This window comes from Sediminibacillus albus (assembly GCF_900101125.1).
GTDB classification, from domain to species: domain Bacteria; phylum Bacillota; class Bacilli; order Bacillales; family Amphibacillaceae; genus Sediminibacillus; species Sediminibacillus albus.
In genome coordinates this window covers 519044-576119 of the sequence record NZ_FNFL01000002.1, presented here as the reverse complement: position 1 = coordinate 576119, position 57076 = coordinate 519044, and the positions used below count along the sequence as shown (strand labels likewise).

Annotated in this window: 64 protein-coding genes and 3 riboswitches (2 of these 67 cut by a window edge); of the genes, 17 read left to right on the top strand and 47 right to left on the bottom strand. The window is 41.3% G+C overall.

Annotated features, from left to right (window positions below; genetic code table 11):
- On the top strand, window positions 1-762 hold the 3' portion of the coding sequence (locus BLR93_RS08860) for an MBL fold metallo-hydrolase (protein WP_093213377.1). The gene continues 66 nt to the left of window position 1, outside the view; 762 of the gene's 828 nt are visible here — the last part of the coding sequence; its start codon lies off the left edge, out of view; its stop codon occupies window positions 760-762.
- Window positions 763-820: 58 nt separating this feature from the next.
- On the opposite strand, the gene BLR93_RS08855 is transcribed toward BLR93_RS08860, so the two are convergent.
- The 4 genes from BLR93_RS08855 to BLR93_RS08840 all read right to left on the bottom strand — a co-directional run bounded on the left by BLR93_RS08855 (window position 821) and on the right by BLR93_RS08840 (window position 2955).
- Complete coding sequence (locus tag BLR93_RS08855) at window positions 821-1180, bottom strand: HesB/IscA family protein (RefSeq protein WP_093213375.1); 360 nt, start codon at window positions 1178-1180, stop codon at window positions 821-823.
- Between the two features lie 108 nt (window positions 1181-1288).
- Window positions 1289-2152 (bottom strand): diaminopimelate epimerase, encoded by an 864-nt coding sequence (gene dapF / locus BLR93_RS08850; RefSeq protein WP_093213373.1) that lies wholly within the window; start codon window positions 2150-2152, stop codon window positions 1289-1291.
- A 118-nt stretch (window positions 2153-2270) separates the two neighbouring features.
- Window positions 2271-2507, bottom strand: coding sequence for a YuzB family protein (locus BLR93_RS08845; protein ID WP_093213371.1), 237 nt, complete (start codon window positions 2505-2507; stop codon window positions 2271-2273).
- 118 nt (window positions 2508-2625) lie between these two features.
- Window positions 2626-2955: a DUF1462 family protein gene (locus tag BLR93_RS08840; RefSeq protein ID WP_093213489.1), complete on the bottom strand. Its 330-nt coding sequence runs from the start codon at window positions 2953-2955 to the stop codon at window positions 2626-2628.
- Between the two features lie 234 nt (window positions 2956-3189).
- Between BLR93_RS08840 and BLR93_RS08835 the strand changes: the two genes are divergently transcribed.
- Window positions 3190-3414 (top strand): NifU family protein, encoded by a 225-nt coding sequence (locus tag BLR93_RS08835; protein ID WP_234400667.1) that lies wholly within the window; start codon window positions 3190-3192, stop codon window positions 3412-3414.
- An 81-nt stretch (window positions 3415-3495) separates the two neighbouring features.
- Here the strand turns inward: BLR93_RS08835 and thrB are convergent, their stop codons facing one another.
- From thrB to BLR93_RS08810, 5 genes are all read right to left on the bottom strand, one after another.
- Window positions 3496-4383 (bottom strand): homoserine kinase, encoded by an 888-nt coding sequence (gene thrB / locus BLR93_RS08830; protein ID WP_093213369.1) that lies wholly within the window; start codon window positions 4381-4383, stop codon window positions 3496-3498.
- Window positions 4380-5441, bottom strand: coding sequence for a threonine synthase (gene thrC / locus BLR93_RS08825; protein WP_093213367.1), 1062 nt, complete (start codon window positions 5439-5441; stop codon window positions 4380-4382). The genes thrB and thrC overlap by 4 nt, the downstream gene beginning before the upstream one ends.
- 2 nt (window positions 5442-5443) lie before the next feature.
- Window positions 5444-6739, bottom strand: a complete 1296-nt coding sequence (locus BLR93_RS08820; RefSeq protein ID WP_093213366.1) for a homoserine dehydrogenase — start codon at window positions 6737-6739, stop codon at window positions 5444-5446.
- Between the two features lie 153 nt (window positions 6740-6892).
- On the bottom strand, window positions 6893-7858 hold the full coding sequence (locus tag BLR93_RS08815) for a 2-hydroxyacid dehydrogenase (protein WP_093213364.1): 966 nt from the start codon (window positions 7856-7858) through the stop codon (window positions 6893-6895).
- Between the two features lie 22 nt (window positions 7859-7880).
- On the bottom strand, window positions 7881-8858 hold the full coding sequence (locus BLR93_RS08810) for a protein kinase family protein (protein ID WP_093213362.1): 978 nt from the start codon (window positions 8856-8858) through the stop codon (window positions 7881-7883).
- A gap of 137 nt (window positions 8859-8995) precedes the next feature.
- On the opposite strand from BLR93_RS08810, the gene BLR93_RS08805 reads away from it, so the two are divergent.
- Window positions 8996-9505 carry a phosphatidylglycerophosphatase A family protein gene (locus BLR93_RS08805; RefSeq protein WP_093213360.1) on the top strand — a complete coding sequence of 170 codons (510 nt, stop codon included), beginning with the start codon at window positions 8996-8998 and terminating at the stop codon, window positions 9503-9505.
- A 67-nt stretch (window positions 9506-9572) separates the two neighbouring features.
- Here BLR93_RS08805 and BLR93_RS08800 read toward each other — a convergent pair whose 3' ends face one another.
- Both BLR93_RS08800 and BLR93_RS08795 read right to left on the bottom strand, forming a co-directional pair.
- Complete coding sequence (locus BLR93_RS08800; RefSeq protein ID WP_093213358.1) at window positions 9573-10343, bottom strand: TIGR01457 family HAD-type hydrolase; 771 nt, start codon at window positions 10341-10343, stop codon at window positions 9573-9575.
- A gap of 113 nt (window positions 10344-10456) precedes the next feature.
- Entirely contained in the window at window positions 10457-10885 is a 429-nt protein-coding gene (locus tag BLR93_RS08795) for a DUF86 domain-containing protein (protein WP_342720424.1), read from the bottom strand.
- Between the two features lie 161 nt (window positions 10886-11046).
- Between BLR93_RS08795 and BLR93_RS08790 the strand changes: the two genes are divergently transcribed.
- Entirely contained in the window at window positions 11047-11319 is a 273-nt protein-coding gene (locus tag BLR93_RS08790) for an SAV0927 family protein (protein WP_093213354.1), read from the top strand.
- A 100-nt stretch (window positions 11320-11419) separates the two neighbouring features.
- Window positions 11420-11704 carry a hypothetical protein gene (locus tag BLR93_RS08785; protein WP_093213352.1) on the top strand — a complete coding sequence of 95 codons (285 nt, stop codon included), beginning with the start codon at window positions 11420-11422 and terminating at the stop codon, window positions 11702-11704.
- Window positions 11705-11728: 24 nt separating this feature from the next.
- Here BLR93_RS08785 and BLR93_RS08780 read toward each other — a convergent pair whose 3' ends face one another.
- Window positions 11729-12004, bottom strand: a complete 276-nt coding sequence (locus BLR93_RS08780; RefSeq protein ID WP_093213350.1) for a YutD family protein — start codon at window positions 12002-12004, stop codon at window positions 11729-11731.
- A 154-nt stretch (window positions 12005-12158) separates the two neighbouring features.
- Here BLR93_RS08780 and BLR93_RS08775 point away from each other — a divergent pair, with 154 nt between their 5' ends.
- Together BLR93_RS08775 and BLR93_RS08770 are read left to right on the top strand one after the other, a co-directional pair.
- The gene (locus BLR93_RS08775) at window positions 12159-12773 is read left to right on the top strand and encodes a YhcN/YlaJ family sporulation lipoprotein (RefSeq protein ID WP_245690096.1); all 615 of its coding nucleotides are present in this window, start codon (window positions 12159-12161) and stop codon (window positions 12771-12773) included.
- 144 nt (window positions 12774-12917) lie between these two features.
- Window positions 12918-13889, top strand: coding sequence for a M23 family metallopeptidase (locus BLR93_RS08770; protein ID WP_425440928.1), 972 nt, complete (start codon window positions 12918-12920; stop codon window positions 13887-13889).
- 90 nt (window positions 13890-13979) lie between these two features.
- Here the strand turns inward: BLR93_RS08770 and BLR93_RS17760 are convergent, their stop codons facing one another.
- The 17 genes from BLR93_RS17760 to BLR93_RS08695 all read right to left on the bottom strand — a co-directional run bounded on the left by BLR93_RS17760 (window position 13980) and on the right by BLR93_RS08695 (window position 31270).
- Entirely contained in the window at window positions 13980-14087 is a 108-nt protein-coding gene (locus tag BLR93_RS17760; RefSeq protein ID WP_139184408.1) for a methionine/alanine import family NSS transporter small subunit, read from the bottom strand.
- Window positions 14087-15604 carry a sodium-dependent transporter gene (locus BLR93_RS08765; RefSeq protein WP_093213346.1) on the bottom strand — a complete coding sequence of 506 codons (1518 nt, stop codon included), beginning with the start codon at window positions 15602-15604 and terminating at the stop codon, window positions 14087-14089. The genes BLR93_RS17760 and BLR93_RS08765 overlap by 1 nt, the downstream gene beginning before the upstream one ends.
- A 236-nt stretch (window positions 15605-15840) precedes the next feature.
- Window positions 15841-17400 carry a Na+/H+ antiporter NhaC family protein gene (locus tag BLR93_RS08760; RefSeq protein ID WP_093213344.1) on the bottom strand — a complete coding sequence of 520 codons (1560 nt, stop codon included), beginning with the start codon at window positions 17398-17400 and terminating at the stop codon, window positions 15841-15843.
- Window positions 17401-17635: 235 nt separating this feature from the next.
- A riboswitch (Lysine riboswitch) is annotated at window positions 17636-17814 on the bottom strand.
- A 54-nt stretch (window positions 17815-17868) separates the two neighbouring features.
- A complete protein-coding gene (gene yunB / locus BLR93_RS08755; protein ID WP_093213342.1) occupies window positions 17869-18657 on the bottom strand; it encodes a sporulation protein YunB in 789 nt (262 codons plus the stop codon).
- A 63-nt stretch (window positions 18658-18720) separates the two neighbouring features.
- Window positions 18721-19821 carry an HD-GYP domain-containing protein gene (locus BLR93_RS08750; RefSeq protein WP_093213340.1) on the bottom strand — a complete coding sequence of 367 codons (1101 nt, stop codon included), beginning with the start codon at window positions 19819-19821 and terminating at the stop codon, window positions 18721-18723.
- Between the two features lie 186 nt (window positions 19822-20007).
- A complete protein-coding gene (locus BLR93_RS08745) occupies window positions 20008-20319 on the bottom strand; it encodes a YunC family protein (RefSeq protein ID WP_093213338.1) in 312 nt (103 codons plus the stop codon).
- A gap of 57 nt (window positions 20320-20376) precedes the next feature.
- Window positions 20377-21771, bottom strand: a complete 1395-nt coding sequence (locus tag BLR93_RS08740) for a bifunctional metallophosphatase/5'-nucleotidase (RefSeq protein ID WP_093213336.1) — start codon at window positions 21769-21771, stop codon at window positions 20377-20379.
- Between the two features lie 12 nt (window positions 21772-21783).
- On the bottom strand, window positions 21784-22605 hold the full coding sequence (locus BLR93_RS08735; RefSeq protein WP_093213334.1) for a sulfite exporter TauE/SafE family protein: 822 nt from the start codon (window positions 22603-22605) through the stop codon (window positions 21784-21786).
- A gap of 219 nt (window positions 22606-22824) precedes the next feature.
- The gene (sufB, locus tag BLR93_RS08730; protein WP_093213332.1) at window positions 22825-24222 is read right to left on the bottom strand and encodes a Fe-S cluster assembly protein SufB; all 1398 of its coding nucleotides are present in this window, start codon (window positions 24220-24222) and stop codon (window positions 22825-22827) included.
- Between the two features lie 41 nt (window positions 24223-24263).
- Complete coding sequence (sufU, locus tag BLR93_RS08725) at window positions 24264-24701, bottom strand: Fe-S cluster assembly sulfur transfer protein SufU (protein ID WP_093213330.1); 438 nt, start codon at window positions 24699-24701, stop codon at window positions 24264-24266.
- Entirely contained in the window at window positions 24691-25911 is a 1221-nt protein-coding gene (locus tag BLR93_RS08720) for a cysteine desulfurase (RefSeq protein ID WP_093213328.1), read from the bottom strand. Before BLR93_RS08720 ends, sufU begins: the two co-directional genes overlap by 11 nt.
- Entirely contained in the window at window positions 25911-27218 is a 1308-nt protein-coding gene (gene sufD / locus BLR93_RS08715; RefSeq protein WP_093213326.1) for a Fe-S cluster assembly protein SufD, read from the bottom strand. The genes BLR93_RS08720 and sufD overlap by 1 nt, the downstream gene beginning before the upstream one ends.
- Window positions 27219-27235: 17 nt before the next feature.
- Window positions 27236-28021 (bottom strand): Fe-S cluster assembly ATPase SufC, encoded by a 786-nt coding sequence (sufC, locus tag BLR93_RS08710; RefSeq protein WP_093213324.1) that lies wholly within the window; start codon window positions 28019-28021, stop codon window positions 27236-27238.
- Window positions 28022-28319: 298 nt separating this feature from the next.
- A complete protein-coding gene (locus BLR93_RS18005; RefSeq protein ID WP_175559273.1) occupies window positions 28320-28460 on the bottom strand; it encodes a YuzK family famiily protein in 141 nt (46 codons plus the stop codon).
- Between the two features lie 261 nt (window positions 28461-28721).
- Window positions 28722-29561 carry a MetQ/NlpA family ABC transporter substrate-binding protein gene (locus tag BLR93_RS08705; protein ID WP_093213322.1) on the bottom strand — a complete coding sequence of 280 codons (840 nt, stop codon included), beginning with the start codon at window positions 29559-29561 and terminating at the stop codon, window positions 28722-28724.
- A gap of 22 nt (window positions 29562-29583) precedes the next feature.
- Window positions 29584-30252, bottom strand: coding sequence for a methionine ABC transporter permease (locus BLR93_RS08700; protein ID WP_093213320.1), 669 nt, complete (start codon window positions 30250-30252; stop codon window positions 29584-29586).
- Window positions 30242-31270, bottom strand: a complete 1029-nt coding sequence (locus BLR93_RS08695; RefSeq protein WP_093213318.1) for a methionine ABC transporter ATP-binding protein — start codon at window positions 31268-31270, stop codon at window positions 30242-30244. Before BLR93_RS08695 ends, BLR93_RS08700 begins: the two co-directional genes overlap by 11 nt.
- A 136-nt stretch (window positions 31271-31406) precedes the next feature.
- Window positions 31407-31521: riboswitch (SAM riboswitch) on the bottom strand.
- Between the two features lie 226 nt (window positions 31522-31747).
- On the opposite strand from BLR93_RS08695, the gene BLR93_RS08690 reads away from it, so the two are divergent.
- Entirely contained in the window at window positions 31748-32164 is a 417-nt protein-coding gene (locus BLR93_RS08690) for a TlpA family protein disulfide reductase (protein WP_093213316.1), read from the top strand.
- Here BLR93_RS08690 and BLR93_RS08685 read toward each other — a convergent pair whose 3' ends face one another.
- The 10 genes from BLR93_RS08685 to copZ form a co-directional block, all read right to left on the bottom strand.
- Window positions 32165-32491: a hypothetical protein gene (locus BLR93_RS08685; protein WP_093213314.1), complete on the bottom strand. Its 327-nt coding sequence runs from the start codon at window positions 32489-32491 to the stop codon at window positions 32165-32167. It abuts the gene before it with no gap.
- A 73-nt stretch (window positions 32492-32564) separates the two neighbouring features.
- The gene (locus BLR93_RS08680) at window positions 32565-32888 is read right to left on the bottom strand and encodes a thioredoxin family protein (RefSeq protein WP_093213312.1); all 324 of its coding nucleotides are present in this window, start codon (window positions 32886-32888) and stop codon (window positions 32565-32567) included.
- A gap of 81 nt (window positions 32889-32969) precedes the next feature.
- A complete protein-coding gene (locus BLR93_RS08675; RefSeq protein ID WP_093213310.1) occupies window positions 32970-33317 on the bottom strand; it encodes a toprim domain-containing protein in 348 nt (115 codons plus the stop codon).
- A gap of 197 nt (window positions 33318-33514) precedes the next feature.
- On the bottom strand, window positions 33515-33898 hold the full coding sequence (gcvH, locus tag BLR93_RS08670) for a glycine cleavage system protein GcvH (RefSeq protein WP_093213308.1): 384 nt from the start codon (window positions 33896-33898) through the stop codon (window positions 33515-33517).
- Between the two features lie 133 nt (window positions 33899-34031).
- A complete protein-coding gene (locus tag BLR93_RS08665) occupies window positions 34032-34388 on the bottom strand; it encodes an arsenate reductase family protein (RefSeq protein WP_093213306.1) in 357 nt (118 codons plus the stop codon).
- A 583-nt stretch (window positions 34389-34971) separates the two neighbouring features.
- Window positions 34972-36756: an acyl-CoA dehydrogenase family protein gene (locus BLR93_RS08660; protein ID WP_093213304.1), complete on the bottom strand. Its 1785-nt coding sequence runs from the start codon at window positions 36754-36756 to the stop codon at window positions 34972-34974.
- 34 nt (window positions 36757-36790) lie between these two features.
- On the bottom strand, window positions 36791-37966 hold the full coding sequence (locus tag BLR93_RS08655) for an acetyl-CoA C-acetyltransferase (RefSeq protein WP_093213302.1): 1176 nt from the start codon (window positions 37964-37966) through the stop codon (window positions 36791-36793).
- Between the two features lie 33 nt (window positions 37967-37999).
- Window positions 38000-40399 carry a 3-hydroxyacyl-CoA dehydrogenase/enoyl-CoA hydratase family protein gene (locus BLR93_RS08650; RefSeq protein WP_093213300.1) on the bottom strand — a complete coding sequence of 800 codons (2400 nt, stop codon included), beginning with the start codon at window positions 40397-40399 and terminating at the stop codon, window positions 38000-38002.
- Window positions 40400-40599: 200 nt separating this feature from the next.
- Window positions 40600-41517: a proline dehydrogenase family protein gene (locus BLR93_RS08645; RefSeq protein ID WP_093213298.1), complete on the bottom strand. Its 918-nt coding sequence runs from the start codon at window positions 41515-41517 to the stop codon at window positions 40600-40602.
- A 281-nt stretch (window positions 41518-41798) separates the two neighbouring features.
- Window positions 41799-42005, bottom strand: coding sequence for a copper chaperone CopZ (copZ, locus tag BLR93_RS08640; protein WP_093213296.1), 207 nt, complete (start codon window positions 42003-42005; stop codon window positions 41799-41801).
- Window positions 42006-42410: 405 nt separating this feature from the next.
- On the opposite strand from copZ, the gene BLR93_RS08635 reads away from it, so the two are divergent.
- Genes BLR93_RS08635 through BLR93_RS08620 form a run of 4 tightly spaced genes read left to right on the top strand, consistent with a single transcriptional unit; the run spans window position 42411 to window position 45410 of the window.
- Window positions 42411-43352: a metal ABC transporter solute-binding protein, Zn/Mn family gene (locus BLR93_RS08635; RefSeq protein WP_093213294.1), complete on the top strand. Its 942-nt coding sequence runs from the start codon at window positions 42411-42413 to the stop codon at window positions 43350-43352.
- A gap of 23 nt (window positions 43353-43375) precedes the next feature.
- Complete coding sequence (locus tag BLR93_RS08630) at window positions 43376-44131, top strand: metal ABC transporter ATP-binding protein (RefSeq protein WP_093213292.1); 756 nt, start codon at window positions 43376-43378, stop codon at window positions 44129-44131.
- 14 nt (window positions 44132-44145) lie between these two features.
- The gene (locus tag BLR93_RS08625) at window positions 44146-45000 is read left to right on the top strand and encodes a metal ABC transporter permease (RefSeq protein WP_093213290.1); all 855 of its coding nucleotides are present in this window, start codon (window positions 44146-44148) and stop codon (window positions 44998-45000) included.
- On the top strand, window positions 44997-45410 hold the full coding sequence (locus BLR93_RS08620) for a Fur family transcriptional regulator (RefSeq protein WP_093213288.1): 414 nt from the start codon (window positions 44997-44999) through the stop codon (window positions 45408-45410). Before BLR93_RS08625 ends, BLR93_RS08620 begins: the two co-directional genes overlap by 4 nt.
- 74 nt (window positions 45411-45484) lie before the next feature.
- Here BLR93_RS08620 and BLR93_RS08615 read toward each other — a convergent pair whose 3' ends face one another.
- Together BLR93_RS08615 and BLR93_RS08610 are read right to left on the bottom strand one after the other, a co-directional pair.
- On the bottom strand, window positions 45485-45754 hold the full coding sequence (locus BLR93_RS08615) for a glutaredoxin family protein (protein ID WP_175559296.1): 270 nt from the start codon (window positions 45752-45754) through the stop codon (window positions 45485-45487).
- Window positions 45755-46016: 262 nt separating this feature from the next.
- A complete protein-coding gene (locus tag BLR93_RS08610; protein ID WP_093213284.1) occupies window positions 46017-46820 on the bottom strand; it encodes a VLRF1 family aeRF1-type release factor in 804 nt (267 codons plus the stop codon).
- A 251-nt stretch (window positions 46821-47071) separates the two neighbouring features.
- On the opposite strand from BLR93_RS08610, the gene BLR93_RS08605 reads away from it, so the two are divergent.
- A complete protein-coding gene (locus BLR93_RS08605; protein ID WP_093213282.1) occupies window positions 47072-47518 on the top strand; it encodes a GtrA family protein in 447 nt (148 codons plus the stop codon).
- 75 nt (window positions 47519-47593) lie between these two features.
- Here BLR93_RS08605 and BLR93_RS08600 read toward each other — a convergent pair whose 3' ends face one another.
- Together BLR93_RS08600 and BLR93_RS08595 are read right to left on the bottom strand one after the other, a co-directional pair.
- Complete coding sequence (locus BLR93_RS08600) at window positions 47594-48013, bottom strand: universal stress protein (RefSeq protein WP_093213280.1); 420 nt, start codon at window positions 48011-48013, stop codon at window positions 47594-47596.
- A gap of 155 nt (window positions 48014-48168) precedes the next feature.
- Window positions 48169-49641, bottom strand: coding sequence for a SulP family inorganic anion transporter (locus tag BLR93_RS08595; RefSeq protein ID WP_093213278.1), 1473 nt, complete (start codon window positions 49639-49641; stop codon window positions 48169-48171).
- 275 nt (window positions 49642-49916) lie between these two features.
- On the opposite strand from BLR93_RS08595, the gene BLR93_RS08590 reads away from it, so the two are divergent.
- Entirely contained in the window at window positions 49917-50387 is a 471-nt protein-coding gene (locus BLR93_RS08590; protein WP_093213276.1) for a YndM family protein, read from the top strand.
- 85 nt (window positions 50388-50472) lie between these two features.
- Here the strand turns inward: BLR93_RS08590 and BLR93_RS08585 are convergent, their stop codons facing one another.
- Window positions 50473-51396 carry a M14 family metallopeptidase gene (locus tag BLR93_RS08585; RefSeq protein WP_093213274.1) on the bottom strand — a complete coding sequence of 308 codons (924 nt, stop codon included), beginning with the start codon at window positions 51394-51396 and terminating at the stop codon, window positions 50473-50475.
- A gap of 113 nt (window positions 51397-51509) precedes the next feature.
- Window positions 51510-51570, top strand: a riboswitch (Fluoride riboswitch).
- Between the two features lie 29 nt (window positions 51571-51599).
- Here BLR93_RS08585 and crcB (BLR93_RS08580) point away from each other — a divergent pair.
- Together crcB (BLR93_RS08580) and crcB (BLR93_RS08575) are read left to right on the top strand one after the other, a co-directional pair.
- Window positions 51600-52004, top strand: a complete 405-nt coding sequence (gene crcB / locus BLR93_RS08580) for a fluoride efflux transporter CrcB (RefSeq protein WP_245690095.1) — start codon at window positions 51600-51602, stop codon at window positions 52002-52004.
- The gene (gene crcB / locus BLR93_RS08575; RefSeq protein WP_093213272.1) at window positions 52001-52375 is read left to right on the top strand and encodes a fluoride efflux transporter CrcB; all 375 of its coding nucleotides are present in this window, start codon (window positions 52001-52003) and stop codon (window positions 52373-52375) included. Before crcB (BLR93_RS08580) ends, crcB (BLR93_RS08575) begins: the two co-directional genes overlap by 4 nt.
- Before the next feature lie 389 nt (window positions 52376-52764).
- Here the strand turns inward: crcB (BLR93_RS08575) and BLR93_RS08570 are convergent, their stop codons facing one another.
- Window positions 52765-53922: an acyl-CoA dehydrogenase family protein gene (locus tag BLR93_RS08570; RefSeq protein WP_093213270.1), complete on the bottom strand. Its 1158-nt coding sequence runs from the start codon at window positions 53920-53922 to the stop codon at window positions 52765-52767.
- Window positions 53923-54230: 308 nt separating this feature from the next.
- Here BLR93_RS08570 and BLR93_RS08565 point away from each other — a divergent pair, with 308 nt between their 5' ends.
- Window positions 54231-54863: a YczE/YyaS/YitT family protein gene (locus BLR93_RS08565; protein WP_093213268.1), complete on the top strand. Its 633-nt coding sequence runs from the start codon at window positions 54231-54233 to the stop codon at window positions 54861-54863.
- Between the two features lie 98 nt (window positions 54864-54961).
- On the opposite strand, the gene BLR93_RS08560 is transcribed toward BLR93_RS08565, so the two are convergent.
- Both BLR93_RS08560 and BLR93_RS08555 read right to left on the bottom strand, forming a co-directional pair.
- Window positions 54962-56656, bottom strand: a complete 1695-nt coding sequence (locus BLR93_RS08560) for a methyl-accepting chemotaxis protein (protein ID WP_093213266.1) — start codon at window positions 56654-56656, stop codon at window positions 54962-54964.
- 104 nt (window positions 56657-56760) lie between these two features.
- On the bottom strand, window positions 56761-57076 hold the 3' portion of the coding sequence (locus BLR93_RS08555) for a chemotaxis protein CheW (RefSeq protein ID WP_093213264.1). 143 nt of this gene lie beyond the right edge of the window; only the last 316 of its 459 coding nucleotides appear in the window; its start codon lies beyond the right edge, outside the window; its stop codon occupies window positions 56761-56763.

Below are 57076 nucleotides of genomic sequence, written 5' to 3'. Positions count from 1 at the left end.
ATTCTCACGGACATTTACTGCTTTCCCATCCAAGTGGTCAACGTATTTTTCATTGGCCGCCCCGGTGAAAAATGGGTACTTGTCGATGCAGGAATGCCCAGGTCTGCAGATAAAATTATCAAGGCTGCAGAAGAACGTTTTGGCAAGGAAGCCAAACCTGAAGCAATTATTCTCACACACGGCCACTTTGATCATGTCGGAGCTATAGTGGAGCTGCTTGATAAATGGAATGTACCAGTTTACGCCCATGAAGAGGAGCTCCCGTTTTTAACCGGAGATCAATCTTATCCTGAACCTGATTCCTCAGTTGACGGCGGATTGGTTGCGAAAATGTCACCCATGTTTCCGAATCATGGAATCAATATTAAGGAGTATATTCATCCACTGCCCAATGACCATACGGTCCCAGGAATGAAAGGTTGGGAGTGGGTTCACACACCAGGGCATACGAAGGGGCATGTCTCCTTATTCCGGGAGGAGGATCGTTCCCTGATTGTCGGTGATGCGTTTGTTACAGTTAAACAGGAATCTCTTTACAATGTAATGACACAGAAACAAGAAATCAGCGGACCGCCCAAGTATTTAACGACCGACTGGAAAGCAGCACAAGCATCAGTCAATAAATTGAATGAACTGGGTCCTTTGTTAGCTGCTACCGGACATGGAATCCCAATGTCTGGAGACTTCCTGGCCAGGGAACTGCAAAAACTGACAGACAACTTTGAAACCATCGCTGTTCCGGAGAAAAGCCGTTATGTGTAGTTAATTTAACCTAAAAAACCCTCGGCTTGATAGCCGAGGGTTTTATATGAAAAGATGATTAACAATTCTCCGGTGTTCCTTCTCTTTCCTTCGCTTTAAAGGAAGATCCACAGCCGCAGGAAACGATGGCGTTCGGGTTATCGATGGTAAATCCGCCGCCCATCATGTTTTGTTTAAAATCAATCGTTGTACCTTCAATGATTGGAACGTCCTGCTGGTTAATTACTAAAGGAATTCCGTTGCTTTCTTCCACTTTATCCAGCTCTTGATTGACCTCTTGATCGAAGCCCATAGAATAGGATAATCCGCTGCATCCGCCGCCTTTGATTCCAAAGCGCAGACGTATGTTTTCAGAATCCTCTTCCTTCATCATTTCCTTAATCTGAAGACTTGCATTATCAGTGATATTCACTATCATATGATGCCCTCCTAAAATTCCATCTTCCCTAAATTGTATGAGTGACGAGAATATTTCTTTCCATACTATCGAAGCTTGCCTACAGTATACTAAGGAATACCTTTCCCATCAAGATTTTCGCTTCCAATAAAAGGTGCCTTGCGTCGTCAATTCAGCTTTTCCGCGCATCCACACATGATCATCAGCTGCCCATTTTATGAATAGGTCTCCACCGCTTAAATGAACACAGGTTTCGGTATTTTTTTGAGAGTAACCGTTCAGTATACTCGCAACCACAGCAGCACATGCACCGGTACCACAAGCCTGAGTTACTCCTGATCCCCTTTCCCAAACGCGAAAATGCATTTCTTTTTCCGAAACGATTTCTACAAACTCAACATTCACCCCTTCTGGAAAACGGGAATCGTTCGTAATCATCGGGCCTAATTCATAAAGGGGAGCTTCTTCAATTTTATCAACAAAAAATACAGCATGCGGATTCCCCATTGATACTGCTGTTACTTCTAATGGGTGATGACTGATTTCAAACGATTCGCCAACCACTCTTCCATTATCTTTTCCCCTCATCGGGATTTCCTGTCGAAGCAAATCTGGCACGCCCATATCAATTGTTACTTCTTCCACTTTATCTCCTTCGTGAAAAACTTCAGCTGTCACATTGCCCGCTTTCGTCTCAATGATAAATTGCGGTTTATTAACAAGATTATTCTCATAAGCAAATTTCGCTACACAACGAAGGCCGTTTCCGCAATTTTTGCCCTCAGAACCATCCTTGTTGAATATCCTCATACCGACATCGGCATTGTCTGTTGGATGAATGAGTATCAATCCATCCGATCCAATCCCTGTATGAACATTTGCTGCCTGGACAGCTAAATCTGCCAACATTTCTTCTTCAATTGAAAAGTGGAATAAGTCCAAAAAAATATAACTATTACCCAATCCATGCATTTTTGTATAAGGAATTTCCATGCTTCTTCACCTTACCTCAACGAATTTGTCTATTTGCCGATTTTAAAGCCAAATAAATCAAGCCGAAAAATAACGCCATCGCTGGACCTTTCCAGTCAGCCATGGCGTTACTTTCATATTAAAACAGGGGATTCTCCTCAAGGTATTGATATACATTGTCTACCAATTCCTTAGGACTATCAGCTGTGACAGGTTCCCCATTTACGATGGCAAAAAAACTCTGAGCACAGATACCGCAAAAACTTGTACAACCATACTCTATAACATCAAGATCTGGATCTTTCTCCAGTTCTTCCATTGCTTTTTGTGAACCGCTGGCTAAGTTATTAACACAAAATTCTATAATTGGATTCATCGATTTCACCTCAGACATGCAAAATTAAGGAAAGATGAATCCCCCGCTAAAAGTTTATCTTACCATACCTTTACACTGATAGACAATGAGTTGGCTTAGTATTAACTAACCCGGACAATCAATGAACGCCGTTTTTTTCCAAAATATTAAATATGGATTTTAACCGCGGATTTCCTTCCCCGGCCACTTCGCCATTTATTAATACTACTGGGTAAAAGAATTCTTCCTGCTGTACCCTTTTGACAAATTGTTTATGTGCTTCCATATCCGGAGGATTAAATATATCGACATATTCAAATTCAATAGCTGAAGCCTGCTCAAATTTACGGGCGATTGCCGCTTGCAGCCATTCAAAGGTTTCTACTGAGCCAGGTGCGTTAACACAGCTCGCACAAATTTGATCTGCCCCATAAACGGTTAGTTTTACTGCTCTATTATCCAACCTCATCACTCCTGACAGTAAAAGATACCCTGCCCCCTTTTCGGTTTCTGCAAGGTTTATGATCTTTTTATAATAGACATTATACACGATTGACAACTTTTATTTTACAAAAACATGTATAAATAATAAAATAATAGTAGCAACTTCGTTAAATTGTTTATATAAAGCGTGCCATGATAATAGATTTTTTCTGGAAAAGGATTTATAATAAGATAAGTGAGTAAGGAAAGGAGAAGATGGATGATGCAAGAACAAGTACAAGAAGTATTGAACAAACTGCGTCCATTTTTATTACGCGACGGTGGTGACGTTGAATTAGTAGATGTAGATGAAGGCATTGTACGTCTTCGCCTAATGGGAGCATGCGGTAATTGCCCTAGTTCAACGATTACACTTAAAGCAGGGATTGAACGGGCTTTAATGGCTGAGGTTCCAGGCGTTACAGAAATTGAGCAAGTTTTTTAAAAAAATTCACAACGAATACTTTCTATAAATACATTATATAGTAATTCCAGACATAAGGCAGGCTGCGTTTAGCAGCCTGCCTTATGTCTTTATAACTTTTGCCCCCGTATGGTCAACCGATAGCAGACGCCATTCAAAGCCGGGAAAATCCCGCTTCCATTCAGGTAGCTTCTTCTTCACTTTGCTAACATTAACTAAACTAATAATGGCAGGGCCGGCCCCGCTGAGAAACATGCCGTACACATCCGTTTCCAAATAAGCTTCAAGCTCGTCGTAATGAGGGACTAAAGCTTTTCTATATGGCTGGTGAAACAGATCTTTTTTCATCATTTTTCCTAGCAGCTCCCAGTCTTGCTGGCAAATAGCAGCTACACTGACATTTGCTATGCTGCTGGCAAGCACACTAGTTTGGTAATCAAGCTCTCTAGGCAAAGCTTCTCTTGCTGTTTTTGTTTTCAGTTCGAAATCAGGGATGATAGCCACCACCGCAACATTTTCGAAAGGAAGCTTTACCCAGTTAACTTCAGAATCATAATGACCGATGACACAACCGCCCATAAGGGATGGGGCCACATTATCAGGGTGCCCTTCGATGGCTGTAGCAATTTCCAGTTTTTTATTCTCTCCCAGCTTCAGGGCCAAGAGCTGGTCAGCCAACTCTATTCCAGCGATTGTGGCGGTAGCACTGCTGCCAAGTCCTCTAGCCAAGGGAATATCGCTTTTCATTTCGATTAAACATGGCGGCAGCTCTTCTGTGCCAAATTCCCGGGCTACTTGTGAGGCAATTTTATAAATAAAGTTATCCGTTCCTGCAGGTAGGTCCTTCAGGAAAACCGAACTCGAATAAAAGTTCCATTCCGCTGCTTGTGTAACTTTCAGTTCTAAATACAACTCCAATGCTAACCCTATCGAGTCGAAGCCGGCGCCCAAATTAGAGGTACTTGCCGGCACTTTTATTTCCAGGCTCATACGAGTACTCTATCCTGGATTTCTGCAGTTATTTTTTCTTCATTGTTAGGCAGTACTTTTGGTTTAATTTGACTATATTCAATCGCAGTATTAGGATCTTTCAACCCATTTCCAGTCAAAACAGCCACGGCAGTTGCTCCTTTTTTCACTAGCTGCTGCTTGGATGCTTTCAATAATCCAGCTACTGCTGCACAGGACGCAGGTTCTGCAAAAATACCTTCATTGGCAGCCAGCCATTGATAGGCTTCAATCATTTCCTGATCAGTTACTTCTCCAATTACCCCGTTAGACTCATCCCGTGCCTCCACAGCACCCTGCCAACTGGCCGGATTGCCAATACGGATTGCCGTCCCAATCGTTTCCGGTTTCTCGAAAATACGATTTTGAACAATGGCTGCTGCACCGCTTGCTTCAAACCCCATCATTTGCGGCAGGCCAGAACCCGACCTTTCGTTAAACTCTTTAAACCCTTTCCAGTAAGCAGTGATATTTCCTGCATTTCCTACAGGGATAAACAGGTAATCAGGCGCTTTCTCTAAAGTTTCGCACACTTCGAAAGCTGCTGTTTTCTGGCCTTCAATGCGATAAGGGTTAACGGAATTCACCAAAGTAATATTTTCTTTTTCACTTATTTTACGGACGATACGCAATGCGTCATCAAAATTCCCTTCAATCGCATATACCTCTGCACCATACATGACTGCTTGAGCAAGTTTCCCTTGGGCAATTTTCCCTTCAGGAATAACAACAATGCATTTTAGACCCGCTCTTGCAGCAAAAGCGGCAGCAGACGCACTCGTATTGCCCGTCGAAGCGCAAATCACAGCTTTCGCTCCATCTTCAAGTGCCTTGGCAATAGCTAAAACCATCCCTCTATCCTTAAAGGAACCAGTGGGATTGGCGCCTTCCACCTTGGCGTACACTTCCATGGATACACGTTCCGACAATCTTTCCAGTTTTACCAGCGGTGTATTTCCCTCATACAAGCTAATTTTCGGGGTGTTGTCGTTTATCGGTAAAAAATCCTTGTATTGATTCAATAAACCTTGCCAAGCCATGTTCATTCCTCCCCATCCACTCTGTAATAACTGATCAGTCTTTTAACAACAGCTAAATCGTCCAATCGCTCCAAACTGTTAAGTAATTGCTGTTTGCTGATTTTATGAGTGACCATCACAATTTCAGCCGTATTTTTTCCACTTCCCGGTAACTGAAGGATTTTGGCAAAGCTGACATTTTCACTTGTAAAGACATTCGTTAAAGCCTGGAAAGTTCCAGCCTCATCGTCTGCTTCCAGACGCACAAAATACCTGGTGTATTTCTCTGCATTTTCTTTCAACCGGGTCTCGAACTGTGGGGTGACGTATGAATTACCATTGATCCCCAGCCTGATATTTTTGACAGCTTCCATTAAATCGGACACGACAGATGTTGCCGTTGGCATGCTGCCGGCACCTGGTCCATAAAACATCGTTTCACCTACAGCTTCTCCATAGATATAGACGGCATTATATTCGTTTTTCACCAATGCGAGTGGATGATCCTCCGGCAGCAATGTCGGTTCGACACTTACTTCCACTTTGCCATCAAAGACAGATGCTACACCAATAAGCTTGATCGTGTAGCCAAGTCTGGCGGCAAAGACGATATCTTCCTGGGAAATCGACGTAATGCCCGTAACTTCCACGTCGTTCAGATTGATATTCATCTTAAAGGCTAGATTTGCTAAAAGTGCCATCTTACGAGCAGCATCCAAGCCTCCCACATCTGCAGTCGGGTCAGCTTCTGCATAACCTAAATCCTGTGCTTCTTTTAGAACCGTTTCATATGCTAATTGGTCATCGGTCATTTTTGTTAAAATATAATTCGTCGTTCCATTGACAATACCCATCATTTTTTGAATGCGGTCAGAGGCAAGGCCGTCTGTTAAAGATCGGAGAATCGGGATTCCTCCTGCTACACTAGCTTCGTAAAAGATATCACAATGGTTTGCCTTCGCTAACTGAAGCAGCTTTTGCCCATGAACTGCCATTAAATCTTTATTTGCGGTAATAATATGTTTTTTATTTTTCAAAGCCTTTTCCAGGAGGGGATAGGTTCCTTCGATTCCCCCCATCACTTCAATGATAATATCAATGTCTTTATCTCCAACAAGCTCTTCGGCTTCTGTGGTTAACAACTCAGGGGCGAAATCAATTTCTCTCGATTTGTTCAATGTATGTACCAATATTTTTTTTACTTCAATTTCACAGCCAAGCTTATGTTTTATTTCTTCCTGATGGTTTTGCAAAATCCTGATAACGCCAGTTCCGACTGTTCCGAGGCCGCATAAACCGATAGTTACTTTGTCCTTCATATTCTCCGCCTCCTTGTGTTCCTTTTGTAAACACATCTGTTTTCCTATAGAGGACATTATACATTCCACTCTACAGTTAATCAAGGTGATTTTTGAATTTTAAGAATAATCAGGGGTAACAACTACCGCTTGATAAACCATTTGGCTCTTTATTTAGGAAACAGGTGTTAAAGGACGTCTATGATTCAGCACCAATTTAATGTTTTCCAAACATAGCTCGATCATTTGCTCCCTTGTTTCCATGGTTGCGGAACCTATATGTGGCAAACAAGTAACTTGAGAGAGAGTCAGCAGCGGGTGATTGTTATCAATCGGTTCAATTTCAAAAACATCCAATCCGGCAGCTGCGATTTGTTCATTGGCAAGAGCCTCAAAAAGAGCGTTCTCATCTACGTTCTTTCCACGAGAAGCATTAATGAAAATGGCAGTGGACTTCATCTGGGCAAAGGATTCTTTATTGAACATATACTTTGTATTTGTTGTCAGGGGGGCAAGACAAACAACAAAGTCTGCTGTCTTTAGAAGTTCATCAAACTCCAAATAGCGGGCTCCTAAATCTTTTTCCACTTCCATTCGCCGTGAGCGGTTATGATAGACAATATCCATAGAAAAACCTTTAGCTCTCCGTGCAACAGCAGCTCCGATTCGCCCCATTCCGACAATGCCGATGGTTTTATGATGAACATCGCTTCCAGCCAATAAAAATGGCGCCCAATTTTTCCACCCTCCTTGTTTAATAAATTGATTTGCCTCGACAATTCTTCTAGCAGTTGCCATCAATAAAGAAAATGTTAAATCGGCTGTTGTTTCTGTAAGTACATCCGGCGTATTTGTCACTGTAATACCCTTCGCTTTGGCAGCCTCTATGTCAATATTGTCATATCCTACAGCAAGGTTGGCGATCACTTGCAGATTTTCTGCGTTTTTTAACAAATCAGCGTCTATTCGATCAGTCAGCATTGTTAACAGTGCATCTGCACGGCTGATTTCATATTTAAGGGTTGAAGCATCAACAGGCTCCTCTTCTGAGGGCCACATTCCTATTTCATAATCGCGCTTCAGTTCCTTCCATACTTTCTCTGGAAGCCGCCTGGTAATATAAATATAAGGTTTAGCCATTATTCATTGCTCCCTTCATGATTTACTGCCAATCCAACTCAGGGATTTGCAAAGCGTTTGTATCCACACCTGTTTCTTCAAATAACTTTTTGATATTCCCTTGGTATATATGTTGCTTTTTTAGCATGGACTTAAACTCTTTATAAGTAGTTTCGTGGTCATCCCTTGATATTCCTGTTTCTAAATAATCAAATAAATGGACAGGCAGCAGCAGGCGTGCGTAAATGATTCTCCAGCTGAATATCGACAAAGGTTTTATCGCTGTGTATGCTTCCATAAACGCCCGAACCTCATCGAAAACAGATGGATGGTCCTCCAGCAATACCTGGCGGATGTGTTCGGCGATGTCTCTTCCAGCATGGTCATAAACGAGGTCGTGCGGCCAGATTATTTCTTTTTGCACATCATAATGGTACCTTTGAAAGGTAAAAGTGCCACTATCTCCTTGATCAAAACGTTGTTCAGATTCTGTCTCTTGTAAATATTGAATGGCGTTTTCAGTACATCCACTAACATAGGGATACGTATCGATAAATAATCCCATAAAATTGGAGACAGGCCGTTCTGTGTACTGCTGACGGTAAATCGTATCAAACATAGCAAGTTTGCTTATCCAAAGTTCTTTCCATTGACCATAGGCTGAAGCCTCTGTTGGTTGAAACGGGAAGGTGGAACCAAGCTTGTGGAAGGTTGCCAGCGCAGCAGCGTGTGGCAAATAATTTTGTTCCTGTCTCACCTCACTGTGTAAGACGACATACCGATCCCCTCCATATTCCGTGATTAGTTCCCCATTCTTATTATAAATGGGAACCGCTAAATTTTTTATTTCATTATGAATATAGAAATCGCAAATCGACTTTTGCTCATAATATAATCCATCACTGGCTGTTTTTGGTATAATAAAAAAAATATCATTTCCCTGCTGATAGCCTTCTCTGCCATTAATTGTTGTCTGTCTGCCTTGAAAGCCATCAATGTACTCGGATAACAGCTCGTGCATAAGTACTTCTCCCCTTTATCACCTTTTAGTCCAGTTTATGTGCAAAGTTTATGAAATCGAACTTGGTTTTTGATTTATCTTCTCCGTGTTAGGGTATATTAGGGAGTAGAAATAAAAATAAGGTTAGGTGTCTATTTATGGAAAACAATACAGCAAAATCGGAATTGGAGAATAAGGCTAGGTCTTGGCTGATTGAGCGAGGGGTTACCCTTGATGATATCGCAGATTTAGTGTACTACTTACAAAATAAATACCATGAGGATCTTACTTTGGAAGAATGCAAGTATCATGTAGACCGGGTGCTTAGCAAGCGTGAAATTCAAAACGCAATACTGACTGGTATTCAATTAGATGTTCTTGCAGAACAAAAGAAACTGGAGGAGCCTCTCCAGCATACAATTGAAATCGATGAAAGCTTATACGGCGTAGATGAAATCATCGCTTTCTCCATCGTCAATGTTTATGGTTCTATTGGTTTTACCAATTACGGGTATATCGATAAGCAAAAACCAGGGATCCTAAAAAAATTAAACGACAAGTCCACCGGTCAATGCCACACTTTTCTAGATGATATTGTCGGAGCAATTGCGGCAGCTGCTTCCAGCAGACTTGCCCACAGTTCTATAAATGACAAGGACATTGATTAATAGAAAAGCCAAAATAATAACAAAAGCTCCCTGCCTCCATGGGCCGGGAGCTTTTTGCGTTTTTCGGTTATATATTATCCAGCCATTGCTTTAATGTGTGGACTGTATAGGTAGGTTTTGCATTATATTGGGCCAATTGTTCTTCTGTAGTCAAGCCGGTAAATACCATCAACGTATCAATGCCCGCATTGATACCTGCCATTATATCTGTATCATAATTGTCACCTACCATCAGCGTTTCCTGTTTGGATGTGCCAATCACTTTCATTGCTTGTTCCATTATAATGCTCTCAGGCTTGCCAATCACTATTGGCAGCTGACCAGTACTAGTGGTAACCACTGCCGCCAGCGACCCGTTTCCAGGTAATAAGCCTCGTTCTGTCGGAATAGCAATATCGCCATTCGTAGAAATCAGTTTTGCACCGGCACGGACATTTAGACAGGCTTTTGCTAATTTTTCATAGGTGATTTGCCGGTCGATTCCGATAATAACATAATCACTATCTTCCTCGACAAGTGACAATCCTTCCTGTTCTAGTGCAGCAAATAACCCTTGCTCTCCAATTGCATATACTTTCGCACCTGGCTTTTGCTGGCTGATATAGCCGGCAGTTGCCATACTGGAAGTAAAAATATTCTCTTTTTCTGCCGGAATTCCCATTGTAGTTAATTTATCTGCAATTTGGCTTTGCTTCAACGAAGAATTATTTGTTAAAAATAAATGAGGAATTTTTTTATTGTTCAATTCTTTTATGAAAGACGGAGCATCTTCTATACATTCCATTCCCTTATACATCGTACCATCTAAATCGATTAAGTAACCATTGTAATGTTTCATCACAAACGACCTCATTTCATCTATTTGTATATTGATAGCTCCCGCGTCAACGTATAAAATCCTTACCATTGGCAAGGATTTACTTATCAGTTGTATAGAGGAAGCGGCAGCGATTAGTTATTTGAAAAAGTGTTTGCTACATCCATCTCATTGTCCAGGTATTCGTTTATTCTGGAACTGAATGCTTCTAATGACGAATGATTACGATGGATCACTTCTAGAATTTTCTCATGATCCATATTCAAATAATCCTTCACAAGCATTTTTCTCAACAAAATTATTTGTTTATATGCGTCAGCTTCTTCAGCAGGTAAAACCGCTTCATCAACTAAAATATCGATGATGTCTGTAAAACTGCCTGGATCACGCATAATAAAGCCATCAATAATCATATTACCGACATCAAGCATTGATTCTATCATCATTTGGGCAATCCGCTCAAGACTTAGCTTCTCCAAAAAAGAATCGAAAACATGGGAATCAATTTCTTGCAGTAATCCGTCCATATATAGCAAGTGACGTTCAATTAAACTCCTGTCCACAAAATACAAAACGCTTTACCTCCTATGTACTTTCCTAGAATATACTCATGATACCATATTCTTTCTTCTTAATCAGGGTATGTTTACTATGACAAGGAGATTTTGCTATGATAAACGAAGGGAATATTGTCCATGCACTTAATTGAACAGGAGGGCTGAGAATGGTAAATGAAAGGTTAATCATCCATGATGATAAAGAGGAGATCGATACCCGGTTTATCAGCTTTAAAGGAAACAATTATAGGTTCGACCTCGCTTTGGCTGCTTCCAAACGCTACCAGGGGAAAACGATGGTAATGGATTTAAACGGTAATCAATTTGCTATCATCAATAAAGCAGAAGCAGCAGAGCCTGGCATTTTAGAGCATTATTTTCATTACACTGAAATGAAAGCAGAAGAGCTTAGAATGTTTTTACTCGAAGTACTGGATTAATTAATTTTATAAACGACTGCACGGCACCTTTCCGAAGGAAGAAAAGTGCATAATCTTACCTCCTTAAGCTAAAGCTAAGCTGCATAAAGGAGGTATTTTTATGAAAAAAAAGGATAAACAAAAATACTCTGACTTCTCCACTGTTGAAAACAGAAGAAACTTTTTGGCAGCCGAGGAAGTTCCAGAAGGAGCGTATGGTTCACCGATTAATAAAAATGAACCTGTCGAAAACAAAAGCAATCCCTGGAAAGAAAAGCAACGATTCCATAGTGCCTTTAACTATCCAGACAAAGATTTTCACGATGACCTGCCCCGTCAGATGGAAGGTGCCCATCCACTCCACGACCATGAGGGGGATATGGAACCTCAGGAGGAAGAAAAATAATTGTCACTGCCAGTGGTTCCTCTTCTATTGATCAATCCGCTTCAACACAAAATACGCACATCCGAAGTTGCAATATTCGTATAGATAATCGTCAAGAGTACTTATTTTAGTGTCAAAACCAGCTTTAGGATTTTGATTATCATAAAAGCCCTTTAGTCTTAGCTGATCATATCCCCAGTCACCGACAATAAAGTCATATTTGCTTAATATATCGCTATATCGCTGTCTAATTAATTCTTCTTGAAAGGCATCTTTATTATTTTCGATAATTTCATATTTTTTCCCTTCAATTTCAATCATCTTACATCAACTCCTTAGAACTGGTTATAGTGTACCACATTTTTCAATAATGAAATACGTCTGGGACATCCTTGCTTCATTTTCTTGCATGAAACAGGCAGGAAAGCAACAAACTAAAATCGGGGAACAATTAAAACTGGTCAGGAGGATGAAAATGAAAGCGAAATTTACACCTTGGCTTTTGGCCTGTATTTTAACCGTCTCTGGCTGTGCTACCGGGGAGAATCTGGGAACAAACCCAGACAGATCTTTGAATGGCAATTCTCAGATAGATGAGCAAGCCCCTGCCAGCTTGGAAGCTGACGATGATGCAACCTCCCGGCTGGGATATGTAAGGTATAAAAAGGATGAGCTCGATCCAGACTTGGAAAACAGACAGATGGCGAGCATCAACCGGAATAAAATGGCAGATACCATCACACGAATGATCCTTCGGTATGATGGTTTTGAAGAAGCAGCGACACTTGTGACAGACGACGAAGTTCTGATTGCCTATCAAAGACCGGGAGATATGGATCGCGAAAAAGCTGCCTCTATAGCTAAAAAAACGGCCATGTCGGTGATGCCTAGATATTTCAACATCATTGTATCTGATCAGCCTACTGCTTTTAGCGAAATCCAAAGCCTGCAAAACTCTTCCACCCGGGATCAGGAATATAATGGCACGTTAAGAAGCATTATCGCAAACATGAAGGGAGCACCGCAAGGGGATAACTGGCCTGATGCCGATGTAGAAGATAAACAAGAGGAAGCATTGATGAATGAATGACTAAATGGGATGTTCCAGCTGCCTGTAAGTTACATGTTTGGAGCATCCTTTCCTTTCCGCTTAATAAGTATATCTTTCCATTTATTTTTCCAGCCTTCTCGCACAAACTAAACCCACAAGCTAATAAAGCAGGGGGGTGATTTCGTGAAAAATAGGTTAAAGGTAGGAACAGTCGTCCTGTTGTTCATTCTTACCTTGTGTCATTCTCTGCCAGTACAAGCGGAAGAAGAGACAGGCGATAAGGATAAAATGGGGCTGTACAAAAAAACAGAGGCTGTCACACAAATTCCTTGGTACTATTTAGCAGCTATTGATAAATATGAGTCTAATACGCAAAAAGAAACAGCTTCAGATAAACTGATTTCCATAACGATTTCTAATGAACTTTGGTACGGAGCAGGAAATACTGGTCTGCATCCTGCCGAGGAGCAGATTGCTGTTTTTAACGGATTCGGAAGAGACGGCAATGGCGATGGTCTTGCCGAACATACGAATGATGAAGACATCCTCTTCACTATGGCTAGTTGGATTAACCGTTCAGGCAACAACAGGGAAGACATCAAGATTGCCATATGGAAATATTACCAGCGGGAATTATCTGTGCAAACAATTATGAACATAGCTAAAATTTATAAAAAATTCGGTACAATAACTTTGAAGGATAGAGATTTTCCTTTACCGATGAACGCAAATTTCAGCTACAGAAATACTTGGGGAGATGCCCGTGGTTTCGGCGGCAGAAGAATCCATGAAGGTACGGATATATTCGCTAACTACGGAGTTCCTGTCAAAGCCACCACCTATGGAGTAGTGGAAATGAAGGGGTGGAACAGGTATGGCGGATGGCGGATAGGTATTAGGGACCCGAACAGTAACTATCACTACTATGCCCATTTAAACGGCTATCAAGATGGAATTAAGGTCGGTGACGTGGTAGAACCCGGAACAGTGATTGGTTCAGTAGGCGCTACTGGCTATGGTCCGCCGGGAACATCTGGAAAATTTCCTCCCCACCTTCATTATGGCATGTACAAGGACAATGGATATAGCGAGTGGTCATTTGATCCATATCCTTATTTGAAAAATTGGGAACGAACAGCCAGAAATAAAAAATAACCACGTAAAACAACCTGTTCCAATATACCTTCGAACATATAAACACCCCCCTTACCAGGCATCCAGTAAGAGGGGTGTTTGTTACTGTTATTAAGATTTGGCTTTTGCGGCTTTTCTCGCATAAACAATGCTTGAGATTAATCCGCCCCAAATGACTACTATTCCGATTATTGCCATAGTAATGGCTCCACCTGTCATTATTGAGCCACCTCCTTATCCTCTGACTCATTTGCTTGAGCTTCCGAGGCATTATCCGGCCATTTCTTAATAGTAAATAGTGCACCGGCAAACATAGCTCCAATTGCGATTACCCAGCCATAGTTGAATAGAAATTCAATTGGGTACCCTCCGTAGGCCTCTGTAACCTCTGTTTTCAGGTTTTGCAGCATCATGTATCCTAATACTACGGGAGTTATAATGCCTAGGCAAAACCTCCACCAAATTCCCAATCTGATATCTGAAATACTGTTTGCATGGTTCTGGAAGTCTTTTAAACCTTTAGCAAACCAGGCAATCGCTACAACTTCGAACAAGCCTGCTAGCGCTACTCCATAGTTATTAATAAAATGATCGACTGTATCCAAAAGATTTAACCCGTCCTTCGTAGCGAAAGCAAGGGAAAGAATTGCGGCAATTCCCCCGCCAAACGTCACTGCTTTCCCCCGAGAAATATTGAATTTTTCCTGCAAGCCGGCTATATAAGTTTCTGAAATGGAAATTAACGATGACAGTCCAGCTAATACAAGTGATGCAAAGAATAAGAATCCGAAAAAGCCTGGTGCTGGCATTTGGCTAATGATTTCAGGGAAAACCATGAACGCCAGCCCAACTCCACCAGCAACCACATCTGATATATCCTGGCCTGATTGAACAGCCATAAACCCTAATGCAGCAAAAACACCGATACCAGCCAGCAATTCGAATGATGAATTGGCAAAGCCAGTAATAAACGCATTGTTGGTAATATCTGATTTTTTCGGCAGATAGGAAGCATAAGTGATCATGATGGCAAATGCTATCGATAAACTAAAGAATATTTGCCCATAGGCAGCTACCCAAACCTTTCCGCTAGTAATAGCACCCCAGTCAGGTTTGAAGAATGCATCAAGTCCTGTTAAAGCACCATCAAGCGTTACAGCTCTGATAACGATAATTAAGAATATAATTGCCAAGGTCGGAATGAAAATTTTGTTTGCAACTTCAATGCCTTTCTTGACACCTCGGCCAAGGAAAAATAATGCAATGGCCCAAACTGCAATTAATGGCAGGAATACACTTGGAACTAACCCTCCGAATGTACCTGGATCTCCCAACTGTAAATAATCACCTACAAAAAATCCTGTCGGATCTGCACCCCATTGTTGTCCAAAAGAAAAATAAGCATACATAATTGCCCAAGCAATAATAACAGGGTAATAAGTAGAAATAATAAATGATATGGCTACTTGCCACCATCCAATCCATTCCATGCCTTTACTAATCTTTCCATAGGACCGTGGCGCCGAACCGCGAAACTTGTGGCCAATGGTGTACTCCAAAATTAACAACGGAATACCAGCTGTCAGAAGAGCGAATAAATAGGGTAAAAAGAATGCCCCCCCTCCATTTTCAAAAGCTGTGGCCGGAAACCGCCAAATGTTCCCTAATCCAATTGCCGACCCCATTGCTGCTAGCAGGAAACCTAACCTAGTCCCCCATTGCGAGCGATTTTCCATGTTTGTACCTCCCATTTCACTTGAAACACCCTCCATAATTTTTATCTTTTTACATATGTTGGAATGTTTCAAATTTTTATTTTATTCTGATATTTATGTTTGTATTATATATAGTACTCCCATGAATGTCAAAGGGAAATTTGGGAGGATAGTTATAGGTCCATTTGCCCGGACCTGCGTAGGACAGAAAAAAGCCTTCGCAAGCCAGCGAAGACTTTTTTATCTGATTAGTTGATTTAGGTTGTTTTTAGCTTTTTACCTGTAACAATATGAATAATTACAGCTGTCAACAGGATCAATGCCAACGTAACAAACAACGCCGTCAGTGTTTGTCCAGTAATGCCCAATATCAAGTACCCGATCCCGGAAGCCGCAGCACCGATAAGCGCATAAGGCAGTTGAGTGAGCACGTGGTCGATATGGTTGGATCCTGCCCCTGTCGAGGAGAGAATCGATGTGTCAGATATAGGCGAACAATGGTCACCAAACACAGAACCAGCCAGTACAGCGGCCAGGGCCGGCAACACTAAATTAACATCCGTCATTGCAGTAATTTCACCAGCTATGGGCAGCATGATTCCGAATGTTCCCCATGATGTTCCTGTAGCCAATGCCATAAAGCTGGCTACTATAAAAATTAAAAACGGAAGAAATGCTGGATTTAATGATGCTTCCTGGACGAGATTAGCCAGATACTCACCAGTACCTAAACTATCGATAATCGAACCGATCATCCAGGCCAATACTAATATATATATGGCTGGCAGCATCGCTTTGGTACCCTCCCAGAGGACTCTGCCTGTTTTTGTTTTTGGCTGCTGCTGGATTAAATACAGCAGTAAAGCTACTGCCACTGCCAATATTCCACCCAAAAACAAGGAAATGTTTACGTCAGTGTTTGCAAAGATATCGAGAATGCCTGCTTCACCTTCCGTATTGTTAATACCAGTTACAATCATAGCGGCGACAGTACCGACTATTAGCGAAATAATCGGCACTGCTAGATGATATATTTTCCCATCGCTATTGGCTCTTATCGACTCATCTAAATCACCTGGAACATCTCCGCGTTCCGGATCAGTTAACTGGCCGGTTTCCAAAGCCCGCTTTTCGTGCTTCTGCATTGGCCCAATGTCCAATCGGAAAAGAGCTACCAGAAACACGAGCAAAATAGCAGCGAAAGCATACAGATTTAAGGGAATCATGCTGACGAATGCTTGTAGCGGAGCATACTCTGTTATTTCATTTGCTGCCAGGATACTGCCCAATGTTCCAATTATATAAGCTCCCCAGCTGGAAATAGGAGAAATAACTGTAATTGGCGCAGAAGTAGAATCAATAAAATAAGCCAGCTTCGCTCGTGAAATATTATGGCGATCCGTTAGGGGACGAGCGATTTGTCCTACCGCAAGGCTGTTGAAATAATCATCAATAAATATAATTAGTCCCAAAACCGATGGCATTAGCTGGGCGCCTTTGCGTGTTTTAATTTTATGGATTGCCCACTCGCCAAACGCCTGGCTACCTCCTGATGCGGTCAAAAAAGCAGTTGTAATGCCTAGCAGTATTAAAAAGCCCAGTAAATAAAGATTACCTGAGTTCAGGGCTCCTTCTGCCACAAAAATAGTCCTAAAAACAAACCAGATTTCCTGTAATGCACTCAGGAGATTATAATCATGGAGCATGAATGCCCCGACTATAACACCTGCCCCTAGTGACAACAAGACTTTTCTCGTAGCTATGACGAGAATCAGCATCAATAGTGCCGGGATGAGTGAGTAAATAGTTCCTTCCATGGTGTACCTCCGTATGATTATTTAGTTTATGGAAATGAACATATATGAATATCTGAAGGAAAATAGAAGGGGACTATTGCAATAGTGCTTTAACATTCTAGCAATGGCTGCTAAAAGGTCCGAACACTTAAATAACTCATTCAATCAAGCGAAGAATCACCATTAGCGTACAAAAAAGCAGTGATAGAAAATAACCTATCACTGCTTTTATTCGCAACTTATGTTATCCTCCATTTCGATCAGTAGCCCTTCATGCTATTCTATCCAGACATGACAGTATAATTCCTGTTAGGAAAAATACCAGCAATAAGGGGGTGACCTTCCCTTACGCTTCGGCAGCCAGGCCTTTCACCAACCATCGCTGTTGTCATCCTCCAGCTGGATACTGATCCTGTCTGCACCTCTACCTCACCGATCTGATAAGGTCTCGCTATTCAATTCCTCGTACATTGTACCAGTCCCTTGCTGCTATTGCAAGGGGTCCTCCATTGGAATCGAGAGCTGCGGAGGCTCACCGCCTCCATTTCCGTTATAATAATAAGGGACTTCAAAATAGATAATCCGGTCATCAATTTTGATTTTCGATTTTATCTCAATATTCTTGGTTTGGAACGGTACGACCACGCGCAAATTTACATCCATTTCAACGTATAAAGCGAAATAGACATTATTAATCCCCATTTCTTCTCTTTCCATGATGGGCTCAGACTGGACATCCCCGATCACTTCAATGTTCACAGGTATTTTAGGTCCCAGGTTAGCCAATAAAGGGATTCCAAGCGCTTGGCCAACGGGAATTTGTATCAAAGTCGGGTCTTCACTGACCGATTCAATCGAAGGATTTTCCTCAGGCTCCAATTCAACATCTAACGTGCTTCCTGGATCTGGCACCTGGCCTTTTTCCAGCAGCTTGAGGAAGTTCTGCACACGGTTGGTAGTATTCCTGACAACCCGGTTGGTGACAACGGAGTTCCATCCTACCGAGACTGGATTTCCTTCATCGTCGAATTTCTCCTGGATTAATTCTTCATATTCCAAATCATCAGCAATTTTTTTACTGACCGCTTCATTAATCGCCATTCGTGCATACTGCCTTGCTCTTGTATCAGCAATATCCATTAAGGTCGGTTCAATTCCTTCATTTATTATCCAAATACTTCCGAAAGTAGATAAAACAAAAAATATAAATGTTACTAGAAACACATGGCGAAACGGAGGCGGAGACATGTTTTTTTTAAAATGATTCTTTTTTTTCAATATAGAAGACCTCCTCAAAAAACCATATGCATTTTAAGAGGAGGTTAGAATTTAAGTCACTATTTAATTTTTGGCCAGCTTAGCTGTATAGCAGGAAGTAACCATCACATTTAGAGATTCAGCCAAATCAATCTCATAAGGACAGCTTACTGTTTGGCCATTCTCTTCCAGTACACGGACAACCGGCCGTTCAGATAAATAATTGTTTTGCTTGGCAACTATCCCTGAACGGCCATCACTTAGATCAACCATTAATCCTGTTGGGTAAACGGCAATTGTCCGTCTAAAAGCTGCAACCAGTTCTTTATCAAATAAGTCTCCGGCACCTGCATATAACACTTCCAAACCTTCGTGTGGGAGCAATGCGTCGCGATATATACGGTTGCTCGTCACCGCATCAAAAACATCAGCAATGCCTATCAATTTTGCATGCGGATGCATTTCATCTTTTGTCAGCCCCCGGGGGTACCCTGACCCATTCAACCGCTCATGATGTTGAAATGCACAATGAGCTGCTAGCAATGGGACATTATCTATCTTTCGTAAAAACTCAAAGCCCATTTCTGCATGGCCTTTAACTATTTCAAACTCTTTATCTGTAAGTTTTTCACTCTTTTGCAGTATCTCATGAGGAATAAACATCTTGCCGACATCATGCAGCATGGCCCCTAGGCCTATCTCCTCCAACTGGGAGGAAGGGAGTCCTAGCTCTGTCCCTAATGCTAATGAATAAATGGTCACATTCAAAGAATGGGAAAATACATAGTTATCACTAATAAATATATCGGATAATATCGATATTACCTCATCCGCTTGTTGGATTTCCTCTATCAGGGAGTGGACAGTCCCGGTCATTTTCTGGCTCGTCTTTTCAAAAACAAACGAATTCTTTCCAATGCCCTCTTCTTTGAAATCAGAGAAGGAGTTTTTTATTGTCTGATAGGCTTCCATACGGAGCTGCTCCGAAACAGGAGAAGAAACTTCGATATCTTCCGTAAGCGTATCTTTAATATGTACATAAGTAATATTATTTTTTAAAAGCCGATTTAACATGCGTTTCGTTAAGCGGACATCATTTTGGATAAGTACTTGCCCATTTTCATTGTAAACCGCTTTAGCGAGTTTTGTGCCCGGCTCTATCCTTTTAGTTGCTGCTATCCTCATATCTTTCTCCTAACTCCATCAAGCTTGTGAAAAACTGTTTAACCGCTAAATCTTTATTTTAACCAGCTGAAGTTACCCCCGGTTTCTGTTCCGGTTCTATACACTGGAAAATCCTCTATATTGAGTATAGAGGATTTGGTTTAGAAATCAAACTAAATTTGTTGTTTTTTGTCAATTTCACTCGTTTTATTTAGCGGCAGCTATTTTCAGCAGAGCTTCCTTTCCCGGCATACCTACGTGCCACCCTTTGTCTTTGGCAGCATCGGTTACCTTTTCCAATGGAGCATCAAGCAGCTGCTCGATCGTTTTCACACCTACAGCACGTGCAGCAATAATATGCCGGTCTGCCAGCTTTTCGCTCAGCAGATCAACGTCCAGAGCTCCGCACATGATATAACCTTCATCATTAGAAACGATCAACAGGTTGGTTTTGGGCAATTCGACACGAATGGCTGTAAATGGAATCTCTTCAATAAAAATCGGTTTAACAGAAAGCATCAGCAGATACACTCCTTTCACCATACTATATGGCGAAAATGCTGAGGTGTGTATTACCTACTGGAAATTTTTCTTTAATGTCTCTGCAAGTAAATCCCTTAAAAATTCCGGCATGAAAAATTGCTTGGTTTCCGACTTAGCTATTTCAGGAAGCAAGCGGCCAAAAGTAAATGTATCAGCAGTAGCTACTGTATATTCTTTTTCCATATCTAAAGGAACACCATTTATTTGAACACTTACGACGCGTTCCTGCCCCTCAGACTGCTTTTCAATTTCCACTTTAGCTCCGGAAAATACCATCCGGCCGAGAACTTCGCCACGAAAACCAAACCCTTTCAGCTTCAGTTCGGTAAATTGCTTCGTGATGGACATTCTAATCACTTCCATTAATTCATCGCCATTTAAAGATACTAGACACGGATTAATCGGATGCGGGCAAATTCTGTGGATATCTCCCAAGGTAACGTTCCCTTTATCAAACCTATCCAATAGTACTCCTGCATTTAGCATAGCGCAGTCAGCAGCAGTCCAATCCTTTAGTGTTTCTACGAGTTTCTTCATGATCGGCGTTTCTTTGAACCAGCCGAATTCCAATGATTGGTCCAGTGTCACTACCGTTTGGTCAAGCTTTTGCTTTGCTTGTAAAGCATAGCCAGCCAGTTTAGCTTCTGTTTCTACATCTTTCGGAAAATTTTCCGTTGCGATTGCATATGCCTCTTTGTTTAGCAGCTTATTCTGCTGGTGATCCCACGTTAAAATGACTTCGCCCACATATTTTCCGTGTTTCCCTGCAGCCGTCAGCAAAGTATTATTAATATATTCTCCATCCCGGAATAAATGATGAGTATGGCCGCCAATAATTACGTCAATATCCTGGTAACGCCTGGCAATTTCTTCATCGTCGCTAATCCCTAAATGAGATAACAAAACGACTATATCAGATTCTTCCGCCAGCGCAGGTAGATACCTGTCTAACACAGCAAACGGGGCATCTACATTCCAGCCAAGCAAGTTATAAAAATCATTAAATGGCGCGGTTAAGCCAATAAAGCCTACTTTAACGCCTTGTATAGATGTAACATGCGCAGTAGGCTTCAGCCAAGATGGCTGGCTGCCTTCCATACTCGTTAAATTGGCGCAAACCAGTTGAAAATCTGCATGATCATACAAATGATATAAATCCTCATAATCGAGAGTGATGCCTTCGTTATTACCAACTGTAGCTAAATCAAAGTCAGAATCATTTAGTAACTCCACGTTCGCTTTGCCTTTCATTGCCTCGGCGATTGGGTGCGATCGATCAACATGGTCGCCAATATCGATAAACCAATAAGATTGGTTATTTCTTTTTCTAATAAGCCCTTCTTCTTTAAAATGCCCAATGATCTGCGGAAAATTTTCAAAATGACTGTGCAAATCATTCGTGTAATAAAGAAAGAGTTTTTCATTCATATCAAAGTCCCCTTATCCAATTCCTTGCAGAATTAAACGAATACCGATGATAACTAGAAGGATCCTTAATATCCATTCCACCGTCTGCCCTTTTAAAAGCTGGTTTACCTTAGCTCCTAGCGTTCCACCTATCCAAGCTCCTGGTATAAACAACCACACGTACTGCCATGGAATATGGCCTAAAAAAATATGGGTGCTGGAACTGATTAAGCTTAAGAAAAGTATCATAAACATAGACGTTGCGGTAGCAATATGAGCCGGAAAGCCAAATAATAAAATCATTGCCGGCACTATCAGAGAGCCTCCTCCAATACCGAACATTCCGGAAAGAATCCCGACAGCTACCGAAATAGCAATCGCGCCAAACAAGGAGTACGAGTAATAGTACCTTTTCCCCTCTAACAGCACTTCCCTTTGCACCCCTTTAGGCTGCTCCTGCCGTTTCAAAACAGGCGTCTTTTTCTTGATAAAAAACATCCCGGACATTAGCAGCATTAAGATACCAAAGTACAAAGAAAAAACATCCTCTGATACAAATTGGTTCAGCCATGAACCGAGAATACCTCCGGGTATACTTCCCGATAAAAAAATAACACCGCTGCGATAATCGACCCTTCCTTTTTTCATGTAAGCGATGCTGGAAGACAGGCCGGTAAATACCATCACAAGCAAAGAAATTCCCACGATATTTTGTGGAGAAGCCCAGCTGAAACTGTCCAGCAGCTGGCTTAACAATAAAAGGCTGGGAACAAGGATTATTCCCCCTCCTAGCCCGGCTATACTTCCAATAAAAGCTGTTAAAAATCCTATCAAGACACTTAAAATATAAACCAAGTTAATTCCCTTCCATCTAATATATCATTTGCCCATTCATTAATAGAACCATTTATACTCTTTATTAGTTTATGTAAAATAAACGTTGAAGTAAAAAATACCGCTCGGCCTCCATCAATATACCATATAACCACTACTTGTCCCTTCTCAAAAAAAAGCAGGTTAGAAATGAAAAAGGACCCTTAAAGGGTCCTTTTATTATTACATTAATTAGATTGTTTATCCAATCGAACCTTCCATTTCGAACTTGATTAAGCGATTCATTTCCACAGCGTATTCCATTGGAAGCTCTTTTGTAAATGGCTCGATGAAGCCCATAACAATCATTTCAGTCGCTTCTTCTTCTGAAATACCCCGGCTCATCAAGTAGAATAGCTGTTCCTCGGAAACTTTGGATACCTTCGCTTCGTGTTCAAGCGAGATATTCTCGTTCAAAATCTCATTGTAAGGAATCGTATCTGAAGTAGATTTATTATCCATAATTAACGTATCACATTCGATATTCGCTCTGGCTCCTTCAGCTTTACGGCCGAATTGGACGATTCCCCGATAGGTTACCTTCCCGCCATGCTTCGAGATTGATTTAGAAACGATGGTGGAGGAAGTGTTAGGTGCCAAGTGGTGCATTTTTGCTCCTGCATCCTGGTGCTGGCCTTTTCCTGCCAAGGCAATGGACAATGTCATTCCCCTTGCTCCCTCACCTCTCAAAATAACTGCAGGATATTTCATGGTCAGCTTGGAACCTAAGTTGCCGTCAATCCATTCCATCGTTGCATTTTCATCACATATAGCCCGTTTTGTTACAAGGTTATACACATTGTTGGCCCAGTTTTGAATAGTTGTATAACGGCAGTAAGCATCCTTTTTGACGAAAATCTCGACTACTGCACTGTGCAGTGAGTTTGTCGTATAAACAGGTGCGGTACAGCCTTCTACATAGTGTACAGAAGCTCCCTCATCTACAATGATCAGCGTTCTTTCGAATTGGCCCATGTTCTCTGAGTTTATTCGGAAATATGCTTGCAGCGGAGTATCTGTCTTAACGCCTTTCGGTACATATATAAATGAACCACCGGACCATACTGCAGAGTTAAGGGCAGAGAACTTATTATCAGCGGGAGGAATTACTTTTCCGAAATATTCCCTAAACAAGTCTTCGTTCTCTTTTAATGCAGTATCGGTGTCTTTAAATACAATCCCCATGTTTTCAAGGTCTTCTTGTAAACTGTGGTAAACAACTTCAGATTCATACTGTGCGGAAACACCCGCAAGGTATTTTTGCTCTGCTTCTGGAATACCAAGTTTGTCAAAAGTGTTCTTAATTTCTTCTGGCACTTCATCCCATGAACGTTCTGATTTCTCAGAAGGTTTTACATAATAAGTGATCTCATCGAAATTTAATTCGGCCAAGTCGCCGCCCCATTGCGGCATTGGTTTTTTATAGAATTGTTCAAGAGCTTTCAATCTGAATTCCAGCATCCATTCCGGCTCATCTTTTTGCTTGGAAATTTCTTCAACAACTCGTTTTGTCAGCCCTTTTTCCGTACGGAAAATGGAAACATCCCGTTCATGGAAACCATATTTATAATCTTCAATTTCAGGCGCTTTTTTCGCCATATCGAAAACCTCCTATTAGGTAATGATCATCAAAAGCAGTCTTATTGTTCTTCTCCTACCCCTTTTTCCATCGCTTTCCATGCTAAGGTCGCACATTTGATTCGGGCGGGAAACTTAGATACACCTTGCAACGCTTCGATATCACCTAAATCTAAATCTTCATTCTCCATTTCTTCGCCTAACATCATACCGGAAAACATCTTAGACATTTTCAATGCGTCGTCTACTGCTTTCCCTTTTATAGCCTGTGTCATCATAGAAGCGGAGGAAAGGCTTATCGAACACCCTTCTCCTTCAAACTTGGCGTCTTGTACTATGCCATCATCCACCTGCAAGTGTACTTGGATTCTATCTCCGCATGTCGGGTTGTTCATGTCTATCGTTAAAGCATCGTCAGCCAATGTCCCCCGGTTTCGCGGATTCTTATAGTGATCCATTATAACCTGTCTGTATAACGTATCGAGATTATCAAAAGACATCCCCAAAATACTCCTTCGTTTTCTTTAGTCCTTCCATAAGACGATCAACGTCTTCTGGAGTATTATATAAATAAAAGCTAGCTCTGGCAGTAGCGGTTACCTCCAGCCACTTCATCAGCGGCTGTGCACAGTGATGGCCTGCTCTTACAGCAATACCTTCTGAATCAAGAACAGTAGCCGTATCGTGCGGGTGGACATCGTCCAAGTTAAAAGTTACTAATGCTGCGCGTTTTTCGGGTCCATATATAGAAATTCCGTCAAACGAACGCATTTGCTTCATCGCATAGTCTATCAGTTTTTCCTCATGGGCGTGAATGTTATCCATGCCAACTTCCTGAAGGAAATCGATAGCAGCGCCTAATCCAATTGCTCCTGCAATAATCGGGGTTCCCCCTTCAAACTTCCAAGGGAGTTCCTTCCAGGTAGAATCATACAGATTTACAAAGTCAATCATTTCTCCGCCAAATTCTACTGGTTCCATATCTTCCAGTAACTCTTTCTTTCCATATAAAACACCAATTCCTGTAGGGCCGCACATTTTATGGCCAGAAAAAGCATAAAAATCACAATCCAAATCCTGCACATCTACTTGCATATGCGGAACCCCTTGAGCGCCATCTACTAACATGACAGCATGATGCTCATGGGCAATCCGGGCAATTTCTTTCACAGGATTGATGGTACCTAATACATTGGATACGTGCATTGTTGCTACAATTTTGGTTTTATCTGTAATTGTATTTTTTGCATCTTCTATATCTATTGTACCATCCGGACGCAAGGGCAAATATTTCAGGGTTGCTCCCGTTGCTTTTGCCGCTTGCTGCCATGGGATAATATTGCTGTGATGTTCCATAGGAGTTATTACAATTTCATCGCCTTCAGCCAAATTCGCTCTTGCATAGCTGTAGGCCACTGTATTAATCGAAGTGGTGGTACCTCTGGTGAAAATGACCTGCTGGGTACTTTCAGCATTTATAAACTTTCTCACTTTATCCCTGGCGCCTTCATATTTATCCGTTGCCCTGGTGCCTAAAGTGTGCACCCCTCTATGAACATTTGAGTTATCCTGTTTGTAATAATCCTCTACAGCCTTTATAACCGAAAGCGGTTTTTGGGAAGTTGCCGATGAATCCAAGTAAACGAGAGGATGCCCGTTTATTTCTTGATTTAAAATCGGAAACTGTTCCCTGATAGCTTTCACGTTCATTAATAAACTTTCCTTTCAATAACTTCTGTCAATTGTTCCCTGACAGCTTGAATTGGAATTTGTTTTACGACTGGAGCAAGGAAACCATGAATAACTAGACGTTCAGCCTCTTGCTTAGAAATGCCTCGGCTCATCAAATAGAATAGCTGCATTGGATCTACACGTCCGACAGAAGCGGCATGCCCCGCAGTTACGTCATCCTCATCAATCAGAAGAATCGGATTTGCATCACCGCGAGCATCTTTACTAAGCATCAATACGCGGGATTCTTGCTCCGCATTCGATTTAGCAGCTCCGTGTTCAATTTTTCCAATACCATTGAAAACGGAAGTAGCGCTGTCCTTCATTACCCCGTGCTGCAAAATATGACCCTCTGATTGCTGGCCAAAATGGACAATTTTTGCCGTGAAATTCTGCGATTGTTTTCCTCGGCCGACTGTTACTGTTTTAGCATTGGATACAGAGTTATCTCCGATAAGATGAGTGATGTTCTCTGATACGGTGTTTCCATCATTCATTTGTCCAAGTGCCCACTCAATTACTGCGTCCCGGTAAGCAACCCCGCGTCTATTTACATAAACAGTAGTTCCTTGTGCAAAATTGTCTACCGCACCAAAAGAAATGTTGGCATTGTCATGGGCGATAACCTCTGTGACAATGTTGGCTACTGCTTCTTCTTCCTTGTTATGAGAAATATAATTTTCCACATAAGTTACTGAGCTATTCGATTCTGCTACTACAATCACATGATTGAAAGTAGCCGCCTCAGGATCCTCCTGCCAAAACACCGACTGTAACGGTTCTTCAACCACAACGTTTTTAGGAACATACACAAATACTCCGCCATTCATTAGAGCGGCATGCAATGCTGTCAGCCGATTTTCATCAACAGAAACGGCATCCTGCATGAAGTAACGTTGAACAAGGTCAGAGTGTTTGTTCATAGCAGTGAAAATATCTGTGAAGATCACTCCCTGCTCCTTCAGCTTTGGAGACAAGGAAGCATAAGCCGCCGTTTGATTACGCTGGATCACCAGGTTTTGGTTTTGATTCTCTGTATCAAAGAAAACCTTGATTTCCTGCGGGAGCTCGTCTAACGACTGAATCGTCCCACCTGTTGCATTATGCTTAAAATTGGTGAAATTCCAATTATGGATTTTCGTTTTATCCGGCGTGGGCATCGGAAGCGTATCAGCTTGTTCCAATGCTTGAAGGCGCAATGACTTCATCCATTCCGGCTCATTTTGTTCTTGCGAAAACTGGCTAATATATTCTAGATCATATGGCAATTTTGTTTCTACAGTCATGGTACCCCTCCTTACTGTTACGCTTTTTGCCCTACAGTTTCATCTTCAATGCCTAATTCTTCTTTAATCCACTCATAACCTTCAGCTTCCAAGCGTTGTGCAAGTTCCGGACCACCAGACTTAACAACTCTTCCCTGCATCATGACATGGACTTTATCCGGTGTAATATAATTGAGCAGGCGCTGATAGTGAGTAATAATTAAACATCCGAAATTTTCATTGCGGAGCTTGTTGATTCCTTTAGATACCACTTTTAGAGCATCGATATCAAGACCAGAATCAATTTCATCCAAAATAGCTATTTCAGGCTTGATCATCATTAGCTGAAGAATTTCATTGCGTTTCTTTTCACCGCCGGAGAAACCTTCATTTAAATAACGTTGAGCCATATTTTTATCCATATCCAAGTAATCCATCGCTTCGTCCATCTCTTTAATAAACTTCATTAAAGAAATTTCGTCTCCTTCTTCGCGACGAGAGTTAATAGAAGAACGTAGGAAATCAGAGTTAGTTACCCCGCTAATCTCGCTCGGATACTGCATGGCAAGGAAAAGGCCAGCCTGCGCGCGTTCATCTACTTCCATTTCCAATACGTCTTCTCCATCCAGCAGGACACTGCCTTGAGTGATTTCATATTTAGGATGCCCCATAATTGCCGAGGCAAGCGTAGATTTACCTGTTCCATTCGGGCCCATGACAGCGTGGAACTCACCGCCTGTAATTGTTAAATTAACCCCTTTAAGTATTTCTTGATCTTCAATGGAAACATGAAGATCCTTTATTTCTAATGTTGAACCTGCCATAACGATACCTCCAGTTACTCTTTTTAATGATATTATTGCAGAAACGGAATTACATCCATTCTCAATTTATTCTCATTACAATCTTATATCATTTCGAATCTATAATCAACTTATACAACGTTATTGATTACCCTTCCCCGAATAATAAATGACAACTTTTACCCTGGCCCTTCGGCCAAAGTTTACTGAAAAAAACGAATCATCGTTTCTGCATATTTCTAATGTAACATAAAACCCCCCGCAGCCAAAAACAGCAGCAGGGGGATCTCTATTTATTCTTGTTTTTTAAAAAACGAATTCATCGATGCAATTGTCGTTCTACTTCAGCGATTACTTGGCGGCTTTTTCTATAACTTTCTTCGCGTTCTCTCTCAACTTCCAGCCGTTTGTCAAGCTTTCTTCCATACTCAGCATAACCTAATCCATGGTTTTGCTGCATTGCTTTTTCCATTTCTGAAGTGTAGTTTAATCCTAAACCACTGTCCGAGATAATGAATCCTTCCTTTCAAGATGTCTGTTGTTGTACCTCTTTGAGATACATAAAAATTGTATCACGGTTATATTACCCTTACTAATACCGTTTAAAACGAAATAAGACCATACGCATTTTTGACATTCTTTGAAAGAAAGTAAACGGAAGTAATCTTACAATACATAAAAATAACATCGATTTGCTTCTATTTGATCCGAAAACGCCATCCTACTCCTGAGCAGCCGGAACAATTGCCCCATCATAATTTTCTTCGATAAAGGATTGGATTTCATCTGACTGTAGAATATCGACAAGCGTATTTAGTGCCTCATTATCCTCATCCTCAGACCGGGCAGCAACCAAATTCACATAAGGAGACTCCTCTCCCTCAACAAACACAGCATCCTCTGTCGGGACAAGACCGGCTTCAAGCGCATAATTTGTATTGATAGCAACTAAAGCATTCTCGTCACTTTCATATACTTCCGGTAATACAGCCGCATCTACATCCGGTGAAAAAGTTAAATTCTTAGGGTTTTCCACGATGTCATCGACAGTCGCACTCACTTTGTCTACCTCTTCATCCAGTTTAATCAAACCTTCCGCTTCGAACATACTCAAAATTCTTCCATGATCTGGAACGGAACGGCTGATGATAACTTCTGTTCCATCCGGAATGTCTTCAATGCTTTTAATGTTTTTAGAATAGACCCCCATTGGTTCGAGATGCACACCGCCAAGGCTGACAAAGTCATAGCCGAATTCCTTGATTTGATCTCTTAAATAAGGCTTATGCTGGAAGTAATTAGCATCAATCTCGCCATTGGCAAGGTCCTGATTCGGAAGTACGTAATCCTGATATTCTGCTATTGTAAGAGTGATACCTTCTTCTTCTAGCAAGGGCTTAGCTTCTTCCAAAATTTCCGCATGTGGTGAGCTTGAGGCCCCTACCTTGATTTCATTTGTATCCTCTCCTTTGTCAGATGAGCTTTCATCTGACGAGCTGCCGCATGCAGCTAAGACAACAAGAATAAGTGACATAAATAACAATGATAAAAACTTTTTCATATTAAAACTCTCCTTTTTTATATTATCTTTTATCTAATTTATTAGCGACGAAATCGCCGATAAATTGAAAAATAAACACTATAATTACAATTAAGACTGTGCAAACAAACACTACATCAAAATCACGACGCTGGAACCCATAAAAATAAGCGAAATCTCCAAGCCCGCCGGCGCCAATGACACCTGCCACCGCCGTATAGCCTATTAAAGCAATGGCTGTTACAGTAATCCCTGATACTAAGGCTGGCATTGATTCAGGAAGCAGCACCTTAAAAATAATCGTATGCGTTTTTGCTCCCATAGCTTTGGCAGCCTCAACCACGCCTTTGTCTACTTCCCTTAAAGCAATTTCTGCCAACCTGGCATAAAAAGGAGCAGAACCGATAATTAAGGCTGGTAATGCCGCTTTCGGCCCCCGGATCGTACCCATTAGAAAATCAGTAAATGGAAATAACAGTAATATTAAAATAATAAATGGAATAGCACGGAAAATATTCACCACTGCCGCGACTAGGAAATTCAGCATTTTACTCTGCCACAAACCGTCTTTTGCTGTTAAAAACAGCAGCAGTCCAAGCAATATTCCTAAAATGATTGTCCCGATTACAGAAATTAAGGTCATATAAAAGGTTTCTTCGATTGCCGTCCATAAATCATCCGGTTTAACATTTGGGAACAATTCATTTAACATCAATATCCACCTCCACTTCTACAGAGGTTGACTCCATATAATCAATCGCCTTTTCAATTTCTGCTTCTTCTCCGTCAATATGGATAAATAACGTGCCATAGGCTCCTTTTTGTGTTTGCGTCACTTTTCCTTGCAGAATGTTGACTGCGACGTCAAATTGTTTGGACACTTGGCTAATCACTGCCTGGTTCGTTGTTTCACCAAGAAAGTGAAGACGGAGAACTTTCCCTTTCTGATAATTTTCCATGAGAATTTTCAAGGAATCCTCTTGGTCTTTATCACCCATCACTTGCTCGACAAAGCGTTTGGTGACTGGTTGTTGCGGGTGAAGGAACACATCCAGGACCTCGCCTTGCTCGGCTATCTTTCCGGCTTCCATTACCGCAACCCTATGACAGATTTTTCTGATTACATGCATTTCATGGGTAATCAGAATAATGGTTAATCCTAGCTTTTCATTAATATCGACCAGTAAGCGCAGGATAGAATCTGTTGTATCCGGATCAAGCGCTGAAGTTGCTTCATCGCAAAGCAAAACTTTAGGATTATTGGCCAGAGCCCTTGCGATGCCCACCCGTTGCTTTTGACCGCCGCTTAACTGGGCTGGATAGGCATCCTCCCGCCCGGACAACCCTACGAGTTCAATTAACTCATCCACTCGTTCCAACCGCTTCCGTTTTGGTACCCCTGCTATCTCAAGAGGGAAAGCGATATTTTCACGGACAGTCCGTGACCAGAGCAGGTTGAAGTGTTGAAAAATCATGCCAATTTCCTGCCTTGATCGTCTTAACTGTTGTTTAGGCATGGATGTTATATCATGCTCATCGATGGTAATCTGCCCGCTCGTTGGGTCTTCCAATCGGTTCAACAGGCGGATAAATGTGCTTTTTCCTGCACCGCTGTAACCAATCACACCGAATATTTCTCCTTTATTAATTTCCAAGTCAAGATTATCGACTGCCATTATATTGTTTGGCTTTGCTGGAAATACTTTTGTCAAACCTCTAATCGAAATCAACTTACTTCCTCCTCGAGACACTCCTATTTAAATTACTTTTTCCTGAACCTGCTTAATCAATCAATTTTCTTTAAACAAAAAAAGCGTCTTCTCTGTTCTTGAGAACAGAAAGACGCAAATATACTACTTTCTCGTTCTCTCATCTGCCAAAGCATCATGCTTCGCAGGAATTGGCACCATTTTAACCAGAGATACTGATTAACGGTTGCCGGGCTTCATCGGGCCAGTCCCTCCACCTCTCTTGATAAGAGATTACCTATTCAATTGGTTCGTTTTTAAGCGCTAAATAGGATTTTAGCATGGCAATAATATGCTGTCAATCATTTAATGACAATCATTTTTTGGTAATCATCGCAGGCCTAATAAAGCTTCCGATTATCATCGGCTGTCAAGGTGTCTGCTTTTAACATCATCTTCGGTTTTTGATATGATGGGATGGAATAAAAAGTAATGATTTTATAAACGAGGAGCGATAAGGTGAAGGCGCCATTATTCGAGTTACCTTTACTTGGAGAAGATCAAATCTATAATATAGAGAAAGATTTAGGAAAAGTTATCGTAATAACCTTTTGGGTCTCCTGGTGCCCGGATTGTGCTGTCGATCTGCCAAAGAAAGAACAATTATATAAGACAATCAATAATGATAAAGTTAAATTGATAACCATAAATGTAACTGGCAGAGAGAGGAACCTGGACGCAGGGCTCGATTACAAAAATAAATTCCTTCAACAACCTACCTTAGCAGATGAAGGGCGCTCTGTGTATGACCTTTATCACTGCAACGGTGTTCCATCTACTATCGTTATCGATCAACAAGGAAGAATTGCCGGCCATTTTGGAGATAAGGCTCCCTTTTTGACGATAGTTGATAAAATAGGAAGCCTCTTAGGATGATCAAGGAAGAAACAAGAGGGATTCTAATAATAAACAATCCCGGTACCGCCCTTGCCAGCTCACAAGGTTTGATGGATAAGACGTTAGTTTTTGCTCTCCTGACATAACTTCCGGGGTAATTTCCCTGCTTAATTCCACTTGCAACATCAGGCTCCCCTGATATTGCTGATAAGGGAGAATTTGTATTTGTCCAGATCGAAATAACAGCCAGAAGGGATGGCCGTTAAGAACCATTTTCACATCTAAGTCTTTATCTTGATATAGAAAAAGTAAATCCTTTCTAGATTCAAGCCGCAGTTTCCAGTCATCCAATATATGTCCGTTCATATCTTCCCCTCCTTTGGAATAGAAGTTCGACATCCATGGACCGAATCCTTTAATAGAAAACCAAACAAGCCGATTATTTCTCGGGAAATAATCGGCTTGTTTGGTTATAAGCTCCTATTTTTAGATAAATATTAGTAACTGATTGGAAGGCATAGACTTTTTCTTTTATTTCTCCCTCATGGAAAATTAATAAACAAGGGACACTTTCAATTTGATTATCCTGCATATAATTGGGATAAAGGGAAGCATTCATATCATAAAATAAATTATTTTCTTCCATACTCTCCACTGTTAGCAGCATTTTCCTCGCCAACTGGCAAGTGCCGCAAAAAGGAGTATGGATAAAAACAAGTCCATTTTTCATACCTTCCAGATCAGGGGTCGTTATATGTTTCATCGATATGCCACCTTTTTCACTTTTGGAAGGGTTGATCTGGCAGTCTTGGCTTATGTATCAAAAAATCCTGTCATCCACTATTCAAAGGTAAAATGGATTGACGGAAATTCTTCTGCCCAATAATGCAGTAGCCAATTCCGCCTCCGGAGTTGCAGCTACCTCACGAAACGTTTTATCAATGTAAATATGCTCCGCATGGGGCAGCTCAATAGATAACTGTTTTCGCAGCTTATGGCCGGCAGTGTCTTCATCGACTAATATAAAAACTTCTTTGTTATCAAGATCATATTCAATCAATAACTCTTCAAGCCGCTCTACTCCTAAAGTGCCGTTCGTGCAGATAATTTCAATCTGCTCATCAATCACTTTCTGAATCTGGACTTTGTCTGTGCGTCCCTCTACAATAATCACTTTTTCAGCGTCCGTCATTGAGATCACCTGCTTTAATCGATAAGTGTACAATCAGTCGAACAAAATTCGGAGGTTAACAATAATCCCTTGTCACTTTAGTTGTAACAAGGGATATTCACTGCTCTCTTTTATCATTGTATTGTATAATTCACTATTCATGCATGGCTTTCCCAATCCTTAAGCTTAGCCTTTTTCACATGATAAGATAGAGAGACCTACTCTTCGTCGATCATTTCCTGATATTGCTCCGCGGTCATCAATTCATCAATTTGTGAAAGATCATCTGTTTCAACGACAATCATCCAAGCTTTCTCATAAGGAGATTCATTGACAAATTCAGGACTGTCATCCAAATCTTCATTTACTTCCACTACTTTTCCATTAATGGGTGCGTATAATTCAGATACAGTCTTCACCGATTCTACACTGCCAAATGGCTCGTCCGCTTCAATGTCGTCGCCGACTTCCGGAAGCTCTACAAACACGATATCTCCCAATTCTGATTGGGCATGATCTGTAATGCCAATACGGACCTTACCGTCTTCTGTTTTCACCCATTCGTGCTCTTCTGAATAACGTAACTCTTTTGGTAAACTCATTAATAAACCCTCCATCATTCTGTTTAAAACTGCTACTCTATACATCCTGTTCTATCTTTACGCAGAAAGTGAACATTCTATATCCAATATAAAAGCTTGGCTGGCTAATTTCCAATGGTTTGCTTGGAATGCTTTATTTCCAGACTTTCTCATATTCCTCTTCTTTAAATCCGACAGTAGCCTTTTCATCATTTGCCAAGATCGGTCTTTTTATCAACATGCCATCCGACACCAGCCAATTCAGCATCTCATCATCCGTTGCACTGCTAAGCTTATCTTTAAGGCCAAGTTCCCGGTACTTTTTCCCGCTCGTATTGAAGAATTTCCTTATCGGCTGGCCGCTTTTCTGAATAATATTTCTTAATTCCTCTTTTTGCGGTGGTTCATCTACAATATGTATTTCCTGATAATCGACCTTATTTTCATTTAACCATTTTTTTGCTTTTCTGCATGTATCGCATTTTGGATACCAATAAAATTTTAACACCATGCCTGCCCCCTTCTATAAAGATATGTTATCACATTTCCCCAAAATTTTTCAGGGAATATCCATCGAATCTTGAACAGGACTGACAAGAGGATAAAAAGCCCCGCACAGGATAGAGGCCACTGGAAAGTCCTTTTTAATCTAAAGGGGCTGTCAACGTTTGTTGTTGATTCCAACAATCGTTTCTCGGTGGATGCTTGCCGCGGACACGCCCTCAGCTAACCTGATCAAAAAGATCACTTGACCAAGTGGATCTTCGGCTCCTGCTGTTCCCGCAGGCGTCACCACCGCTCACCCATCGCGGAAGCAACATAGACACGGATATAAGATCATCTCATCTTCGGGTCTCGAAGGCATGTGCATTCAAGGAGCGATGGCGATTTTCACGGCAAATGTGAAACGAATCGTTAAACGAATGAAGAAATAGAGGGCACAAACCTCTTGAAGTTAGACGAAAAGCGGTCTGTATGGGAATTAAATCCTACACAGACCGCTTTTTTTAAATTCAACCTATCATAGAGCTTCCGTTTTTCCGTGCCCGCACGGGATGGCGGGGCTTTTTGTGTCTATCTGGAACAAACTGCGTTTAAGCGAAGTATTTTTCTTCCTGGATAATGTGTCGGGCGATTTCTCGTTTTTTGGCGATGACATTTATCGGTTCATGCCTAGTCAACTTTCTCATTGCTGACAACATCATCCGCAAGGTATCCCCGGTTTCACAAGCAATAAGTGTTTCTTTAGCATGTGCTTCTACACGATTGAAAGCTTCCTGGACGTATACTTGAGTATAAAGAAGCTTTAACACGTTTTTCTCCATGCCAGCCTTGTTCATTGCTTTTTCCGTTCGCAGGATTGCTGACTCCATATTGTAAATTTCCGCTACGATGTCGGCAATATTAGCTAGTACTTCCTGCTCGTGCTCTAACTTTTGGCCATACTTCTGAGCAGCTAATCCGGCAGCAAGCAAGCCGATCTTTTTAGTGTTTTTCAACAAATATTTTTCCTGATCTAAAGGTTCGGACCCCACTTCCTCCGGCATCAGCATCATTAACTCTTCTTGCAAAGCCTGTGCTTTCTGTAAAATCGGCAATTCCCCTTTGATAGCTTTCTTCATCAAAGATCCAGGAACTAAAAGGCGGTTAATCTCATTAGTCCCTTCAAAAATTCGTTGAATTCTGGAATCCCGATACATCCGCTCCACTTCATATTCTTGCATAAAACCATAGCCGCCATGGATTTGAACTGCCTCATCAGCGACATAATCCATTAATTCGGTAGCAAAAACCTTATTCAGAGAGCACTCCACCTGGTATTCTGCAATTGCGTTTGCCACGGCTTTTCCGTCATTCAGTTCCTCTTTGCTTAAATTACTCATCCTTTGTTCAAATAATCCGACGGTACGATAGACTGAACTTTCGTTCGCATAAGTATTAGCCGACATTGTTGCCAGTTTTTCTTGAATTAAAGAAAAGTTAGAAATAGCTGTTTTGAATTGCTTGCGCTCATTGGCATATTTAGCAGCAAGCTCTATGCCTATTTTGGCACCGCCGACCCCGCCGATTGCCAGTTTGTATCTTCCTACATTAAGAATATTGAAAGCAATAATATGGCCGCGCCCAATTTCTCCAAGTACATTTTCAACAGGAACCTGGGCGTCTTCAAGAATAACAGTTCTTGTGGAAGAACTCTTAATTCCCATTTTCTTTTCTTCAGTTCCAGTCGAAACACCCGGATAATCTCTTTCTACTATGAATGCCGTGAATTTTTCCCCATCGATTTTTGCGTAAACAATAAACAGATCGGCAAAAGCAGAATTCGTGATCCATTGCTTTTCTCCATTTAATACATAATGAGTACCCGCTTCATTAAGTACGGCTGAAGTCTTCGCTCCAAGGGCATCAGAACCGGAACCTGGTTCCGTCAATGCATATGCTGCAATTTTTTCACCAGTAGCAAGTACGGGAAGATACTTCTTCTTTTGCTCTTCACTGCCAAAAAATACTATAGGCAAGGAGCCGATTCCAACATGTGCTCCATAGGTGACTGAAAATCCGCCTGCCTTGGAGAATTTTTCAGTAATTAATGAAGAACTGATTTTATCCAGGCCAAGTCCTCCATACTCTTCCGGAACATCTACCCCTAATAAGCCAAGCTCTCCCGCTTGTTTTAACAATTGGACAGAATGTTCAAATTCATGGTTTTCCAGCTGGTCGATTTTAGGAATGACTTCGCCAAGAACAAAATCTTCTGTCGTTTTTGCTATCATTAAATGTTCGTCCGTAAAATCCTCTGGGGTAATGATATCATCAGGTCCTAAATCCTCTACGATAAATGCCCCGCCTTTAAAAGTTTTTTCTTTTGTTTCACCCATCCTAACCACTCCTTTTCCTCTTAATAATCTGTCGCTATATTAATTCGAAGACTCCTGCTGCTCCCATACCACCACCGATACACATGGTTACAACGCCAAATTGCTCGTTTCTCCTTTTCATTTCGTGAATCAAGCTTAATGTCAACTTCGTACCCGTACAGCCTAGGGGATGCCCTAAAGCAATTGCACCGCCATTTACGTTAACTTTGTCCTGGTCAAGGTTTAATTCTCTGATCACTCTCAGTGATTGAGAAGCAAAAGCCTCGTTTAATTCAAATAACCCTATGTCAGCTAACTCCAAGCCAGCCAGCTTCAATGCTTTAGGTATCGCCTTTACCGGACCAACCCCCATAATTTCGGGTTCTACCCCGGCAAGCGCAAAGGCACGGAACTTAACGAGCGGTGCCAGCCCTTCTCTTTCGGCTTTCTCCCTATCCATGACAAGGACGGAGGCAGCTCCATCACTCATTTGCGAAGAGTTTCCAGCAGTTACTGATCCTTTCAAAGCAAAAGCCGGACGTAAATTGCCCAGTACTTCAACGGTTGTTTCAGCCCGGACCCCTTCATCTCTATGAAAAAGGAATGACTCTTCATGCAGGTTATTGGCGTCATCAACTTCTCTTCGGGTAACTTCAACAGGGACGATTTCTTCCGTAAACTTTCCTTCCTGCAAAGCTTTAGCAGCTTTTTGATGACTTAGGGCTGCGAAAGCATCCTGATCCTGCCGGGAGATTTCAAATCGATTTGCCACCTCTTCCGCGGTGTGTCCCATCGACATGTAATACCCTGGGGCATTTTTGACCAGCTCAAGGTTTGGCTTGATCACATGCCCACCCATTGGAATTAAGCTCATCGACTCTGCCCCTCCGGCAATGATGGTATCGCTATGCCCCAACATAATTCTCTCAGCGGCATAAGCGATGCTTTGCAACCCTGAAGAACAATAACGATTGACGGTAATACCTGGCACATCCAGTGGAAGACCGGCCAAACCGGCAATATTACGGGCCATATTCATCCCCTGCTCGGCTTCCGGCATAGCACAGCCGATAATGACGTCATCAATATTTCCCTGGTAATCTCCTGCTCTTTTTAGCGTTTCTTTAATGGTTAAGGCCGCGAGATCGTCCGGGCGTACATTGGCTAAGGAACCTTTATTCGCTTTAGCTACCGGCGTTCTCGCACCAGAAACAATTACTGCTTCTTTCACAGCTCTTCCCCCTCTTCTGAAAATGGAATGGTATTAATTACGCAGCGGTTTACCCTTCATCAGCATGTGTTGCATTCTCTCCTGTGTCTTTCTTTCACCGATAAGACTTAAAAAAGCCTCCCTTTCTAAATCAAGCAAGTATTGCTCATCAACGGCAGTGCCTGATTTCAATCGTCCGCCTGCCAGCACAAAAGCTAATTTGTCAGCAATTTTCAAGTCATGCTTAGAAGCATAGCCGCCAAATGCCAAGTTTTTCGCACCTAAAAGCATTGCTGCGTAACCGGCTTCGCCAACGACTGGTACCTTCTCCCGTTTAGGGGCATGATAGCCTGCCTTACTTAACCCAAGTACTTTTTGTTTGGCATCATGTAATAGATGATCGGCATTTACACTAATGCCATCCCGATGATTAAGGAATCCATTTTGCCTTCCTTCTTCACCAGAAGTTGACACCTTTGCTGTGGCAATCGTCTCGAATACCGAGTTGGCTGCCTTTTGCAAATCAAAATCTACGCCTTGAGGCAGATCTCTGATTTGTTTTATATACAGCTCCTTGTTGCCTCCTCCGCCGGGAATTAATCCGACACCGAATTCTACCAATCCAATGTATGTCTCTTGCGCCGCTTGAATCGCCGTTGCAGGCAGGCAAACTTCAGCACCCCCGCCAAGAGCCATGCCAAACGGTGCAGCAACCACAGGTTTTTCTGAATATTTAATGTTCATCATCGCATTTTGAAACTGTTTTACTACCATCTCTATCTCGAAGAAATTGTGGTCCTGCGCCTCCATCAGCATCATGGCCAGGTTGGCGCCAACACAGAAATTTTTCCCCTGGTTGCCAATGACGAGACCTTCGTAATTCTTCTCTACTTCTTCTAGAGAGAAATTAATCATTTGGACGATATCCGGTCCGATGGCATTGCTTTTTGAATGAAATTCCAGACCTGCCACACCGTCTCCTAAATCAATCAAGCTGGCGCCAGTGTTTTTCTTGATCACTCCTTGAACATCTTTCAGCCGTTTTATGTTTATCTGTTTCTGATTTATTTTTTTCTCCTGATACTTGCCGGCATGATAGAAAAAGAGTTTTCCATCCTCTTGCTTATAGAAGGTTTGATTGCCATTTTCCAGCATACTTTCAATCCATGCCGGAAGGGTCTCTCCTTCCGCTTTCATCCTTTCTGCTGTTTCTCTAAAACCTATGGCATCCCACATTTCAAAAGGACCCATCTCCCAGCCGAATCCCCATTTCATTGCATCATCGATTGAAGGGATATCATCAGCAATTTCGCCAAGTAAACGAGCTGAATATAAAAGGACAGGTTTGGTAATTGACCAAATCAAGTCACCAGCAGGGTCTCCTTTTGCATATATAAGCGCTTTCATTTTCCGGCCTGGTCCTTTTTCCTGCTTTGCTGCCTCTGTCGCTTTGGTCTTCAGTTTCTTTCTCTCCTGGTATTCAAGGGTTTCTGTATTCAATTCATAGATGGCACTGCGATCTGCTTGTTTTTTCTTCAAGTAAAAACCTTGCTTGCTTTTTTGCCCAAGCCAGCCTTTTTCATACATTTTTCTAATAAAAGAAGGGATTTCAAATATTTCTTTCTCTTCCCCTTCTACCTGGTCATATACATTTTTAGCAACGTGGATAAAGGTATCTAGTCCTACTACGTCCAACGTTCGGAAGGTGGCACTTTTCGGCCTGCCGATCATAGGTCCTGTAATGGAATCGACTTCGCCTATGCTCAATCTCTTTTCAATCATTTCTCTGGCAGTTACCAGCAATCCGTACGTACCTATCCTGTTTGCTATGAAGTTCGGCGTATCCTTCGCTTCCACCACTCCTTTGCCAAGGATGTTTTCGCCAAATTGCTTCATGTAATGAAGTACATCCCCGTCCGTCCATTTAGTCGGAATCACTTCGAGAAGCTTAAGGTAGCGGGGAGGATTGAAAAAATGAGTGCCAAGAAAGTGTCTTTTAAAATCATCCGAACAATCCTCAGCCATTTTTTCTATAGATATACCGGAAGTATTCGAACTGATGATTGAACCTGCTTTTCTGTATTTATCCACCTCATGGTAGACCTTCTTCTTGATTTCTAAATTTTCGACAACAACTTCAATTACCCAGTCTACTTCTTTGAGCCTCTCCATATCGTCCGTCATGTTGCCTGTCTCGATAAGGCTCAAGTTTTGCTTGCTTGTTAGCGGTGAAGGTTTTTGTTTTAACAATGCCTTCTTGCTGCTTTCAGCAATTTTATTTCTTACATTTCTATGTTCCAATGTCAGCCCTTTGGCTTTTTCTGCTTCTGTTAATTCCCTGGGTACGATATCGAGCATTAATGTCTGTATGCCTACATTGGCCAGGTGGGCAGCTATACCTGAACCCATAACACCTGAACCTAAGACGGCCGCACGCTTGATTTTCCGATTCATGCATTTTCCCCCTATTCCTTTTTGAATGAATACTCATTCACTTACCTGGTAAAAAAAACAGATAGTTTCCTATCTCCATCTAACACAACTATATATTATTTTCAGACATTTCGCAATCGTTTTCAACTGATTATTTAGAAAAACTTGGGTTCGATTTTTACATGACAGGCCCCGGACTTATCGCCCAAGGCCGCTAATCTTTATTTTCCAAACACACCTTTTATCACAAAAGCAACATTGGCAGGGCGTTCAGCAAGTCTTCTCATAAAATAACCATACCAATCATCTCCGTATGGTACATACACTCTCATTTTGTATCCTTCCTTCACCAATTCTTCCTGCCGCTCCGTCCGGATACCGAAAAGCATCTGAAATTCAAACTGGTCCCGCGGAATATTATGTTCTTTTTCTATTTGCTTGGTGTATTGGATCATTTCGTCATCATGAGTAGCAATCGCTGTATAATTCCCATTCATCATATGCATCTTAATGATCTTTTTATAGTTTTCATCCACATCTTTTTTATCAGGAAAAGCCACTTTAGGGGATTCTTTATAAGCTCCCTTTACCAGCCTTAAATTTGGGCGATAGCTGTTCAATTCCTCTATATCTCCTACCGTTCGATATAAGTATGCTTGGATAACGGTTCCAATATTATCATATTCTTCTTTTAATTCTTTAAAAATATCAATGGTTTTCTGGCAGCGCTCATAATCCTCCATATCAATGGTCACAAACACTCCATGCTTTTCACCCGCATCTAGTATTTTCCTCATATTTTCCATGACTAATTGTTCGGAAATGTCGAGTCCCATGGAAGTCATCTTTAAAGATAATTGTGAATCCAAGTTTTGCTCCGCTATCTTCTTAATCATCTCCACACATTCATCCGCTGCCTGGCGGGCTTCCTCTTTACTATCTATGAATTCTCCGAGGTGATCTACTGTAACAGCCATCCCCTTTTGATTGAGTTGTTGAATCGCGTTAGCAGCGTTTTCCACTGTTTCTCCAGCAACGAACCGACCAGCCCCAAAGCGAAGACCGTATTTTTTTGCTAATTTTGTGAAAAATTTGTTTTTAGATAAAAATAAAAAAAAGTTACGTAGGATTTGCTCCATTTTAAGTCCTCCCAGTCATCGTCAAATGTGGTGGTGCCGCTTCCATTATTATAAGCAAGCGTTGGCATTGAACATTTTTTCTAACATAAAAACAACTTTTCGAACATCCTTACTGAATTTAAGCTAAATGAAAACCTTATCAAGCTTGCGGGTGTGCTTCTTCTATTCTATCATTTTTATTTGATGAGAGGTATATTTTCCTATTAAATTCGTCTGGAATTCAACTGGATTCCAGACAAACAGCCCATACTGCTTACTATGCATGGGCTGTTTAGTTCTCTTTACGAGATGACATCGTAGCCTTGGTTTTCAATAGCTTCTGTCATCATAGCTTTCGTTACTAGAGCATCATCGTAGGAGACATCCACTTTTCCTGAATCCAAATGCACTTCTATTCCATGGACACCTTCCAACTCAACCAGTGCCTCTTTCACTGCTTCCTGGCAATGCCCGCATGTCATCCCCTTGACTTGAATAGTGATTTGCATATTAGCCACCCTTTCCTATCAATACAATACATATCTGTTTTAATACAATGGTGAAATCATCCTGTTACTGATAACTATTAACTTAGGACGTGGATAAAAGGTGTTTATAATGAGATGATTGCTAATGGTATACCCGTGCAAAGGTAAGCTAATGCCCCAAATAAAACTTGCTGAATTTGCCCCGTTTTTTCGCTTTTTATAAAGGGATTGTAATTTCTCAGATTCCCTTCTTTCATCCCAATTGGATTTGTCCAATATTTTATTTTAAAACGGAATCATTATTATTTACAAATCGGAATCATTACGATAGAATAAAATCTGTTCTTTTTTGCAAAACAAGCATAAAAGCCAGAACGGATGATAAGAACATAAAGGATGAAGAATGGATTAGAAGCGGGGACAATTATGAAATGGAAATTATTTTTTATCGCTATACTTAGCAGTATCTTTCTAGGTGGGTGCACGAATCCTGGTTCGCAAAACGATAAAGCTCCACTGATTCAAACGACTGTGTATCCCATCCAGTTTATTATTGAAAGATTATCAGAAGGCTCCATCGATGTAAAAACGATCTATCCACCTGGAACGGATGCGCACTCTTATGAACCTACTGCGAAAGCGATGACTGATATAGCTGAAAGTGATGCTTTTATTTACTTGGGAGAGGAATTAGAAACATTTGCCTCAACCTCTGCTGAAGCGTTAAGCAGTGAGGATGTCCAGCTAGTTGAATTAGCAGAGCACGAGGAACTGTTTGAAACAAACAGTTTACCAGATGATCACGAACATGAAAGCCATAAAAATCCAGACGGCCATTCCCATAGTGATCATGATCCGCATGTTTGGCTGGATCCTCTTAGAATGCTTGAAATGGCTGACATCATAAAGGGAGAGTTGAGTAGTTTATATCCCAAACAAAAGAAAGCCTTTGAACAAAATTTTAAAGCTCTGGAGAAAGATCTTAAACGGTTGGATAGCCAATTTAGCGAAACATTAACTTCCAAAGACCGAAAAGAGATTTTAGTTTCTCATCCAGCCTATGGATATTGGGAAGAACGTTATGGTATCGAACAGATCGCCATAAATGGAGTTAACAATACGAGCGAGCCCTCCCAAAAAGATTTAATTAACATTATTGAACGTGCGGAATCTTTAGAGATACGTTATGTTATTTTTGAACAAAATGTTTCCGATAATGTGTCCAAAGAGATTCAGACACAAATCGACGGCGAGGCTTTGCAGGTCCACAATTTAGCAGTCTTGACAGAGGCTGATATCAATCATGGGGAGGACTACTTCTCTCTAATGAAAAAGAATCTGCAAACACTTGATAAAGCAACCGATTAAATGACCATAAGGAGGTTTCATTTATGTCTGAACCAGTCATCTCGATGAAGAATGTCAATTTTAACTATGAAAATAAGACGGCTTTAAAAAATATAAATTTCGAAATCCGCCAAGGGGCCTTTATGGGGCTGATTGGCCCGAATGGTGGCGGAAAAACTACTTTGATAAAGCTTATATTGGGACTCTTTAAGCCTCAGAAGGGCTCCATTGAGTTGTTTAATGTCCCAATTGGCAAATTTAAAAACTGGGATAAAATCGGATTTGTTTCCCAAAAGGCCAATACATTCAATCAAGGTTTTCCAGCTACAGTCGAAGAAGTAGTATCCATGGGGTTAACATCGAAGGTCGGTTATTTGAAATTTTTCACAAAACAACATAAACAGAAAATCAGAGATGCAATTAAGCAGGTGGGAATGTCTGAATACCTCAACGAAAATATCGGCGATTTATCAGGTGGCCAGCAGCAGCGGATTTTCATTGCAAGGGCGCTTGTCAGCGATCCAGAATTACTGATTCTTGATGAACCCACAGTTGGCGTGGATACAGAAAATGTCCAAAAATTTTACGAGCTGCTACACCAATTGAATGCACAAAGAAATATTACTCTTTTGCTTGTTACGCACGACACTGGAACAATGACTCATCACGCGACAGATATTGTCTGCTTGAATAAAACAATGCACTTTCACGGAAACACAGCTGAGTTTACAGCATTGTCCGATTCCGACCTGTCCGATTTTTATGGACATACACTGAACCTGGTTTCTCATGATCACTAAGGAGCGTTCACTCAATGATTGCCAATTTTTTTCAATATGAATTTTTACAAAATACTTTTTATACAGGCTTGCTGATTGGCTTGATTGCCCCCTTGCTTGGATCCTTCATCGTAGTTAGAAGGTTATCGCTGATCGCTGATGCACTCTCTCACGTTACTTTGGCCGGAATTGCATTCGGTTTGATGCTGGAAAAGAAGTTTGCTTTAGGATTTATCACCCCCTTCTATACTGGAATGGGATTTTCTGTAGTTGCTTCTGTATTCGTAGAACAGCTGAGAAGGGTTTATAAAGCATACCAGGAACTGGCAATTCCGATTATTTTGTCCGGTGGTGTCGGACTAAGTGTGATTTTTATCTCCCTGGCCGATGGCTTTAATACTGATTTGTTTAATTACTTATTTGGTTCGGTTTCAGCAGTCAGCCGGGGGGATTTATGGTCGATTGTTGGCATTACTATTATTGTTTTGACTGTCTTGCTGTTGTTTTATAAAGAATTGTTCATGCTTTCATTCGATGAAGAACATGCCGTCGTTTCTGGCATTCATGCCAAGCGGATTCATTTCTTGTTTATTTTGTTGACTGCCCTGGTGATTGCTGCTTCGATTAGAATAGTCGGCGTACTGCTAGTATCGGCTTTGATGACTCTTCCCGTAGCAGCCAGCATCCGTCTGGCCAAGGGTTTCAAACAATCGATTGTATTGTCGATCATCTTTGGCGAAATATCCGTTGTGGCTGGATTGATCTCTGGCTATTATTTTGAAATACCGCCAGGAGGAACCATTGTCGTTACTTCGATTATCATTCTGCTGTTGGCAATTGCAGCCAAGCGCTTAGGACTTAACTTGGGAAGAAGGAGGGCGAACCAGTGAACACGGAAGAAGCATTGAAGGTGTTAAAAGAAAAAGGGTATAAATACACGAAGAAACGAAAAGATATACTTTCTTACTTTGTAAATGCAGATGGGTATCGCAGTGCGAAGGACCTTCTCCAATTCATGGAGCCTTCATACCCCGGTATCAGTTTTGACACTATTTACCGGAATCTTCATTTGTTCGGCAGGCTATCCATTCTTGAGGCTACAGAGCTGAACGGGGAAAAACATTTCAGGATCAGTTGTGTCAGCCATCATCACCACCATTTTATCTGTAAGCAATGCGGCGTAACAAAGGAAATAGATACATGCCCAATGGAAAGCGTCACAGGAGAATTATCTAATTTTGTCATCGAAGGCCATAAATTTGAAATTTACGGTCGATGCCCAGCCTGCCAAGTTTCATAAGTGCAATATAATAGCAAAAAAAGGACTTCCGCTGGTTTAGGGAGTCCTTTTGGCATTTGCAAGAGAAAATAGCGCTAATGTTTTAATGTACGGTTGATTTTTTCCTTGTTAACCGCAAAGCCATTATAAATCATGTTCTTTTTCTGGCCAAGTATGTTTTTTTGTTCAATAACGATTGCGGGTACGATATTTGTTCCGGTAGCAGATTGCAGCTGCTTCTTTTTTTCTTCGGACTCTGTAATGTCGACCTCCAGATATGGAACCTGATCTTTGGACAAAAAATCCTTTAATGACTGGCTGTCTGGGCATTCTGCTTTCGTAAAAATTTTCACCTGTTGTTTCACGGATATCGTCTCCTTTTCAATTGCTAAATTCCCAAAGCATAATCGAAGTGCTCACCCGCATGATCCAGCTATTTCTTGGCTGCTTTGTTGGTATGCTATTTCCCCGGAACAACCCTAGTTAAAACTATTTTTCAAAATATTTTTTCGTTGGGGAAAAAAAGTAAAAAAACATCACCCAAGACTCCTGTGAAACGTTCCGTGTTCGATTCCGTATGATGAAAATAAGAAAAGCCACCATTATTTTATGGCGGCTTGTAACTGCTTATGCAACTATTTTTTCAATCACTTTCGCTTCTTCGTGATCAAGCATATTCTTTCCTTCCACTTTATAAATGTCCTTATTCATATAAGTTTCCATATCTTTTGCTTCCTCTTTTTCACCGACTAGATAAATTCTATCCCATTCATTATCCTTGGCCAATTTATCCAGTTTAGGCGCAAGCCCTTTATACCACCGCTGCTGATTTGCATTGACACGGGCATTAAATGTATCTCTGCTCGGGTCCTTTCCGCCTTTCCCCATTGACATAGGCCTTTTTTGTTCAGAAGTATATTCTCTCCAGTCCTCTGTATCAAGGTCGAGTTCAAAATGCTTTGTTTCCAAAATCGCTCCTAGCTCCGCTTCAATCACTTTTACTTGGTTTTGTTGAACGAGTATGATTCCCGACTTAGGAAAGTCATGTTTTAATTGATTCAGCTGATCCGTAACAGGAGTATCTTCCCAATGAAATTCTGTCTCTACCCTCATTTGAATCCGTTCGGCAAACCAAACACTTTCATCAGCAGATGCAAATAAGACGATGCTTTTTTTAAAAGCTTGCTCATTGCCTTGTACAAACCGCTCTACCTTCTCGCGAACTTGCTGAAAATTTTCTAATTCTGCTTTGTCGCCGCTTTCCTTTAGATAACTTTCAAAACGGTTGAGTCCGTTTTTTAGATGAATTTTCCATTCTCCCCCTTGCTGATCCGGGTCAGAAGGATCGGTATTTAAATACATAGAAAATACTCTGTCAGGCTTAGCTAAATGAACGTTTTCCAGCTGCTGTAATTGCTTATCATATTCCATCCTCATTCACTCCTTCAGAAGGGTTATCACCTTTATAAATTGTGTAACCCTTCCCAGGAAAAATAAAACCTCCAAGTGCAAACATGTTTTTTACAGGGTAAGATAAAAGAGAAGAGATAGAGCTTGTATATACGAAGAAAAGAAAATCTCCCGTTACATAAATATTATCTGTGAAGCATATCACTGTTTTTGCTGACAGTTGTTCCCCGTGGTAAACTGTAATTCTAAAACATCGAAAGAGAAGCGATATTATGGCAATCAAACTAAAAACACAAATATTACAATTCAGTTTTATCGGGCTGGCCAACGCCGGAATCGATATAGGTACGTTAAATTTACTCCTGCTTCTTTGGCCGACCGAAAAAACGAGTCTGTTGCTGGTTTTTAATACAATTGCTTATATTCTTGCCATCCTTAATTCCTATTTTTGGAACAGCAAGTACACATTCAAACAGAACGCTAATTTAAACACAAAAGAAATAGGTTTGTTTTCCTTGCAGGCAGCAGTTGCCCTAGCTGTAAACAATATAGTGTTTATCGGTATGAGTAAGATGCTCATTCATTTACCGTGGCTATCTTCAGTCCTGCTTATTAATAACATTTCCAAAGGAGCGGCCATGTTCCTTTCATTTTCCACAAGCTTTCTTTTAATGAAATACATTGTATTTAGGAAGGAGAAAAATAAGCAGTTGTCGTAAACATACAGTCGAAGGCAATAAAAATAAGCCCGCGATTAATTACATCTGCCGGGCTTATCAACATATTTTATTTAGCTATTTAACAATCAAGACAGGACAATTGGCGCGTTTTGCTACCTTATGGCTGACACTGCCCAGAACCATTTCCTGCAGCGAATTCAGGCCCCTGCTTCCAATGACACATACATCAAAATCGTTTTGATTAGCGTATTTCACAATACTGGGACCTGGTTCCCCGTGAATTACCTTGATTTGATAATCGACACCCGCCCGCTTTACCTTTTGTTCGGTGAACGTTAACTTTTCTTTTCGTTTTTGGTCGATATCAATGGAATTCCAGTTGTGCAGGACATCCGCTTTCGATTTATCCCCATCAACCACATAGACAATGTCAATCGAAGCGTTTGGATTGTTCCCTGCCAGCAATAACGCCTTTTCGGCTGCTCTGATAGCATGTTCTGATCCATCTGAGGCCAATAATATTTTATTAAACATCCGATTTCCCCCAACAAAGAAATGCTCTTTTATTCATTATAACAAAATACCTTTATAGATAAAGCTAATTTTTATTCTATTAGGACATCTACCAAAAACTCCATTTATTTAAAAAAAGACTGTAATCCTCTAAAAAGGTTTACAGTCTTTAATAATTAATGGTTGGCAGCTTTTGCGTTCGATTTATCGTAAACCGCCCGCTTCTCAACTAGTTTGGAACTTTCATCATTGAGGCCGATAACCTTGACGGCTGTACCGTTATCTTTATATTTAAGCACAATTTTATCAATAGCACCTACTGCAGAATCGTCCCATAAATGAGCTGCTTTTAAATCAATATCCACCTCATCGACATCCTCTTTGAAATCAAACTCAGATATAAACTCGGTCACAGAGGCAAAAAATAGTTGTCCAGTTACGACATATATTTTTTTACGGCCTTCTTCAACCATAAGGCTATGCACATGCACCTTCGATATTTTTGCGGCAAAAAAGATTGCACTTAAAACTACTCCGACCAAAACACCTATCGACAAGTTATGGGTGAATACAACAGTAGCAACCGTTGTAACCATTACTATTGCATCTGTTTTAGGCATTAAATGCAATGTTTTCAATGAAGACCAATCGAATGTTCCGATAGAAACCATGATCATTACACCGACCAGAGCCGCCATTGGGATTTGGACGAGCAAGTCATTAAAAACTAAAATCAATACCATTAGGAATACACCAGCAGTAAGGGTTGATAATCGGCCATTCCCTCCAGATTTAACATTTATTACCGACTGTCCGATCATCGCACAACCGGCCATGCCGCCAAAAAATCCCGAGACAATGTTTGCGATTCCCTGACCTCTAGTTTCTTTATTCTTATCGCTATCGGTATCTGTCATATCATCGACAATCTGAGCAGTCAATAGTGATTCAAGTAAACCAACAACTGCCAATGCTAAAGAATATGGCAGAATAATCATTAATGTCTCCATATTCAAAGGAATCTCCGGCAGCAAAAACACGGGCAGCGCCTGGGTTAACTCCCCCATATCTCCGACAGTCCGTACACCACTGCCAGTATATACGGCGATAAGCGAAATGACTACTATTGCTACTAATGGTGCCGGGACTACTTTAGTAAAGCGCGGTAAAATATATATAATAGCTAATGCACCAGCAACCATGGCATACATTTGCCACGTCTCATTGGCAAAATGCTGCAGTTGTGAAGTGAATATTAAGATCGCCAACGCGTTTACAAAACCAATCATAACCGAACGAGGTACAAATTTCATAAACCTGGCAAGCTTAAATACACCCATAACGATTTGGATAATTCCTGTCAGAATAGTCGCTGCCAGCAAATACTGCAATCCATGATCGGCAACAAGCGTCACCATCAAAAGTGCCATAGCACCAGTAGCTGCAGAGATCATACCAGGCCTTCCTCCAACAAAAGCAATTACAACAGCAATACAAAAGGAGGCATACAATCCGACCATAGGATCAACACCAGCAATAATAGAGAAAGCAATCGCCTCCGGAATCAAAGCCAACGCAACGACCAAGCCGGCAAGGATATCTCCTCTTACATTGCCAAACCAACTTTGTTTAATTGTAGATAAATTCAACTCTACACCTCTTCCTTAAATTTTTTGTAGTAACTTTCAACTCTCATGAAAGTTGGGGCCGTTTTGAACAAAAAGAATAGTAACATAAATCACAGTGAAAATAAAATACGATGTAAGCGTAAGTCATCGATTGTTTTCGGCATTTTAATTCAATTAACTCCAATTTAGGCTGATTTTCTATAAAGGTAAATTTATTTAATGTGTTTTACTATATTTTTTAGATTTTGGCGCACAATAAGTGATAAGAACGAAGAAAAATAAAAGGAGCTTAAGTTATGGAGCATCTACGTGCGTTTATTATTAAATTTGCTGTCACTGGAATTGTTTTATATTCCATTCTTGGGATTTTTTACACAGCGACAATTGGAGATATTTTTCTTATTACGTTGTTAGTAACTGGTATCGCTTACCTTATTGGTGATTTGTTTATTTTGCCTCGGTTTGGAAACTTAACTGCTTCTATTGCAGATTTCGGGCTTGCTTTTGCATCTGTTTGGTTATTAAGTGCCTTTTTTATCGGAACCGATTTCCCCATTGTTAGTGCTTCACTGTTTTCTGCATTGTTTATTTCTGCAGCAGAAGTTATTTTCCATATGTACATGGAGAATAGAGTATTAGGGGATGAGGAAGACGCGGAACAGGAACCAAGACAGGCTCCAGCCCGTCTTCAAACAGAATTTGCCGAAGAAAACGAGGAACAGGATTTTATCCGCCTGCATGAGGATGATAAAAACAAACCAGAATAGTGAACATTTTCAAAAACCCAAGGCCACTGGAGCCTTGGGTTTCCATTTGCAATTGTATAAACATTAGTCCGTAGCTAAACGATAACTATTGTATTCGGATTGCTTCTTCTGCCAGCAGCAATCCTATTGAATCATTTTGCTGCCAAATTACCGGAAAATTTTCCAACGGTACAGGCCTCGGGCCGATATACGGGGATATTTCTGGGGTTAGTGCTGGTTTTTTCAGTACACTTAATACCCAATCGGTAAATCCTCCACCGCTTGGATTGGCGCCGGGATCAACTAATTGATATCCAGTCTTTTTTTGAATTTTTTTGGCGATTCGGCGGGTTGTCTCTAATAATTCTCCGGTAGCCTTATATTTCCAATATAGTTCCTCACCAGAAGAATGGTAAGCAACAGAGATTTTGAAATCATGCTTCTTTGTAAATTGGTAAATGGCCTTAGCTTCCGGTTCACTTAATGGACATACCCCTTTATAATTCATTGCACCCGGATGCTCAGCAGCATTTTCAATAGATTCCCAATCAGCTGGGTATTGCCGGTTTAGATCAACTCCCCGAACATTAGCTTTCCAGGCTGAAAAGTCTGGATCGCCAAGGTTCATTTTCAGAACCTTTTCTGGTTGTTTTACAGCTTGTGCCCCTTGCTGTACGAGTGTCACTCCATCGGGATTCACCATAGGAACAAACCAAATTGCTGCCTTCGATAAGAGACTGTTGACTTGAAAGCCCATGATATCTGCCTGTCGGTAATATGCAGCGCAATACTTTTCGACCATTTTCATTAATAAGGCAGCGGTCAACCATTCTCTGGCATGATGTGCACCATTCAGGAAAATTTCTGTAGAACCCTCGCCGAGTTTCATTGCATATATCGGCCTCTCCTCTACTGAACGGCCAATCACTTCTACTTCTAATATATTGAAATACTGTTTTTCTAATTGTTCTATATCATTACACAATTGTTCATAGCTATACGGTTTATCGACAGTGACGATTTGCTTCAATAATCAGCCCTCCCTTATACGTGAAAACGACAGATTTGGGTAATCATTACGGACAGTTCAAACAGCAGTTTTGCTTATTGACGAAATAGTGGTACTATAATTATATTAAGAAAAACCTCATAGGTGATGGAGTTCACCTTTAACCGCCTGTTGGCTAATGACTCCTGTCAGGAACAAATTTCTGGCAGGGGTCTTTTTGCTTGATGGAAAATAATGGAGGTGCTTTTGGAATGCTATATTTGTTCGTCGGATTGGCGGGCGCTTTGGGCTCCATGCTTCGCTACGGAGTAGGAATATTACTTTTTCCGGCCGATGCTGTGTTTCCTTTCTCTACTTTAACAGTTAATCTAATTGGCAGTTTTTTGCTGGCATGGTTAACCAAGCACCTGTTTACTAATCTGAACATCCCGACTACAGCCAAAACAGCTATTGGCACTGGTTTTGTTGCTTCTTTTACTACTTTTTCTACACTAAGTGTAGAAACCATCGAATTAGTGGAAAATGGTATGCTGATCCTGGCTTCGCTGTATATTCTTGTCAGTATTTTAGGCGGATTATCTATGAGTATGTTAGGCTTTCATACTGCTGAAAGGAGAAAAAAGAAATGAATCTTATTGATTTCCTATTGGTGGGAACAGGAGGCTTTTTTGGTGCCATATCCCGCTTTGCTTTCGGTCAGTATATTGGCCGGCGGCATTCCCCTGCATTTCCGATTGCTACCCTGATCGTAAATGTGCTTGGTTCATTCCTTCTAGGTCTGTTGACTGGATTAGAAACAGGACAATACTTACTGTTATTGATAGGTACCGGTTTTTCTGGTGCTTTAACTACCTTCTCGACCTTTAAATTAGAAAGTGTCCAATTACATTTAAACAAGCGAAAAAAAATGTTTATCGTCTATCATGCACTAAGCTATGCAGGAGGAATTTCTTTGGCATTTATCGGCTTCCAGCTTGGCAGCCTGTTCTCCGGAATGTAAAAAGTGGTTGGGACACAACATATATATACTTGCAGAACGATAACAGCATAGAAAGGTTTAAATTTTCAAGCATTCGATTAATGACGCAATGGGTATAAACTGCGATGTAACAGTAGGTGACTCCTTAATAGTATCGGATAAGCACTAGTACTGCGCGGCGGAAATACACTACGCTTTCCGCGGGCGGCTGGTGAGCCTCCTCGAGCTTACGCTTTGCGGGGTCTCACCAATGCCTTCCCTCCCGCAGGAGTCTCCGTGAATTTCCTCCTCTCTGTTATCAACCCACAGCCGTATCAGCGCAGTATTCTGGCGGTACAAGTAAACACTGAACCTTGTTCGAAGGAAGAAGTAGAGTTGTCACTGTGTCCACAGGTTATATTAAGAAAAACCTATTTTACTGCATTGGCTGCAAGCATTTGAATGACCATATCATCCATCGGCGGATTGTGAAGGCCAGCCCGGACATCCCGGTAATATTGTTCAAACCGATATTGTTTCGATAACCCTCTACCGCCGGCAATCCGCATTGCCAAGTCTACTACTTCGTTAGCTGCATTCGTTACCACGGTTTTAACCGCAGCAAGCTCCTGCCCAAGGTTTTCTCTTGATTCGGGGTTTTGATCCCACTTATCTGCCACTGAATACATAAAATGGTGGGCTTGCAGCAGCTTTAAATCCATTTCCCCAATTTTTTGCTTAATATGTGGTACTTCCGATATTGGTGTGTCCAGACTGTTAGGCTGATAATTTTTTGCAAAGGCGATAGCGTCTGTACGGGCAGCAACTGCTATCCCCAAATAACAGGCAGGAATATGCAAAAGCCAGCCCTTCGGTTTCGTTTTTTTTCCCTCGTTTACTTCCACGAGTGACTCGACAGGAAGTACAACATTATCAAGCAGCAGATCATCACTTCCAGTCCCCCGCATTCCCAATGTATCCCAGGTATGGTCGACGGTGACGCCAGGGGTATCCTTGGCAATTAAAAATGAACCTACAGCATCTTTTTCTTCTATATAAGCTGTCACTAAGTAATAGTCAAGCACACTAGCCATCGTAGTGAACGTTTTTCTGCCATTTAACACATAGTTATCGCCCTTCCTGACTGCTTTTGTTTCGGGAATCCCCCCACGTGTCGGACTTCCTGTAGCAGGTTCAGAAGCAGCCCTGTTGACAACTTTGTTATTTTTTCCGATATCCTGGGCAAACCATTCAAACTGGTCTTGCTCCCAAAGCTGACCTTCACTTATTTCCATTATAATGCCCATGTGCCAACCAATTGATAATGCTGCAGATCCATCTCCTTCCGCTAGTTTTTCCTGAAGTAACAGTAGCTCATAAAGATTTATCTGTTTTCCGCCATACTTTTCCGGAAGCGGTAGCGTAACATATCCTTCGTTTTTCAGATCTGCTAGATTATCGGGAGAAAAGGAGGCATTTTTTTCCGTTTCATCGGTTCGTTGCTTTATAAGCTGGGCCAGTTTCTCTGCCTTTTCCAATAAAAATTGCTGTCTTTCATTTTTTATGAACGATTTCAAAAAATAAGACACTCTCGACACTTCCTTTATTAACTGTTTTAATTAAATATTCAGCACAGGGAATCGTTGAATCTCTTTCAATCATACAAAAGCCCTCCCATAAATTACAAATTTAAAGCAACGGGTAGGGTACTGCGATAAGAATCCTCGCAACCTATCGTCTATCGTTGAATGGTAAAGCCTATTAGCCATTTACAGCCTCCATATCTGGGAGCTGGCAGGATTCCGTATGGCAAGAAACGAAGCAATTAGGTTTCATCCAAGAGCGGGCTTTGGTATAGTGGATAGGAATGTGTAAAAGGGATGGGGGGAGACTAGCCATGCAAAAGATCAAACAAGAATTTCCTTTCTATATAATCGGAATCATCCTATTGACACTAGGAATAGCCCTGACAATTATATCCCAATTAGGGGCATCGCCCTTTGACGCCTTACTGGTAGGTTTGTACCGTACGTTCGGTTTAACAATCGGATCCTGGGAAATTGTCGTCGGCTTGACAATGGTTATCGGAAATGCCCTTGCGCAAAAAAGCCGGCCGGAATATTTGGCCTTAGTTACATCTTTGGTCACAGGAGCTGGCATTGATTTCTGGATATTCACGCTTAATGGATGGGTAGAGCCTTACAGCTGGCTGGGACAATCGATTTGTTTTGGAATCGGCCTGATATTTACCACGATCGGTGTTGCGACATATTTGCAATCCAGAATTGCACCAAACCCGATGGATCGGTCCATGTTAGTGATTACTGACTTGACCGGCTGGAGTGTTACTTACTCCCGCGCCCTTATCAGTGTTACACTTATATTACTCGCCTTCATATTCAACGGCGCAATCGGGCCTGGTACGTTAATTAACGCCTTGTTTAGCGGAGTTATGATCAGCTTTTTGCTGCCTTACGTAAAGGCAATAAAACAACGAACGATCAGCCGGAAAGATATCGTTGCGAGATAAGCGGCGTTGGAATTCTATTGCTAAGCCAATCTACATTTACAGTTAGTTGAACCACAAAAGCGAGACCGCTCAAATGAGTGGTCTCGCTTTTGTTATTCTTATACTTTAAAACGCCCGATTAAGGTGTTGAGATTTTCTGCCAGTTTGGAAAGTTCATTTGAACTACCGGCAATTTCCTCCATGGAGCTGGTTGTTTGCTGTACAGATGCTGAGGTTTCTTCAATGCCTGCTGCTGATTCCTCGGAGACAGCAGCAATATCTTCAATGGATTGACTCATTTCTTCACTGCTTTCTGTAATGTTGGATAAGTTCTCCGAGATAACCTGAACACTATCAACCATTTCATTCACAGATAGATTAATATCTTCAAAGGTTTTGCCAGTCGTCTTAATTTGGTTTGTACCACTTTCTACTTCCTGATAACCAACCTGTAAGGCTTCTGCTACAGAACCAGATTCCGTTTGAATGCTGCCGACAATTCCAGTGATGTCTGTCACTGATAGAGAAACTTGTTCTGCCAATTTTCTCACTTCATCTGCTACAACAGCAAAACCTTTTCCATGGTCTCCGGCACGGGCTGCCTCGATAGCTGCGTTAAGTGCCAGCAAATTCGTTTGCTCTGCAATATCTTTGATGACGGAAACTAACTTGGAAATTTCTTTCGACTGCTGGTCTAATCCTTTCACTTTTCCTACTGCCTCTTGAACGATTTGATCAATCTTGCTCATTTGTTCAATAGAAGAATTCATCAACTGGCTTCCTTTTTGAGTCAGCCCTAATACTTTGTTGGACGACTGATATATACTTTCACCATTGGTATTTGCTTCTTTAATTTTTTCAGTAAATCCTGTCATGGAAGAAGCTAAATCTGTAGTAGTATTTGCCTGTGTTTCAGAGCCAGAGGACAACTCCTCCATCGTGGTAGCTACTTGATTGCTGCCTTGTTTGACCTCGTTTGCCGATTGGCTAAGCTCTTCGCTTTGTCCGGATACTGAATCGGAAACGGTATTGATCTCTGCCAATAATTCGCGCATATTGTCGTTCATTTGGTTGGTAGCCACGATTAGCTGCCCGACTTCATCCCTCGTACGAACCTCTAATGGTTCTTTGCTTAAGTCTCCTTCTGCAATCGTGCTCATCCGTTCCATTACTCTTTTTACCGGTTTTGTAATCATCCCTGCGGTGAATATTGCAATCACGATACCCAGAATGACGACAAGTAAAGCGATCGCAACGCTGATATATTGGGTGATTTTCCCAGTCTCAAGCAGATGATCCCCTGCCGCAACAATCTTTTCTTCGCGTCCCTCTGCCAACCCACTAAAGCCTTCCATTAATTCTACTGCCAATGGTTTGACTTGCAAAGAAAGATTGGAAATGGCCTGATCTTCATTGCCTGCTTGATATACGGCAAAGACCTGGTCTCTCACTGTTGTTTCCCATTCATCGCCTTTTTCGATAAGTGTTTTGACCTCGTCACTTTCGCTCAGTTCCAAAGCCTTCGCTTCTACTTCTTCCATTCTTTTTGCATACATATCAAACTTTTCCAAGTACTCCGGATCACCGTATATGACATAGCCTCGGGTAAGTGCTATCATTTCGGCTATATTAAAGGACATCTTTTCGTCTGCTATTAATAATGGCAGCTGTTTATCAATAATACCTTCTGTTTCCTTGTTAACCTTATCTAATGAAAAATAACTATAAATACCGAGTATAAGTGCTAATCCAATAACGATCGAAAATCCTGCCAGTATTTTTGTTTTCAAGCTTTTAAAATTAATTAATTTCATCTGTGCACCTCTTTTTTAATTATTCTCTTGACTACGCGGAGAACAACAACTTTTAAGTCCGCTGATTCAGTGCTATACCATCACCCTCTCGTTAAAATATCCATTCAGCCGGCGATAACCTCTTTTACTTGTTTGGTCTCCTCACCGCTCAATACCTTTTCTAAGTCAAGCAGCAATAGAAGCCTATTCTCCATTTTAGCGACTCCATGCAGGTAATCGGAATCCTGTCTGATAAAATTTCCAGCCGGTTCTATTATGTCTTCATTGATATCGAGAACATCCGTGGCCTTATCTACAACCAATCCGATTTGATGGTTATCCATCTCAACAATGAGTACTCTTGTTTCGTCTGTGTAAGTAAGTCTGTCCATTTTCAGTCGCTTTTTGAGATCAATAACCGGTATAACCATCCCCCGCAAG

Excerpts from the sequence above, each read along its gene's own strand:
- BLR93_RS08855 (WP_093213375.1), bottom strand. The coding sequence starts at position 1,180 with ATGATAGTGAATATCACTGATAATGCAAGTCTTCAGATTAAGGAAATG.
- dapF (WP_093213373.1), bottom strand. The coding sequence starts at position 2,152 with ATGGAAATTCCTTATACAAAAATGCATGGATTGGGTAATAGTTATATT.
- BLR93_RS08845 (WP_093213371.1), bottom strand. The coding sequence starts at position 2,507 with ATGAATCCAATTATAGAATTTTGTGTTAATAACTTAGCCAGCGGTTCA.
- BLR93_RS08840 (WP_093213489.1), bottom strand. The coding sequence starts at position 2,955 with ATGAGGTTGGATAATAGAGCAGTAAAACTAACCGTTTATGGGGCAGAT.
- BLR93_RS08835 (WP_234400667.1), top strand. The coding sequence starts at position 3,190 with ATGATGCAAGAACAAGTACAAGAAGTATTGAACAAACTGCGTCCATTT.
- thrB (WP_093213369.1), bottom strand. The coding sequence starts at position 4,383 with ATGAGCCTGGAAATAAAAGTGCCGGCAAGTACCTCTAATTTGGGCGCC.
- thrC (WP_093213367.1), bottom strand. The coding sequence starts at position 5,441 with ATGGCTTGGCAAGGTTTATTGAATCAATACAAGGATTTTTTACCGATA.
- BLR93_RS08820 (WP_093213366.1), bottom strand. The coding sequence starts at position 6,739 with ATGAAGGACAAAGTAACTATCGGTTTATGCGGCCTCGGAACAGTCGGA.
- BLR93_RS08815 (WP_093213364.1), bottom strand. The coding sequence starts at position 7,858 with ATGGCTAAACCTTATATTTATATTACCAGGCGGCTTCCAGAGAAAGTA.
- BLR93_RS08810 (WP_093213362.1), bottom strand. The coding sequence starts at position 8,858 with ATGCACGAGCTGTTATCCGAGTACATTGATGGCTTTCAAGGCAGACAG.
- BLR93_RS08805 (WP_093213360.1), top strand. The coding sequence starts at position 8,996 with ATGGAAAACAATACAGCAAAATCGGAATTGGAGAATAAGGCTAGGTCT.
- BLR93_RS08800 (WP_093213358.1), bottom strand. The coding sequence starts at position 10,343 with ATGAAACATTACAATGGTTACTTAATCGATTTAGATGGTACGATGTAT.
- BLR93_RS08790 (WP_093213354.1), top strand. The coding sequence starts at position 11,047 with ATGGTAAATGAAAGGTTAATCATCCATGATGATAAAGAGGAGATCGAT.
- BLR93_RS08785 (WP_093213352.1), top strand. The coding sequence starts at position 11,420 with ATGAAAAAAAAGGATAAACAAAAATACTCTGACTTCTCCACTGTTGAA.
- BLR93_RS08780 (WP_093213350.1), bottom strand. The coding sequence starts at position 12,004 with ATGATTGAAATTGAAGGGAAAAAATATGAAATTATCGAAAATAATAAA.
- BLR93_RS08775 (WP_245690096.1), top strand. The coding sequence starts at position 12,159 with ATGAAAGCGAAATTTACACCTTGGCTTTTGGCCTGTATTTTAACCGTC.
- BLR93_RS17760 (WP_139184408.1), bottom strand. The coding sequence starts at position 14,087 with ATGACAGGTGGAGCCATTACTATGGCAATAATCGGAATAGTAGTCATT.
- BLR93_RS08765 (WP_093213346.1), bottom strand. The coding sequence starts at position 15,604 with ATGGAAAATCGCTCGCAATGGGGGACTAGGTTAGGTTTCCTGCTAGCA.
- BLR93_RS08760 (WP_093213344.1), bottom strand. The coding sequence starts at position 17,400 with ATGGAAGGAACTATTTACTCACTCATCCCGGCACTATTGATGCTGATT.
- BLR93_RS08750 (WP_093213340.1), bottom strand. The coding sequence starts at position 19,821 with ATGAGGATAGCAGCAACTAAAAGGATAGAGCCGGGCACAAAACTCGCT.
- BLR93_RS08745 (WP_093213338.1), bottom strand. The coding sequence starts at position 20,319 with ATGCTTTCTGTTAAACCGATTTTTATTGAAGAGATTCCATTTACAGCC.
- BLR93_RS08740 (WP_093213336.1), bottom strand. The coding sequence starts at position 21,771 with ATGAATGAAAAACTCTTTCTTTATTACACGAATGATTTGCACAGTCAT.
- sufB (WP_093213332.1), bottom strand. The coding sequence starts at position 24,222 with ATGGCGAAAAAAGCGCCTGAAATTGAAGATTATAAATATGGTTTCCAT.
- sufU (WP_093213330.1), bottom strand. The coding sequence starts at position 24,701 with ATGTCTTTTGATAATCTCGATACGTTATACAGACAGGTTATAATGGAT.
- BLR93_RS08720 (WP_093213328.1), bottom strand. The coding sequence starts at position 25,911 with ATGAACGTGAAAGCTATCAGGGAACAGTTTCCGATTTTAAATCAAGAA.
- sufD (WP_093213326.1), bottom strand. The coding sequence starts at position 27,218 with ATGACTGTAGAAACAAAATTGCCATATGATCTAGAATATATTAGCCAG.
- sufC (WP_093213324.1), bottom strand. The coding sequence starts at position 28,021 with ATGGCAGGTTCAACATTAGAAATAAAGGATCTTCATGTTTCCATTGAA.
- BLR93_RS18005 (WP_175559273.1), bottom strand. The coding sequence starts at position 28,460 with ATGCAGCAAAACCATGGATTAGGTTATGCTGAGTATGGAAGAAAGCTT.
- BLR93_RS08705 (WP_093213322.1), bottom strand. The coding sequence starts at position 29,561 with ATGAAAAAGTTTTTATCATTGTTATTTATGTCACTTATTCTTGTTGTC.
- BLR93_RS08700 (WP_093213320.1), bottom strand. The coding sequence starts at position 30,252 with ATGTTAAATGAATTGTTCCCAAATGTTAAACCGGATGATTTATGGACG.
- BLR93_RS08685 (WP_093213314.1), bottom strand. The coding sequence starts at position 32,491 with ATGAACGGACATATATTGGATGACTGGAAACTGCGGCTTGAATCTAGA.
- BLR93_RS08680 (WP_093213312.1), bottom strand. The coding sequence starts at position 32,888 with ATGAAACATATAACGACCCCTGATCTGGAAGGTATGAAAAATGGACTT.
- BLR93_RS08675 (WP_093213310.1), bottom strand. The coding sequence starts at position 33,317 with ATGACGGACGCTGAAAAAGTGATTATTGTAGAGGGACGCACAGACAAA.
- gcvH (WP_093213308.1), bottom strand. The coding sequence starts at position 33,898 with ATGAGTTTACCAAAAGAGTTACGTTATTCAGAAGAGCACGAATGGGTG.
- BLR93_RS08665 (WP_093213306.1), bottom strand. The coding sequence starts at position 34,388 with ATGGTGTTAAAATTTTATTGGTATCCAAAATGCGATACATGCAGAAAA.
- BLR93_RS08660 (WP_093213304.1), bottom strand. The coding sequence starts at position 36,756 with ATGGGTGAAACAAAAGAAAAAACTTTTAAAGGCGGGGCATTTATCGTA.
- BLR93_RS08650 (WP_093213300.1), bottom strand. The coding sequence starts at position 40,399 with ATGAATCGGAAAATCAAGCGTGCGGCCGTCTTAGGTTCAGGTGTTATG.
- BLR93_RS08645 (WP_093213298.1), bottom strand. The coding sequence starts at position 41,517 with ATGGAGCAAATCCTACGTAACTTTTTTTTATTTTTATCTAAAAACAAA.
- copZ (WP_093213296.1), bottom strand. The coding sequence starts at position 42,005 with ATGCAAATCACTATTCAAGTCAAGGGGATGACATGCGGGCATTGCCAG.
- BLR93_RS08635 (WP_093213294.1), top strand. The coding sequence starts at position 42,411 with ATGAAATGGAAATTATTTTTTATCGCTATACTTAGCAGTATCTTTCTA.
- BLR93_RS08630 (WP_093213292.1), top strand. The coding sequence starts at position 43,376 with ATGTCTGAACCAGTCATCTCGATGAAGAATGTCAATTTTAACTATGAA.
- BLR93_RS08625 (WP_093213290.1), top strand. The coding sequence starts at position 44,146 with ATGATTGCCAATTTTTTTCAATATGAATTTTTACAAAATACTTTTTAT.
- BLR93_RS08610 (WP_093213284.1), bottom strand. The coding sequence starts at position 46,820 with ATGGAATATGATAAGCAATTACAGCAGCTGGAAAACGTTCATTTAGCT.
- BLR93_RS08605 (WP_093213282.1), top strand. The coding sequence starts at position 47,072 with ATGGCAATCAAACTAAAAACACAAATATTACAATTCAGTTTTATCGGG.
- BLR93_RS08600 (WP_093213280.1), bottom strand. The coding sequence starts at position 48,013 with ATGTTTAATAAAATATTATTGGCCTCAGATGGATCAGAACATGCTATC.
- BLR93_RS08590 (WP_093213276.1), top strand. The coding sequence starts at position 49,917 with ATGGAGCATCTACGTGCGTTTATTATTAAATTTGCTGTCACTGGAATT.
- crcB (WP_245690095.1), top strand. The coding sequence starts at position 51,600 with ATGGAAAATAATGGAGGTGCTTTTGGAATGCTATATTTGTTCGTCGGA.
- crcB (WP_093213272.1), top strand. The coding sequence starts at position 52,001 with ATGAATCTTATTGATTTCCTATTGGTGGGAACAGGAGGCTTTTTTGGT.
- BLR93_RS08565 (WP_093213268.1), top strand. The coding sequence starts at position 54,231 with ATGCAAAAGATCAAACAAGAATTTCCTTTCTATATAATCGGAATCATC.
- BLR93_RS08560 (WP_093213266.1), bottom strand. The coding sequence starts at position 56,656 with ATGAAATTAATTAATTTTAAAAGCTTGAAAACAAAAATACTGGCAGGA.